The sequence below is a fragment of the Arthrobacter sp. AQ5-05 genome (genome assembly GCF_003287975.1).
Classification (GTDB): domain Bacteria; phylum Actinomycetota; class Actinomycetes; order Actinomycetales; family Micrococcaceae; genus Paeniglutamicibacter.
In genome coordinates this window covers 1-57,671 of the sequence record NZ_QMKQ01000013.1, presented here as the reverse complement: position 1 = coordinate 57,671, position 57,671 = coordinate 1, and the positions used below count along the sequence as shown (strand labels likewise).

The 57,671-nt window shown below is 66.3% G+C and carries 45 protein-coding genes; 29 read left to right on the top strand and 16 right to left on the bottom strand.

Annotated features, from left to right (window positions below):
- Window positions 1-4 precede the first annotated feature (4 nt).
- The 7 genes from pdxR (at window position 5) to DQ353_RS12440 (ending at window position 9,887) form a co-directional block, all read left to right on the top strand.
- The gene (gene pdxR / locus DQ353_RS12470) at window positions 5-1,516 is read left to right on the top strand and encodes a MocR-like pyridoxine biosynthesis transcription factor PdxR (protein ID WP_113763075.1); all 1,512 of its coding nucleotides are present in this window, start codon (window positions 5-7) and stop codon (window positions 1,514-1,516) included.
- Window positions 1,517-1,639: 123 nt separating this feature from the next.
- Window positions 1,640-2,821 (top strand): alanine racemase, encoded by a 1,182-nt coding sequence (gene alr / locus DQ353_RS12465; RefSeq protein WP_113763074.1) that lies wholly within the window; start codon window positions 1,640-1,642, stop codon window positions 2,819-2,821.
- A 157-nt stretch (window positions 2,822-2,978) separates the two neighbouring features.
- Window positions 2,979-4,370, top strand: a complete 1,392-nt coding sequence (locus DQ353_RS12460) for an aspartate aminotransferase family protein (protein ID WP_113763073.1) — start codon at window positions 2,979-2,981, stop codon at window positions 4,368-4,370.
- 28 nt (window positions 4,371-4,398) lie between these two features.
- Window positions 4,399-5,412 (top strand): phosphotransacetylase, encoded by a 1,014-nt coding sequence (locus DQ353_RS12455; protein WP_113763072.1) that lies wholly within the window; start codon window positions 4,399-4,401, stop codon window positions 5,410-5,412.
- A gap of 107 nt (window positions 5,413-5,519) precedes the next feature.
- Complete coding sequence (locus tag DQ353_RS12450) at window positions 5,520-7,055, top strand: APC family permease (RefSeq protein WP_286166797.1); 1,536 nt, start codon at window positions 5,520-5,522, stop codon at window positions 7,053-7,055.
- Window positions 7,056-7,163: 108 nt separating this feature from the next.
- Window positions 7,164-8,240, top strand: coding sequence for a YeiH family protein (locus DQ353_RS12445; protein ID WP_113763070.1), 1,077 nt, complete (start codon window positions 7,164-7,166; stop codon window positions 8,238-8,240).
- 183 nt (window positions 8,241-8,423) lie between these two features.
- On the top strand, window positions 8,424-9,887 hold the full coding sequence (locus tag DQ353_RS12440; protein WP_113763069.1) for a protein adenylyltransferase SelO: 1,464 nt from the start codon (window positions 8,424-8,426) through the stop codon (window positions 9,885-9,887).
- 150 nt (window positions 9,888-10,037) lie between these two features.
- Here the strand turns inward: DQ353_RS12440 and DQ353_RS12435 are convergent, their stop codons facing one another.
- The 5 genes from DQ353_RS12435 to DQ353_RS12415 all read right to left on the bottom strand — a co-directional run bounded on the left by DQ353_RS12435 (window position 10,038) and on the right by DQ353_RS12415 (window position 14,609).
- Window positions 10,038-10,385, bottom strand: a complete 348-nt coding sequence (locus tag DQ353_RS12435; RefSeq protein WP_181578368.1) for a hypothetical protein — start codon at window positions 10,383-10,385, stop codon at window positions 10,038-10,040.
- 159 nt (window positions 10,386-10,544) lie between these two features.
- Window positions 10,545-10,967 carry a DUF1801 domain-containing protein gene (locus tag DQ353_RS12430; protein WP_113763067.1) on the bottom strand — a complete coding sequence of 141 codons (423 nt, stop codon included), beginning with the start codon at window positions 10,965-10,967 and terminating at the stop codon, window positions 10,545-10,547.
- 74 nt (window positions 10,968-11,041) lie between these two features.
- Window positions 11,042-12,757 (bottom strand): cobaltochelatase CobT-related protein, encoded by a 1,716-nt coding sequence (locus DQ353_RS12425; RefSeq protein ID WP_113763066.1) that lies wholly within the window; start codon window positions 12,755-12,757, stop codon window positions 11,042-11,044.
- A gap of 20 nt (window positions 12,758-12,777) precedes the next feature.
- Complete coding sequence (locus tag DQ353_RS12420; RefSeq protein ID WP_113763120.1) at window positions 12,778-13,764, bottom strand: AAA family ATPase; 987 nt, start codon at window positions 13,762-13,764, stop codon at window positions 12,778-12,780.
- Between the two features lie 5 nt (window positions 13,765-13,769).
- Complete coding sequence (locus DQ353_RS12415) at window positions 13,770-14,609, bottom strand: IclR family transcriptional regulator (protein WP_113763119.1); 840 nt, start codon at window positions 14,607-14,609, stop codon at window positions 13,770-13,772.
- Window positions 14,610-14,800: 191 nt separating this feature from the next.
- On the opposite strand from DQ353_RS12415, the gene xsc reads away from it, so the two are divergent.
- The 3 genes from xsc (at window position 14,801) to DQ353_RS12400 (ending at window position 19,859) form a co-directional block, all read left to right on the top strand.
- Window positions 14,801-16,606 carry a sulfoacetaldehyde acetyltransferase gene (gene xsc / locus DQ353_RS12410; protein ID WP_113763065.1) on the top strand — a complete coding sequence of 602 codons (1,806 nt, stop codon included), beginning with the start codon at window positions 14,801-14,803 and terminating at the stop codon, window positions 16,604-16,606.
- Between the two features lie 172 nt (window positions 16,607-16,778).
- Window positions 16,779-18,119: an NAD(P)/FAD-dependent oxidoreductase gene (locus DQ353_RS12405; protein WP_113763064.1), complete on the top strand. Its 1,341-nt coding sequence runs from the start codon at window positions 16,779-16,781 to the stop codon at window positions 18,117-18,119.
- 141 nt (window positions 18,120-18,260) lie between these two features.
- A complete protein-coding gene (locus tag DQ353_RS12400) occupies window positions 18,261-19,859 on the top strand; it encodes a sialidase family protein (protein WP_113763063.1) in 1,599 nt (532 codons plus the stop codon).
- Here the strand turns inward: DQ353_RS12400 and DQ353_RS12395 are convergent.
- The 3 genes from DQ353_RS12395 to DQ353_RS12385 form a co-directional block, all read right to left on the bottom strand.
- Window positions 19,837-22,296 carry a DEAD/DEAH box helicase gene (locus tag DQ353_RS12395; RefSeq protein WP_286166796.1) on the bottom strand — a complete coding sequence of 820 codons (2,460 nt, stop codon included), beginning with the start codon at window positions 22,294-22,296 and terminating at the stop codon, window positions 19,837-19,839. The genes DQ353_RS12400 and DQ353_RS12395 overlap by 23 nt on opposite strands.
- Window positions 22,297-22,357: 61 nt before the next feature.
- Entirely contained in the window at window positions 22,358-24,148 is a 1,791-nt protein-coding gene (locus DQ353_RS12390) for an NAD(P)/FAD-dependent oxidoreductase (protein WP_113763061.1), read from the bottom strand.
- Window positions 24,149-24,248: 100 nt separating this feature from the next.
- Window positions 24,249-25,409: a GAF domain-containing protein gene (locus DQ353_RS12385; protein WP_286166795.1), complete on the bottom strand. Its 1,161-nt coding sequence runs from the start codon at window positions 25,407-25,409 to the stop codon at window positions 24,249-24,251.
- Between the two features lie 156 nt (window positions 25,410-25,565).
- Between DQ353_RS12385 and DQ353_RS12380 the strand changes: the two genes are divergently transcribed.
- Entirely contained in the window at window positions 25,566-26,135 is a 570-nt protein-coding gene (locus DQ353_RS12380) for a histidine phosphatase family protein (protein ID WP_113763059.1), read from the top strand.
- Window positions 26,136-26,250: 115 nt separating this feature from the next.
- On the top strand, window positions 26,251-27,450 hold the full coding sequence (lhgD, locus tag DQ353_RS12375) for an L-2-hydroxyglutarate dehydrogenase (RefSeq protein WP_113763058.1): 1,200 nt from the start codon (window positions 26,251-26,253) through the stop codon (window positions 27,448-27,450).
- Between the two features lie 21 nt (window positions 27,451-27,471).
- Here lhgD and DQ353_RS12370 read toward each other — a convergent pair whose 3' ends face one another.
- Together DQ353_RS12370 and DQ353_RS12365 are read right to left on the bottom strand one after the other, a co-directional pair.
- Window positions 27,472-28,602, bottom strand: a complete 1,131-nt coding sequence (locus tag DQ353_RS12370; protein WP_113763057.1) for a hypothetical protein — start codon at window positions 28,600-28,602, stop codon at window positions 27,472-27,474.
- 237 nt (window positions 28,603-28,839) lie between these two features.
- Complete coding sequence (locus DQ353_RS12365; protein WP_113763056.1) at window positions 28,840-30,087, bottom strand: exonuclease domain-containing protein; 1,248 nt, start codon at window positions 30,085-30,087, stop codon at window positions 28,840-28,842.
- A 129-nt stretch (window positions 30,088-30,216) separates the two neighbouring features.
- On the opposite strand from DQ353_RS12365, the gene DQ353_RS12360 reads away from it, so the two are divergent.
- Together DQ353_RS12360 and ctaD are read left to right on the top strand one after the other, a co-directional pair.
- Entirely contained in the window at window positions 30,217-31,470 is a 1,254-nt protein-coding gene (locus tag DQ353_RS12360) for an APC family permease (protein WP_113763055.1), read from the top strand.
- A 185-nt stretch (window positions 31,471-31,655) separates the two neighbouring features.
- Window positions 31,656-33,386, top strand: a complete 1,731-nt coding sequence (ctaD, locus tag DQ353_RS12355; RefSeq protein WP_113763054.1) for an aa3-type cytochrome oxidase subunit I — start codon at window positions 31,656-31,658, stop codon at window positions 33,384-33,386.
- A gap of 120 nt (window positions 33,387-33,506) precedes the next feature.
- Here the strand turns inward: ctaD and DQ353_RS12350 are convergent, their stop codons facing one another.
- Both DQ353_RS12350 and DQ353_RS12345 read right to left on the bottom strand, forming a co-directional pair.
- Entirely contained in the window at window positions 33,507-35,276 is a 1,770-nt protein-coding gene (locus tag DQ353_RS12350; protein ID WP_286166794.1) for a BCCT family transporter, read from the bottom strand.
- A 230-nt stretch (window positions 35,277-35,506) separates the two neighbouring features.
- The gene (locus DQ353_RS12345) at window positions 35,507-36,178 is read right to left on the bottom strand and encodes a response regulator (RefSeq protein WP_113763053.1); all 672 of its coding nucleotides are present in this window, start codon (window positions 36,176-36,178) and stop codon (window positions 35,507-35,509) included.
- 101 nt (window positions 36,179-36,279) lie between these two features.
- On the opposite strand from DQ353_RS12345, the gene DQ353_RS21310 reads away from it, so the two are divergent.
- The 3 genes from DQ353_RS21310 (at window position 36,280) to DQ353_RS12335 (ending at window position 38,872) form a co-directional block, all read left to right on the top strand.
- Window positions 36,280-36,486, top strand: coding sequence for a hypothetical protein (locus DQ353_RS21310; protein WP_146755242.1), 207 nt, complete (start codon window positions 36,280-36,282; stop codon window positions 36,484-36,486).
- 27 nt (window positions 36,487-36,513) lie between these two features.
- On the top strand, window positions 36,514-37,803 hold the full coding sequence (locus DQ353_RS12340) for a sensor histidine kinase (protein ID WP_113763052.1): 1,290 nt from the start codon (window positions 36,514-36,516) through the stop codon (window positions 37,801-37,803).
- 445 nt (window positions 37,804-38,248) lie between these two features.
- Window positions 38,249-38,872, top strand: coding sequence for a malonic semialdehyde reductase (locus DQ353_RS12335; protein ID WP_113763051.1), 624 nt, complete (start codon window positions 38,249-38,251; stop codon window positions 38,870-38,872).
- Window positions 38,873-38,952: 80 nt separating this feature from the next.
- On the opposite strand, the gene DQ353_RS12330 is transcribed toward DQ353_RS12335, so the two are convergent.
- Both DQ353_RS12330 and DQ353_RS12325 read right to left on the bottom strand, forming a co-directional pair.
- Complete coding sequence (locus DQ353_RS12330) at window positions 38,953-40,119, bottom strand: hypothetical protein (RefSeq protein WP_113763050.1); 1,167 nt, start codon at window positions 40,117-40,119, stop codon at window positions 38,953-38,955.
- Between the two features lie 69 nt (window positions 40,120-40,188).
- A complete protein-coding gene (locus tag DQ353_RS12325) occupies window positions 40,189-43,560 on the bottom strand; it encodes a DEAD/DEAH box helicase (RefSeq protein ID WP_113763049.1) in 3,372 nt (1,123 codons plus the stop codon).
- Between the two features lie 111 nt (window positions 43,561-43,671).
- On the opposite strand from DQ353_RS12325, the gene DQ353_RS12320 reads away from it, so the two are divergent.
- The 3 genes from DQ353_RS12320 (at window position 43,672) to DQ353_RS12310 (ending at window position 46,904) form a co-directional block, all read left to right on the top strand.
- A complete protein-coding gene (locus DQ353_RS12320; RefSeq protein ID WP_181578367.1) occupies window positions 43,672-44,286 on the top strand; it encodes a metallophosphoesterase family protein in 615 nt (204 codons plus the stop codon).
- 194 nt (window positions 44,287-44,480) lie between these two features.
- Window positions 44,481-45,758 carry an NAD(P)/FAD-dependent oxidoreductase gene (locus DQ353_RS12315; RefSeq protein WP_113763048.1) on the top strand — a complete coding sequence of 426 codons (1,278 nt, stop codon included), beginning with the start codon at window positions 44,481-44,483 and terminating at the stop codon, window positions 45,756-45,758.
- Window positions 45,759-46,118: 360 nt separating this feature from the next.
- Window positions 46,119-46,904: an SDR family oxidoreductase gene (locus tag DQ353_RS12310; RefSeq protein ID WP_113763118.1), complete on the top strand. Its 786-nt coding sequence runs from the start codon at window positions 46,119-46,121 to the stop codon at window positions 46,902-46,904.
- Between the two features lie 64 nt (window positions 46,905-46,968).
- Here the strand turns inward: DQ353_RS12310 and DQ353_RS12305 are convergent, their stop codons facing one another.
- Both DQ353_RS12305 and DQ353_RS12300 read right to left on the bottom strand, forming a co-directional pair.
- Complete coding sequence (locus DQ353_RS12305; RefSeq protein WP_113763047.1) at window positions 46,969-47,823, bottom strand: SDR family oxidoreductase; 855 nt, start codon at window positions 47,821-47,823, stop codon at window positions 46,969-46,971.
- Entirely contained in the window at window positions 47,820-48,449 is a 630-nt protein-coding gene (locus DQ353_RS12300; RefSeq protein WP_113763046.1) for a uracil-DNA glycosylase family protein, read from the bottom strand. Before DQ353_RS12300 ends, DQ353_RS12305 begins: the two co-directional genes overlap by 4 nt.
- A gap of 113 nt (window positions 48,450-48,562) precedes the next feature.
- On the opposite strand from DQ353_RS12300, the gene DQ353_RS12295 reads away from it, so the two are divergent.
- From DQ353_RS12295 to DQ353_RS12260, 9 genes are all read left to right on the top strand, one after another.
- Window positions 48,563-49,075 (top strand): nucleoside deaminase, encoded by a 513-nt coding sequence (locus tag DQ353_RS12295; protein ID WP_113763117.1) that lies wholly within the window; start codon window positions 48,563-48,565, stop codon window positions 49,073-49,075.
- 146 nt (window positions 49,076-49,221) lie between these two features.
- The gene (locus DQ353_RS12290) at window positions 49,222-50,811 is read left to right on the top strand and encodes an AMP-binding protein (RefSeq protein ID WP_113763045.1); all 1,590 of its coding nucleotides are present in this window, start codon (window positions 49,222-49,224) and stop codon (window positions 50,809-50,811) included.
- A gap of 194 nt (window positions 50,812-51,005) precedes the next feature.
- The gene (locus tag DQ353_RS12285; protein WP_181578366.1) at window positions 51,006-52,613 is read left to right on the top strand and encodes an SH3 domain-containing protein; all 1,608 of its coding nucleotides are present in this window, start codon (window positions 51,006-51,008) and stop codon (window positions 52,611-52,613) included.
- 22 nt (window positions 52,614-52,635) lie between these two features.
- Entirely contained in the window at window positions 52,636-52,800 is a 165-nt protein-coding gene (locus tag DQ353_RS21690) for a MerR family transcriptional regulator (RefSeq protein WP_181578365.1), read from the top strand.
- 216 nt (window positions 52,801-53,016) lie between these two features.
- On the top strand, window positions 53,017-53,370 hold the full coding sequence (locus DQ353_RS12280; RefSeq protein ID WP_113763043.1) for a GyrI-like domain-containing protein: 354 nt from the start codon (window positions 53,017-53,019) through the stop codon (window positions 53,368-53,370).
- A gap of 452 nt (window positions 53,371-53,822) precedes the next feature.
- Window positions 53,823-54,479, top strand: coding sequence for a DsbA family protein (locus tag DQ353_RS12275; protein WP_220094010.1), 657 nt, complete (start codon window positions 53,823-53,825; stop codon window positions 54,477-54,479).
- A gap of 19 nt (window positions 54,480-54,498) precedes the next feature.
- A complete protein-coding gene (locus DQ353_RS12270; protein ID WP_113763041.1) occupies window positions 54,499-55,392 on the top strand; it encodes a cytochrome c biogenesis CcdA family protein in 894 nt (297 codons plus the stop codon).
- A 108-nt stretch (window positions 55,393-55,500) separates the two neighbouring features.
- Complete coding sequence (locus DQ353_RS12265; protein ID WP_502696399.1) at window positions 55,501-55,887, top strand: LexA family protein; 387 nt, start codon at window positions 55,501-55,503, stop codon at window positions 55,885-55,887.
- Window positions 55,888-56,274: 387 nt separating this feature from the next.
- Window positions 56,275-57,564 (top strand): Y-family DNA polymerase, encoded by a 1,290-nt coding sequence (locus DQ353_RS12260; RefSeq protein ID WP_113763039.1) that lies wholly within the window; start codon window positions 56,275-56,277, stop codon window positions 57,562-57,564.
- Window positions 57,565-57,671: the final 107 nt, after the last annotated feature.

Sequence of the window (57,671 nt, the reverse complement as noted above, 5' to 3'; positions counted from 1 at the left end):
ATCCATGACGCCACCAAACCAGCACCTGCCCCCGCCGCGCCACGCACTGGTCCGCGCCCCGATCGCGGTCAGCTCCGATGCCGGGGAGCCGCTCTACCGGCAGCTGCGCCAGGCCCTGGAGCACCAGATCCTCTCCGGCTCGCTGGTGCCCAACCTGCCGCTGCCCTCCTCCCGGGAACTGGCCCGCGAACTGGGACTCTCGCGCAACACCGTGAACGCCGCCTACCAGGAAATGCTTGCCTCCGGCATCATCGAGTCCCACTCGCGGCGCGGCTACTTCATCAACACCCAGATGCTGCGCAAGGCGGTCCCGGATTCCGCAGTGGCCCCCGCGGCCGGCTCGACGGTGGACTGGTCCCGGCACATCCGTCCCCGCCAGGACGCCGGAATGCCGGAGATCACCAAGGTCCGCGACTGGTCCAGCTACCCCTACCCGTTCGTGGCCGGGCAGGTCGACGAGCGCGACTTCCCGCGGCTGGGATGGTCCCGGGCGTTGCGCGACGCATTGGACCCGCCGCACCTGTTCTACTCGCTGCGCGACTCGGTCGACGAGGACGACCCGTTCCTGGTCGAGGTCTTGTGCAAGCACGTGCTTCCCGCTCGCGGCATCCTGGCCCGGCCCGAGAACATCCTCATCACCGCCGGCTCGCAGCAGGGCCTGGACCTGCTGGCGCAAACCATGATGGGCACCGACACCCTGGTGGGCGTCGAAAACCCCGGGTACGTCGATGCGCGGCACACCTTTGCCCGCACCGGGGCGACGCTGCGCCCGCTTGAAGTGGACGAGCACGGGCTTCTCCCGCCCGATTCCCTGGGCGAACTGGACCTGCTCTACCTGACGCCCAGCCACCACAGTCCCACCAATGTCACGCTCTCGGGATCCCGGCGCCGGCATATTCTCGACGGCACCCGGGACGCCGGGGCGCTGGTCATCGAGGACGACTACGACTCCGAGTTCCGCTACCGCGGCAAGCCCACCCCGGCGCTCAAGGCCCTGCCGGACTCCGAGCACGTCATCTACCTGGGCTCCTTCACCAAGTTCCTGGCCCCGGGGCTGCGCATGGGCTACCTGGTGGCCGAGGCCGAGCTGGTCACCGAGCTGCGCAACCAGCGCCGCTACAAGATCCGCCACATTCCCGGCCACCCGCAGCGGGCCATGGCCCTGCTGATCGAATCCGGGCAGTACCACCGCACCATTTCCCGGCGCCGCACCCAGCTGGCGCGCAAGTGGCAGGTGCTCGTCGAGGCGCTGGAGGAGTTCGTGCCGTGGAAGATCACAGCGCCCCCGGGCGGGGTGAGCATCTGGATCCGCGGCCCCGAAGACCTGGACTGCGTCGCGCTGGCGGCCGCGGCCCTGGAGGCCGGGATCGTGATCGAGCGCGGGGACGTGTTCTTCGACGATCCGGAAGCCAACCGCAACCACTTCCGCCTGGGCTTCGCCGCGATTTCCCTCGAGGCCATCCGTCCCGGCATCAAGGAACTGGGCCGGGTCATCGCCTCCCTGCCAGCGCGCTAACGCGCCGCACCCTCGGTGGACCCAAGGAAGCGCCCCCGATCTGGATCTGGGCCGGGGGCCGAAGGTGCAGAACAGTTGAACCCAACGGCGCCGAAGCGCACCCACGACGAAGGAGTCCATGCCATGAACCGGTCAAGCACGCTCAAGAACACCGCCGCATCCGCTTACCGCAACGACGAGGGGTTCGTGCCGCAACGCGCGGCCTACATCGAGACCGCCGCGATCACCGCCAACGTACGGGCCCTGCGCGAGGTCGCGAAGAACTCCAAGGTCCTGGCCGTGCTCAAGGCCGACGGCTACGGGCACGGCATCGTGCCCGCGGCCCGTGCCGCATTGGAAGGCGGGGCCGACTACCTGGGCACCGCGGTGCTCGAGGAGGCCTTTGCGGTGCGTGCCGCCGGCATCACCGCCCCGCTCTTCTCCTGGCTGTCCGCGCCCGGCGCACCCTATGGCCGGGCCATCGCCGAGGACATCGAGCTGGCCGCCTACTCGCTGGGCCAGCTGCGGGAAATTGCGGAGGCCGGGCGGCAGGTCGGCGTCGTGCCGCGGATCCACCTGAAGATCGACACCGGGATGTGGCGCGGCGGGGCGACGCTCGAGGACTGGCCCGAGCTCTGCGCCGCGGCCCGGGCGCTCGAGGCCGCAGGCAAGGTGCGGGTGTTGGGCATCTGGTCCCACCTGGCCTGCGCGGACGAGCCGGGACACCCATCGGTACGCGTGCAGCTGGAGGTCTTCAGGCAGGCGATCGCCACGGCCCGCGCCCTGGGGCTGGACCCGACACTGTGCCACATCGCCAACTCCGCCGCGACCCTCGCGAGCCCCGAGGCGCACTTCGACATGGTCCGCCCCGGCCTGGCCGTCTACGGGGTGAACCCGCTGGCCCAAAGGGACCGGGGCAGCGGTCCCGCGCTGCGCCCGGCCATGAGCCTGGGTGCTGCGGTCGTGCAAACCAAGCGCGCACCGGCCGGCGCCGGGGTTTCCTACGGGCACACCGAATCCACCGCGCGGGAGACCACGTTGGCGGTGGTGCCGTTGGGCTATGCCGACGGGGTCTTTCGCAGCGCCAGCTCCGCGGGCCCGGTGCTGATCGGGAAGCGGGTCTACCGGGTGCTGGGCCGGGTCTGCATGGACCAATTCGTGGTTGACGTGGGTGACGACGATGTCGCGGCCGGGGATGCGGCGCTGCTTTTTGGTCCGGGGGACTCCGGGGAGCCGCACGTGGAGGCGTGGGCCGCGGCCGCCGGGACCATTCCCTACGAGGTGCTGACGCGCATCGGATCCAGGGTGCCACGGATCTACCTGTAGGTAGGTTGCTGGTACCTAAAAAGGGACGGCAATTTGGGTCTGGGAAAGGGCCCAGTATGCGGGCAGAGTGATACACACCACAGCAAGTCATTGGTGGCGAGGACCGCGGCGAGGTTGCTTCGGGTCCTGTCAGGAAAACTTTGAATGGAGGGGTCTCGTGACCAACTCAGACATCCGCAATCGTGCACAGCGGCATCTCTACCCGCACTTCACCACCGGTCAGGTGTGGAACGACCCGAACCTGCCGATCATCGTCAAGGGCGAGGGAAGCTACCTCTTCGACGAAGACGGCAACAAGTTCCTGGACGGATTGGCCGGACTCTTCTGCGCCAACATCGGCCACGGACGCCAGGACATCCCGAAGGCCGCGTACGAGCAGATGTCCAAGCTGGCCTACTGGACCAACTGGGGCTCGGCGCACCCGGCAGCAGTCGATGCCGCCACCGCCATCGCCGACCTGGCCCCGGGCGACCTTGACGTTGTCTTCTTCGTGAACTCCGGCTCCGAGGCCGTCGAATCGGCCATCAAGTTCGCCCGCCAGTACCACCGCAGCCAGGGCGAACCCGAGCGCACCAAGATCATCGCCCGCGACATGGCCTACCACGGCACGACCCTTGGCGCCCTGGCCGTCACCGGCATCCCGGCCTACAAGGAGGCCTTCGGCACGCTGATGCCCGGGGTCTTCCACGTCCCGAACACCCTGGGCGAGGTCGTCCCGGAAGGCGGAACCGCCGCGGACCTGCCCTCCGTCCAGGCCATCCGCGAGGTCATCGCCCGCGAGGGCGCACACACCATCGCCGCGCTCTTCGCCGAGCCGGTGCAGAACTCCCGAGGCGCCCTGGTGCCGCCGGCAGGCTACTGGCAGGAACTGCGTTCCATCTGCGACGAGCACGGCATCCTGCTGGTTGCCGACGAGGTCATCACCGGCTTCGGCCGCCTCGGCGAGTGGTTCGGCAGCATCAAGTACGGGGTGGTCCCGGACATGATCACCTTCGCCAAGGGCTCGACCTCGGGCTACGCACCGCTGGGCGGGGTCATCATCCGCAAGCCGCTGGCCGACGGCATGCTCGCCTCGCCGCTGGCCGGGGTCTTCACCCACGGGGCCACCTGGGGCGGGCACCCGGTCTCCACCGCGGTGGCCGTGGCAAACCTCAAGGCGCTGAAGGAGGAGAACGTCGTGGGCAACGTGCGCAGCCTCGAGCCGTACTTCCAGAACGGACTGGACCAAATCCTCTCGGCGCACGACGGCATCAAGGAATACCGCGGCACCGGGTTCTTCTACTGCATCGAGCTCATGGGCAGCCGCAGCGAGGGCCGCGAGCTGACCGCCGAGCAGTCCAAGGCGCTGCTCACCCAGGTCATGCCGAAGGCCATGCGCGAGGTCAACCTCATCACCCGCCCGGACAACCGCGGCGCGACGATGTTGGTGCTTTCCCCGCCGCTGGTTGCCGACCAGGACGTGCTCGACGACCTGCTGAACAAGGTCGACCACGTCATGGGCGCGGTGGACAGCTACCTCAAGGCCCCCGCCGCGCTGGCCTCGGTCTAGGACCCCGGGAAACCAGGAAGGGCACCAGATGACCATTGCACCGGTGCGGCCCCAGGGGGTCGACGAAAACATGCTGGCCCGCTTCTTGGCCGGCCATCCTGCCGGCACCTCGGGCCGCATCATCCTTGCCGACGGGCACGACGCGCGGGCCATCACCGCCGCCGGGGTGCTCAACGAGATCGGCCTGGAAGTCATCCTGGTTGGTGAGCGCGAGGGCATCAACGCCCTCGCGCTCACCGAGGGCGTCACGCTCACCGACGCCACCACCATCATGGATACCGCCGACCTGAGGGACAGCGCCGCCGGGGCCCACCTTGCCGAGGTCGTCGCCAGGCTAGGGGCGGAGAAGACCGCCGGGTGGATGGATGACCCGCTGTTCCTGGCCGTCGCCGCGGTTCCGGCGGGGCTGGGGGTGGCAGCCGTCGCCGGGGCCACCAGGCCCACCTCCGACGTCTTGCGTGCGGCCCTTCGCGTCGTGGGAACCCGCGAGGAAGGTGGCACCATTTCCTCCTCGTTCCTGATGCGGCTGAACGACGGACGCTACGTGGGCTACGGCGACTGCGCCGTGATCCCCACCCCCGATTCCACCCAATTGGCACACATCGCCACCGCCACCGCACGGACCTTCGCCACCCTCACCGGGCAGGAACCGGCGGTCGCGATGCTCTCCTTCTCCACCGCCGGTTCCGCCGAGCACGAAAGCATTTCAACGGTCCGCACGGCCACGGCGTTGGCACGCGAGGCCGAGCCGATGCTGCAGATCGACGGGGAACTGCAATTCGATGCGGCGCTGCTTGAATCGGTGGCCATCTCCAAGGCTCCGGGTTCCGCGGTGGCCGGACACGCCAACGTCTTCATCTTCCCCAACCTGGCCGCCGGAAACATCGGGTACAAGATCACCCAACGCCTCGCCGGCGCGCAGGCCTACGGGCCGATCCTGCAGGGATTGGCCGCACCGATCAACGACTTGTCCCGCGGAGCAACCGTGGCGGACATCGTGAACGTTTCACTGATCAGCATGATGCAATCCCAAAAATCTTGACCCCGACAGGTCCGCCCGCCAGGGCGAACCGACAAACCCCCCCCATGGTGACGCAGGCGTCGCCGTGCAAGAACGAGGTTCAAATGAAAGCCACAACAAATAAGACGGTGACAAGTCCCATGGCATCGGCTTCGCCAGGTTTCGACGGTGACCAGCCCGAGCGCATGGAAAAGACGCTCAAGGCCCACTGGGTCTGGGCCATTGCCCTGGGCTCCGCGGTGGGTTGGGGTGCCTTTATCCTGCCCACGGACTGGCTGGCCATGGGTGGACCGCTCGGGGCGGTCTCCGGCTTCCTGATCGGCGGCGCGTTGATGGTGCTCATCGCCGTCAGCTACGGGTTCCTGATCAAGTCGTTCCCGGTCTCCGGCGGCGAACTGGCCTTCGCCCTGGTCGGATTCGGCCGTACCCACGCCTTCTTCTGTGGCTGGTTCCTGACCCTGGGGTATACCTGTATCGTGGCGCTGAACGCCTCGGCGCTGGCGTTGCTCTTCCGCAAGCTCATGCCCGACGTGGTGCAGCAAGGCTATCTCTACACGGTGGCCGGCTGGGACGTCTACCTGGTGGAAGTCATCATCTCGATGGTGGCCCTGGCTGTCTTCGCCTACCTCAACATCCGCGGCACCGCGTTGTCGGGCCGCATCCAGTTCATTGCCTGCGTGATCATGCTCATCGCGGTCGCCTGCATCCTGGTGGCCGTCATTGCCAGCCCGCAGGTCGTCTTTGCCAACGCCCTTCCGGCGTTCCCGGAGAATGTCAATCCTATTGCCGCGATAGCTGCGATCGTCGCGATTGCGCCCTGGGCATTCATCGGCTTCGACAATGTGCCGCAGGCTGCGGAGGAGTTCGACTTCCCGCCGGCCAAGGCCATGAAGTTGATTGTCCTGGCGCTGTTGGCAGCTGCGTTGCTCTACGCGGCCATGATTGCCGCAGTTGCGATGGCCGCACCATGGGAGGCATTGGTCGCCGGGGATTCCGCATGGGGCACCGCGGATGCGTTGACCGGAGTGCTGGGCGGCTCGGGTCTGCTGCTGCTGACCATCGGAATCACCATGGGCGTGAGCACCGGCCTGAATGGTTTCTACGTCTCGGCCAGCCGCATCCTGCTGGGGATGGGACGTGCACAGATGGTCCCGAAGATGTTCGCCCGGCTGCACCCCAAGTACAAGACCCCGTACGTCGGAGTCATCTTTGTTGGTGCTGTATGCCTCGTCAGCCCATGGTTTGGCCGTGCCGCACTGACCTGGGTGGTGGACATGTCCGCGGTCGGAGTCACCGTCGCCTATCTCTACACCTGCCTGTGCGCGTTCAAGATCTTCCGTCCGACCAACTCCGTTGAGCGAGCTGGCGATCTGGAAGGCACCCGCTCGACCTCCAAGAAGGTGCTCAGCGCGCTGGGCGCGGTCACGGCGCTGGTGTTCATGGCCCTGCTGCTGGTCCCGGGCTCCCCGGGTGTGCTGGGCAAGGAGTCGATGTCCGCGTTGGCCGTTTGGACCCTGCTGGGCGTGGTGTTCTTCATGATGCGTCGCAAGCACAACAAGACCCTGTCCGACGAGCAGGTCGACATCCTGGTTCTCGGAGCCCCGAGGCCGGAGGGTACCAAGCTCAAGGCCTCGTCCGCCAGCGCTGACCCGGCGGGAAACTGACGCCGGGATAAACCCGGGGCACAATAGTAAACATATCCAGCGCGTGGTTCGTGGTGCGGCCGCAGGCCGCACCACGAGCGCGTCTCTTTTCCAAGGAGCATTCCCCTCATGGCCAACCAAACACACGAACCGGTGGTGCGGTCCAAGGGTCCGGGTTCCTCCCGTGCGGGCAAGGCCCGCTCCTGGGCTGTGACGCACTGGGCCGGACTTGCCGCCTGTGCCGTGGCCGTCCCGCTGTCCTTCCTGGTCCACCTGCTTGTCCCTTCCATCCCCGTGATGACCACCGCGGTGGTGCTCGGCGTGCTGTCGGCCAACATCCCGGGCCTGTCCACCCTGGTGGCCGGACCCCTGCAGAAGGGCCTGGGATTCGCCGGGAAGAAGCTCATGCGCGTCGGCATCGTGCTGCTGGGCCTGAAGCTGAGCATCGTCGATGTCCTGGACCTGGGCTGGTTGACCTTCGTGGTGGTCGTGGCAATCGTGCTGCTGGCCTTTGCCGGGACCTACCTGCTGGGCAAGGCGTTCAAGCTGCCCGGGGACCAACCGCTGCTGATCGCCACGGGCTTTTCCATCTGCGGCGCCTCGGCCATCGGCGCGATGAGCGCGGTGCGCCGGTCCAAGGACGAAGACACCGTGATCCCGGTGGCGCTGGTGACCCTGTGCGGCACCCTGGCCATTGCCGTGCTGCCGCTGCTGATGGGCCCGCTGGGACTGGGCCCGGAGGCCTTCGGCCAGTGGGTCGGCGCCTCGGTGCATGACGTGGGCCAGGTCGTGGCCACCGCGCAGACCGCCGGTGCCTCCGCGTTGGCCATCGCCATCGTCATCAAGCTCACCCGCGTGCTGACCCTGGCCCCGATGGTCGCCGCCGCCGGAATCATCAGCCGCCGCAGCCAGGGAACCGGCTCCGAGCACGCGGGGCTGAAGCTTCCCCCGATCATTCCCGGGTTCATCATCGGGTTCGTGGCCCTGGTGGCGGTGCGCTCGATCTTCGAGGTTCCGGTCGAGCTGCTGGACGCCGCCACGATCGTGCAGGACATCGTGCTGGCCGCGGCGCTCTTCGGCCTGGGTTCCGCGGTGCGAATCCGCCAGCTTTTCGCCTCCAAGGGCGCCTCGATCCTCATGGCGCTGTGCGCGTGGGCGCTGATCGCGGGCCTGGGCTATGCGGGGGTCCTGCTGCTGCAGCTCTAGGGCAGGGGGCGCAAGAACCGACCCGAAGGGCTAGTCTGCCGGGATGGTTTCCGGCGGACTAGCCCTTCCCTGTTTTTCGGTGTGGTGATGCACCGGAGGCCAGGGGGCGTCTTCGGCGCCGTGGCAGTTGCCTGCTTCCGTCTTTCCCCGCGGACCGCACCATATCGAAGGTACGCTTGAAAGATGAGTGTCGACGCACAATCCACCGTCTTCCTGGACGGCCAATTTGCCCGTGAGCTTCCCGAACTGGCCGTTCCCTGGCAGGCGGAACAGGCTCCGGAACCGCGACTGGTCGTGCTCAACGAGCCGCTGGCCGAGGAACTGGGCCTCGACCCCGGGTCCCTGGGCAACGCCGAGGGGCTGGGGTTGCTGATCGGTACCGCGCTGCCCCATGGTGCCACTCCGGTGGCGCAGGGCTATGCCGGCCACCAGTTCGGCTCCTACTCGCCGCGCCTGGGCGACGGCCGGGCGCTCCTGCTCGGCGAGATTGCCGATGCCGATGGCCGCCTCCGGGACCTCCACCTCAAGGGTTCCGGACGCACGCCGTTTGCCCGCCGTGGTGACGGGCTCGCCACGCTCGGCCCGATGCTCCGTGAATACGTGATCAGCGAGGCGATGCACGCCCTGGGCATTCCCACCACGCGCTCCCTGGCCGTGGTGGCGACGGGACGGCCGGTCAGCCGCGAAACCCTGCTGCCCGGGGCGGTGCTGACCCGGGTGGCAAGCAGCCACTTGAGGGTGGGAAGCTTCCAATATGCCCGGGCCATGGACGACGCGGACCTGCTGCGCCGCCTGGCCGACCACGCGATGACACGCCACCATCCCGGAACGGCGGAGGGCCAGAACCCCTATCTCGCCCTGTTCGAAGCGGTGGTCTCGGCCCAGGCGTCGCTGGTGGCGCAATGGATGCTGGTGGGATTCATCCACGGCGTCATGAACACCGACAACATGACCATCTCGGGGGAGGGCATCGACTACGGGCCGTGCGCCTTCATGGACGTTTTCGATCCGGCCACGGTCTACAGCTCGATCGACGAAGCCGGGCGCTATGCCTACGGCAACCAACCCCTCGTGGCCCAGTGGAACCTCGCCCGGCTCGCGGAGGCACTCCTGCCACTCTTCCACGAGGACCAGGAGCAGGCCGTTGCCTTGGCGCAGGAATCCCTGGGCGCCTTTCACACCCGGTACAGCGCCGCGTGGCTGGCCGGAATGAAAACCAAGCTCGGCCTGGCCGGGAGCCTGGACGACGAATCAGCCACGTCACTCACCGGGGAATTGTTCACCCTCCTGCAGGAAGACCGCGTGGACTACACGTCCTTCTTCCGGGCTCTGGGCAGGGCCGCGCGGGGTGACGCCGAATCCGCGCGCTCCATGTTCTCCGGCCCGGCCGCGTTCGAGGCCTGGTCGGAGCGCTGGCTCGCACTGGGACCGGACGCGGACCTGATGGACCGGACCAACCCCGTCTACGTCCCGCGGAACCACCTCGTCGAGGAGGCGCTCGCCGCCGCCGTCGACGGCGACCAGGAGCCGCTCTCGCGGCTTTTGGCTGCGCTGAGCACACCTTTCCAGGAGCGTCCCGGCCTCGAGCGGTTCGCCGCCGCGGCCCCGGACGGCTTCGCCCCCTACCGGACGTTCTGCGGAACCTGAGCCTGAGTGCGGGCCGCACCGGTCCTGCCCGCAGGCTTTGGCCGGCCAGTGGAGAAGAAGCCCTGGTGTCAACCGGCCACGTCGTTCGGTTTGGCGACTTCAGCTTGGACAACCGCGCCCGCATGGGCGGCGGATCGTGTCCTACACCGGTTACCAAGCGGCCAGAACCCGGCGCAGCCGGGGATCATTATCCGGGCGCATATCCACCGGCGCAGCCCGCCGGATCATGGCCGGCTCCGGGTCCAGCAGCGAGACCGGCACGCACGGGTCGCGGCCGAACTGCGCGTCCGCGCCTATGCGTACGCCGAAGCCCCATCGCGCCGGCAGCACACCGTCGATCCGGGCGCTTACGAAATCGGCGGTTTCCCGGGTGTCGAAGCGGGCCACGGCAATGTGCAGCGGCCAGTCGGACCGGGGGAAGGCCAAACCGGCTTGGCCGGGAACAATAAAGGCAACGAGGACGCATGCACCCATGGTTCCGGATGGGCCCACGCTCATGGCAGGACCACGCACCGGCGGCCCGTGGGCAGTTCCCGTCCCGAACGAGGAAGTCGACACGGTGTTCACCTTTAGGACGTCCGTATGTCGCGGGCCAGGCTGCCGTCCCGTGTCTTGTCGATCCTGCCATCACCGCGGCCGTTCGAGAACGTGCGGTGTTCAGTGCCCGGGCGACATCGTCTCGGCGAGCGAGTGCTCCAGCAACTGGCGCAGCACGCCGCGATCCACCCCGGACAACCGGGTGAGGTACAGGCAGGCCTTGCTCGCGCGGTGCGGCCCGAGCCGGGCCATCAGCTCCGGCCAGCGCTGGGAAAACCCGTTGACAAGGTAGATCGTGTGCTTTGTCGGGCCCGGAGCGAAGGCGAGGACGGGGGCGCGGCCCGAATGCCCGCTCTCGTAGCGGTACTCGTACTCGCCGAACCCGATGATGCGGCCGGCCCACACGACCGGCCGTTCGCCGCTGAGCTCTCCGAGCAGTGCGAGCAGTTCGTCGGCCTCGACGCGTCGGGGCCCCGTGGACCGGTCGAGGACCTGGGCAACCGGCAGGTCCGACGGTGACATGGCGGGCGGTTTCTTTCCCAAGGGTCTCCTCGCGATGGTGCTGGATGACCCAGCGTACCCCGGGCACGGTGAAGCCCCCGCGGGGTGTCGCGGGCTCAGTGCCCGGGACGCAGCGAGCGCTGAAGCAGGCCCAGCAGGTCGCGCACGGATTCGGAGCCGCCGAGCCGCTCGGCGTCCAGGATGGTGCTGCGGCGGAAGTATGGGCTCATGTCCAGGCCCAACCCCAGGCCCAGGATTGTCGTGGAGCCCGCGGTCTCGGCCCCGCGCAGCACCGCGGCCAAATCGTGCTGCAGGTAGTTTTCGTCGTTGGCGTTTGCCGTTGCGCCGTCCGCCGGGCTGCCATCGGTGACCACCACCAGGATCCTGCGGTCCTCGCTCCGTGCCCCCAGCCGGGACAGCGCCCAGCGCACGGCTTCCCCGTCGACGCCCTCGCGGTACAGCGTGGACTTGAGCATCGCCGCAAGCCCAGGGCGCCCGCTGCGCCACGAGGTCGCGGCGTCCTTGAAGACCAGATGGCACAGCTCGTTGAGCCGCCCGGGATTCGGCGGGGCGCCGGCGCGGCGCCAATGCTTCAGCGCGCGCCCGCCGTTCCACGCCCCGGTGGTATAGCCCAGGACCTCGCAGGGCACGTCTATGCGTTCCAGCGCCCGCACCAGCACGTCCAGGAATGCCGCGAGCCCCTCGGCGTGCTGCTTCATCGACCCGGAGCAGTCAACCAGGAATGTGACGGCCGCGGCGGCGGCCGGCTCGAAGCGTTCGGTCTTGAACAGCCTGGACTCGGTGGGGGAGGCGATCAGCTGGCCCAGCCGGGAAACATCGAGCAGGCCTTCCTCCGCGCCGGAATCGTGGCCCGAGCGCTCCGGGACGCAGAGCAGCCCCTGGAGCCTTTTGGCCAGCAGCGCCGTATTCACCGCCTCGGTGTGCACCCGGGAGGCAATGCGTTCGCGGTAGCCGTGCAAAAGGTCCTCGCGGACCAGGTCGCGGGCTGCCGATTCCTTGTCGTAGGCACGGGTGAAGACCGTGTAGCCGCCGGCCGCGGCCGCCAGCGTGCTGGTTCCCGTGCCGGCTCTCCCGATCAGCGCGGCTTCCTGCTCGACGTCCACGAGCAGCGAGAACTCCGCTGCCTTGGACGCCTTCGCCTTGGACGCCTTGCGGGCAGGTGCCCGGGATTCCAGGTCCTCTACAGCATCGGCGACAAGCCGCGCGATCTGCAGCGCGGGCGGGGCGAAGCCGGACTGGCTGTGCGTGTTCCGGCGCAGGGCGGGAAGCAGCGGACCCAGCGTCGAGGACAGGTTCGCGCGGGTCGCCTCGATCATGTCCTCGGATTCGGAGACCACCGGTTCCCCGGTGATCCGCGAGCGGGTGACCTGCAGGATGGTGTACAGCAGCATGCCCAGCGAGGTTTCGGTCAGCCCCGAGGCCAGGTATTCCTTGGACCAGGCCTCGTGCCGGGCCCGCAGGTTGGAAACGACCCCGGGCAGGGCGGCCAGGGATTCGCAGCGGAATTGCTCGAGCACCTCGAAGACCAGCCTGGCGCTGGGATTTTCGGGGAGCAGGGCAAGGTGCGCGGCGGTGTCCGAATGCAGGGTGCGCAGCGCGATCCCGTCGCTGGCGCCGCGGAAGGACTCGAACGCCGCGCCGGGGGAGGGCGGGTAGAGGTGCGGCGCGTTGAAGGGCAGCACCGTGGTGCCCCGGTATGGCCGGGATCCGAGCAGCTCCAGGCGCGGGTCGGCGCCGAGTGCACGCAGGGAGGCTGCGCACAGCTGGCGGATTTCCTGGGCGCGGCGCTCGGTGGTTCCTGTGGCGTCCATGGCGTGGCGGACGGTGTCCGCTAGGCCCCGGCCGGAACGAGCGCGTAGGACTCGTCGAGCTCGGTGGCCATGACGCGCTGGTAGTACTCGGAGATGATGAAGCGCTCGGCCTCGTCGCACTTGTTGATGAAGGAGAGCCGGAAGGCCAGCGCTGGATCGCGGAAGATGGAGATGTTCTCCGCCCAGGTGATCACGGTGCGCGGGGACATCAAGGTGGAGATGTCCCCGGCGGCAAAGCCGTCCCGGGTGAGGTTGGCAACCTGCACCATGGAGCGGATCAGTTCCATTCCGGAGGGCTTCTGTGCCAGGTCCGGGACGCGGGCGGCAACGATGCCGACCTCGTCGGCCACGGGCAGGTAGTCCAGTGCCGCGACGATGTTCCAGCGGTCCAGCTGGGCGTGGTTCAGCCGCTGCACCCCGTGGTAGAGCCCATTGAGGTTGCCCAGCCCGACGGTGTTGGCGGTGGCGAAGAGCCGGAAGTGCGGGTGCGGGCGGATGACGCGGTTCTGGTCCGGCAGCGTGAAGCCGCCGTCGCGCTCCAGCAGCCGCTGGATGACGAACATGACATCGGGGCGTCCGGCATCGTATTCGTCGAAGACCAGCGCCATCGGCTGGACCATGGCCCACGGGACCACTCCCTCCTGGAACCGGGTGGCCGGTGCACCGTCCTGGATCACGACGGTGTCCTTGCCGACCAAATCCAGGCGGCTGATGTGGCCATCCAGGTTCACCCGCATCAGCGGCCAGTTCAGCCGGGCGGCGACCTGCTCGATGTGGGTGGACTTCCCGGTGCCGTGCAACCCCTGGACCATCACCCGGCTGTTGTGGGTGAACCCTGCCAGGATCGCCAGGGTGACATCGGGGTTGAAGCGGTAGGCCGGGTCGATGGCCGGGACGTGCTCGGTGGCCTCAACGAACCGCGGCACGCGCGCCTCGCTGTCAATGCCGAAGGCCTCGCGGACCGAAACCTGCTCCTGGGCTGCGAGCCCGGGTGTTTGGTGGTTCATCCGGTTCACCACCCCGCCGCGATCGGCTCGGACTCCGGAGAGCCCAGATCCGCGTGGTCCTCGAGACGCGAGATGCTCTCGGCGGCCCGGCGCAGGGCCGGCAGCAAGGTGAGCAGGTCCGCCGAGCTCTTGCGCATCATCGGGGCCTGCACCGCGACGCAAAGGTTGGAACGGCCTGCCGGGTTGGGGACCAGCACGGCCAGGCAGACCAGCCCGTCCAGGTATTCCTGGCGGTCCTCGGCGTAGCCGTTGAGTCGGATCTGGGTCAGCTCGGCCTCGATTTCCGTCTTGTCGGTGAGCGTGTGCGCGGTGAAGCGCTGCAGCGGTCCGCTGGTCAGCACGCGTTCGCGCTGGGTGGGGCCGAATTGGGCGAGGATCAACTTGCCACTGGCCGAGCAATGCACCGGCACCCGGGAACCGGGGCCCAGGTATACGCGCAGCGGCTCGTTGGTTTCCACGCGGTCCAGGTAGATGACCTCGTTGCCGGACAGTGCCGTGATGTTGCAGCTTTCGCCGATTTCATCGACCAGTCCGCGCAGGATGGCGTGCCGGGTGCCGTGCCGGGTGTCGTTGAGCAGCACGTCCTCGGCCATGCGGCGCATGCGCGAACCGGTGCCGTAGTGCCGGCCGTCGGACTGGCGGGTCAGCAGGTTGGCGCCCTCGAGCTGTTGCAGCATTCGGTGCAGGGTCGGCTTGGGAAGCCCCGTCTGGTCCACCAGGGATTGCAGGGTGAAGAGCTGGTCGCGGGTGGTGATCAGCTCCAGCAGTGCGAAGAGGCGCAGGGCCGGTGTTTCGCCCTGGACGGCACCCGCGGGCCCGAGATCCGGTTCCGTGAGATTTTCCATGATCGATCCAATCATCCGTTGTGCGAAGTTTCATTAAATCGTACCAGTATGAAGAATAAATGGAATAGGGGCTTGACGGATGTGAGCTGGGTCGCATAGCTTTGTCATTAATCCCGTTTATGGGAGCAGTTCGAATCATTTTTTGAGACTTTGCGTGATTGCGACGTCTTGATCCACGAAGGAGACTTGTAATGACTGAAAAGGCCACATCCCGCGAGGTCGTCAAGGGCGCGCAGAAGATGACGTCGTCGGAAGCCTTCGTTGAGACGCTGGTGTCCAACGACGTCACCGATATCTTCGGCATCATGGGCTCTGCCTTCATGGACGCCATGGACATCTTCGCCCCGGCCGGCATCCGCCTGGTTCCGGTCGTCCACGAACAGGGTGCCGCCCACATGGCGGACGGCTATGCACGTGCCTCCGGCCGCCACGGCGTGGTCATCGGCCAGAACGGCCCGGGCATCTCCAACTGCGTCACCGGCATCGCCGCCGCCTACTGGGCCCACAGCCCGGTCGTGATCATCACCCCGGAAGCCGGAACCAACACCATCGGCCTGGGCGGCTTCCAGGAAGCCAACCAGCTCCCGATGTTCCAGGAATTCACCAAGTACCAGGGCCACGTGACCCACCCGAACCGCATGGCCGAATTCACCGCCCGCTGCTTCGACCGCGCCATGAGCGAAAACGGCCCGACCCAGCTGAACATCCCCCGCGACTACTTCTACGGCGAATCCATCACCGAGATCCCGGCCCCGCGCCGGGTGGACCGCGGCGCCGGCGGCACCAAGTCCCTCGACGAGGCCATCGAGCTGCTCAAGACCGCCAAGAACCCGGTCATCGTCTCCGGCGGCGGCGTGGTCATGGCCGACGGCGTCGAGGAAGCCAAGGCCCTGGCCGAGCGCCTGGGCGCACCGGTGGTCAACAGCTACCAGCACAACGACTCCTTCCCGGCCAGCCACCCACTGTGGGCGGGCCCGCTGGGTTACCAGGGGTCCAAGGCCGGCATGAAGCTGATCTCCGAGGCCGACGTCGTCATCGCCCTGGGCACCCGGCTTGGCCCGTTCGGCACCCTGCCGCAGTACGGCCAGGCCTACTGGCCCACCGAGGCCAAGATCATCCAGATCGATGCGGACCACACCAAGCTCGGACTGGTCAAGAAGATCTCCGTGGGCATCACCGGCGACGCCAAGGCCGTGGCCATCGAATTGGTCAAGCGCCTCGAGGGCACCGAGCTCGCCTCGGACGCCACCAAGACCGAGCGCGCCGCGAACATCAAGGCCGAAAAGGATGCCTGGGAGCAGGAACTCTCCGCGTGGACCCACGAGAAGGACGAGTACTCCCTGGATGTCATTGAGGAGGCCAAGGGCGAGGAAGGCAACTGGCTGCACCCGCGCCAGGTGCTGCGCGAACTGGAAAACGCCATGCCGGAAGACGTCATGATCTCCACCGACATCGGCAACATCAACTCCGTGGCGCACAGCTACCTGCGCTTCGAGAAGCCACGCAGCTTCTTCGCCCCGATGTCCTTCGGCAACTGCGGCTACGCGCTGCCGACCATCATCGGCGCCAAGGCCGCGGCCCCGCACCGCCCGGCCATCGCCTACGCCGGCGACGGCGCCTGGGCCATGAGCATGGGCGAGGTCCTGACCGCGGTCCGCCACGACCTGCCGGTCACCGCGGTCGTCTTCCGCAACCGCCAGTGGGGCGCCGAGAAGAAGAACCAGGTCGAGTTCTACAACCGCCGCTTCATCGCCGGCGAGCTGGACAACGGCGAGTCCTTCGCCGAGATGGCCCGTTCCATGGGTGCCGAGGGCATTGTCGTGGACAAGCTGGAGAACGTCGGCGCTGCCCTCAAGGAAGCCCTGAACGCCCAGATGATCGACGGCAAGACCACCGTCATCGAGGTCATGTGCACCCGCGAGCTGGGCGACCCGTTCCGCCGCGACGCACTCTCCACCCCGGTCCGCCACCTGGAAAAGTACAAGGACTACGTCTAAACCCGGACCCGGCAACCCCAGGCAGCAATGATGCGGGGGAGGGCCAGGCAGGCGGCACCGCGGTGCCCGCCTGCCTGGCCCTCCCCCGCTTGCATCCCCCAGAGAACTACTTCCGCCGCCGCACCACGAGGTGCCGCAGCGACGCGAGAGCGCACAATGATTGGAGCGAACAATGAGCAATACGCAAACGCCGGAAAACGTGGTTGTCATCGGTGCGGGCATGGTGGGGCTGGCCACCGCCTGGTACCTCCAGGAACGCGGTGTCAACGTCACCGTGGTGGACCGCGACGGCGTCGCCGCCGGGTCCTCGTGGGGCAACGCCGGATGGCTGACCCCCGCCCTCACACTCCCGCTGAGCGAACCCGCGGTGCTCACCTACGGGCTGAAGACCATGTTCGATCCCGCCTCCCCGCTGTACATCCCGCTCTCGGCCAAGCCCTCGCTGATCCGCTTCCTGCTCGGCTTTGCCCGGCACTGCACCCCGGGCAAGTGGCGCGAGGCCATGGCCGTGTTCAGCGAGATCGGCGCCACCGGGCTGGACGCGTTCGACGAGATCTCCGAGGCCAACGCCGTCACCCGGATCGGCCGGGACCACGTCGCTGTCGGTGGCGGATCCTCCGGCAACGGCGGCGGCACCACGACCCTGGGCACCGGCGTTGCCGAGCCCACCAAGCCCGCCGAGCCGTTCCTGACCGGCTTCAAGAACCTCAAGGACCGCGACGGGCTGCTGCACGAGCTCGAGGGCATCCGTGCCTCCGGCGGACAGGTCGAATTCGACCTGATGAGCGCCGCGGAAATCCGCGACATGGAGCCCACCCTCGGCGCCGGGGTGCAGGCAGGGGTGCAGATCCACCACCAGCGTTTCATCAACCCGCCCAAGTTCATGGATTCCCTGGCCGACTCGGTCATCGCCCGCGGCGGGCAGATCGTCACCGACTTCGAGGTCGCCGACATCCGCGAACATGCCCATGGCGTCGAGGTCATCGACGCGCACGGACGCACCCAGGGCGCCGATGCGGTGGTCATCGCCACCGGCGCCTGGCTGGGCAAGCTCGCGAAGAAGTTCGGCGTCAAGCGCGTGGTCCAGGCCGGGCGCGGCTACTCCTTCACCGTGGTTCCCGAGGTCATGCCGACCCACCCGATCTATTTCCCCGCCCAGCGCGTGGCCTGCACCCCGCTGGGGGACAGGTTCCGGATTGCCGGGACCATGGAGTTCCGGGACGCCGACCACCCGCTGGAGCCCAAGCGCATCGAGGCCATCGTGGCAGCCGCCTCCCCGATGTTCACCGGCATCAACTGGGAGGACCGCCAGGAGGAATGGGTCGGATCCCGTCCCTGCACCACCGACGGGTTGCCGCTGATCGGCGCCACCCGCTCCTCCCGGGTGCATGTGGCCGGCGGCCACGGCATGTGGGGCGTGGCGCTGGGCCCGCTGACCGGCAAGATGATTGCCGCCTCGATCACCGGGGAATCGACCCCGGCGGTGATGCGGCACTTCAACCCGCTGCGCTGACTTGCGCTCCGGCGCAACGGCACCGGGGGGCGTGGTGTGGAACCTGGGAGGGTCCGCACCACGCCCCCGGCGCATTTCCCGCCCCGTAACGCACCATGGGCCGACTTGCTGCGGACCGCGGGACGGCGGTAGAGATGGGGGATGCCCCATGACGATTCCCCCTTCGCCCACCAGGTCCTGGCCGCCCGCGGCGCCGGCGGCCACCGCCAATACCGGATCCCCGCGCTGGCCGTGTCCACCGCCGGAACGGTGTTGGCCGCCTACGACGGGCGCCCCAACCTCGACGACCTGCCCAACACCATCGACCTGCTGCTGCGCCGCAGCTTCGACAACGGTGCGAGCTGGGAAGAGCAGCGCGAAATCCGCACCGGCACCGGGCTGCACGGCTTCGGGGACCCCAGCCTGCTGGTGGACAAGGCCACCGGGCGGATCTTCTGCTTCCACGCTGCAGGCACCCATGCCGGGTTCTTCGAGGCTCTCGAAGGCCTGGAACCCGAAGACGCGGTGCAGCACGTGGATGTGTCCTTCTCCGATGACGACGGGGAGTCCTGGAACCACCGGCGGCTGACCGGGGCGCTCAAGCGCGAGGGTATCACCGGGATCTTCGCCGCGGCCGGGGCCGGCATCCAGCTCGAACAGGGGCCGTGGGCCGGGCGCCTGCTGCAGCAAATGGTCATCCTGTTGCACGGGAACATCCGCGCGGCCTCCGCCTACTCGGACGACCACGGCCAGACCTGGACACTGGGCGAGGCCACCGCCGGCGAGGCCAACGAGAACAAGGTCGTCGAGCTGACCGGCGGGAGGGTGCTGCTGAATTCCCGCGCCCGCGGCACCCGGCTGCAGGCCCTTTCCACCGACGGCGGGCACAGCTACGGGCCGCTGGAGCCGGTGCCGAGCCTGCCGGATCCCAGCGACAACGGCAGCATCCTCCGGCTCCCGGAACCGGGAGCGGGCCCGGGGCTGTTGCTGGCCACCAACAACCGGGACACCGACCTGCGCCGCAACACCGTGCTGAGCGTCTCTGGCGACGAGGGTGCCGGCTGGCGCCCGGTCGCCGCGATCCGCCGCGGATCCAGCGCCTACTCCACCGCGGCGCTGCTGCCCGACGGAGCCCTCGGGGTGCTCTACGAGGACAACGGCTACAGCCAGATCGTCTTCGCCCGGCTGGCCGCGGAGCATCTGGACCCTGCCGCCCTGGACGCGGCAGCCGAGGCGTACGTCGACGACGACGGCGGGGAGTTCTGCCTGGTGCTGCGCTCGATCACCCCGGGACGCCCCGAATCCTGGCAAAGTGTCGGGGAATCCCACGTCATTTCCACCGCGCCCGCGCAATGGGGAGTGCACACCTGGAAGGAAATCGGGCAGGGCTACGGGGACGGGGCGCAGGTGCTGGGCACCCGCGAGGCCCAGGACGTGAACTACGGGCCCGCCGCACCCGGGTTCCGGGCCGGTGACATCCTGGCCTTCACCGGACGCTTCCGGAACCCGTCCGGACACACCGTCGAGGCGATACTGGAGGGAGACTTCGACGGGGACGTGGCCGCATCCTTCCCGGCCGCGGCGGTGGGGCCCGGGGAAGCGATCCTGTATTTCACCCCCACCTACACCATCACCGAAGCCGACGTGGCCCGCGGGCACTCAACGGTGCACTGCGCCGTGCACGCCGGGGCGCGCACCTGGAAACGCAGCTTCCGGGCGGACACCGCAACCGGTGCCGTCAGTGAGCTGGACGCGGGGTAGCGACCGGCACGGGATCGAACCCCAGCTCCCGGTACCCGGGCGAACGCTTGTCGTAGGCCCGGGCAATCACCGGGGTCAGGACATCGACGTAGTCGTGCACCACGGCATTCGCCTTGCCCGGATACGGGCGGGTGACGCGCCCGGCGTACTGCAGGAGCCTGCCCCGGAAGGAAATCGGAGCCGCCAGAAAGAGCGTGTCCAGGCGCGGGCAGTCGAAGCCCTCACCGATCAGCGACCCGGTGCCCAGCACCAGCAACGGCTCGTTGGGCGGGGTGGAATCGATCCGTTCCAGGGCGGCACGGCGCGCGCCGGCCTTGAGCGAGCCGGTGAGCTCGACCGGGTCCAGCCCCGCGGCGCGCAGCGCCGCGGATATCAGCTGCAGGTGCCGTTTCCAGGTCGAAAGCACCAGGACCTGCCTGCCCTGCGCGTGAGCCGTGATGATGTCGCCGGCGACCTGGGCCACGCGGGCGGGATCCTCGATGAGGATCTTGTGGATTTGCGTGATGCCGCCCGGCGAGCTCGGGTCGATGTCGCCGTCGTATTCGAAGGCGGTCTCGTGCAGTTGTAGTTGCAGCGCCGGGGCGGGGTGCTCGGCGGCGCTTTGCGGCAATTCCCCGTGGCGTGGTGCGGCGAACTCGTGGGTGAAGGTGCCCAGCTGGTGGAAGATCAGTTCCTCCAGCCCGTCGCGCCGGTACGGGGTGGCGGTGAGTCCGAGCCAGCAGCGGGCAGGGATCTGGTTCATGACGTGGCTGAACGCGGCGGCAGGGACGTGGTGGCACTCGTCGACGACCACGAACCCGTACCCGGCGGCCAGCTCGGCGACGTTCTTGCGCCGCGCCAGTGTGGGCAGCAGCGCCACGTCGATCCGTCCGGTGGTCTTGGATTTCCCGCCGCCGATCTGCCCGGACTTCTCGCCCAGGAACCTCAGGATTTCCCCGCGCCACTGGTCCGCCAGCGTCTTGCGGTCCACCAACACCAGCGTGGAGACCGATTTTGCCGCGATCAGGGCGCAGGCCATGACGGTCTTGCCGCTGCCGGGGGCCGCCACCAGCACGCCGTGGGTGCGGGCCGCCAGCGCCTTGAAGGCCCGGGCCTGCTCGGGGTGCAGGGCTGCGGTGAACGCGAAGTCCTGGGGGTGGCCGGCCACGCGGTCATCGGTGAGCGCCAGGCGGCTGCCGGCGGTTTCCACCAGCTTTTCGAGCATCGGCAGCAGCCCGCGGGGCAGGATCAGGTCGCCCTCGAGGGTTTCGTCGTAGCTGGCCAGGAAGCGCGGGATGCCCCAGGTGGAGCGGCGCTGGCGCTGGCGCTCATGGAAGTCGGGGTTGGGCAGGGCCGCGGCGTGCTTCAGCGCGGTGATCATGGCCGGGCCCAGGTCGGTGGAGCGCAGCGTGATGCGTGCACCGATGACCGCGTTGACAACGGGTGCCGGGCGCGGGGAGATCTTGGAGGAGGCCGGGACCTCCAGGCGGGTCTTGCGCCCGGTGACCGGCGCCGGCAGGGCGCGCAGCAATGCTTTCAGCTCGCCGGGGCTCACCCGGCCCAGGCCCGAGAGGTAGGCCCACTGGTCCCCGAAGGGTTCCAGGGTCGCGGGATCCAGGAAGAGCGTGGTGCCGTGCTTCCGGCGCCTGCCCGCCAGCGGGGCCGCGATCAGGTTGCCCATGCCCTTGCCGGTGTGACGGTCCTGGGAGGGGAAGAGCCGGTCGTAGCTGCGCAGCGACATCGAGCCGCGGATGCCCATGGCCTCGTGCAGCAGCGAGCTGGCCAGGGCCCGTGCGGCCTCGGCGGGGACAAAGTGGGTGAAGAAGATCCACACGTGGGCCCCGCGTCCGGACTGCGAGACCTCCAGGGCGGCGGGGATGCCCCTGAAGCGGGAGGCCTTGAGGTAGGCCAGGGCATCGAGCATCGCTGCCGCGCCGTCGAAGTCGGCGGCCACGAAAGCGCAGCTGTCGGTCTCCGTGAGCGGGTAGAGCCCGATGTGCTGTCGCCCGCGCAGGTGGGCCTCGACCTCGGCGGGGGTGAGCCGGGTGTAGTTCGTGTTGTCCCGGTCCATCCACTTGCGCCAGCCGCCGGGAACCGCCGGCACCCAGCCGGACTTTCCCTCCGCGGCATTTTCCCAACGCAGCGCAAAGACGTCGGTCCGGGTGCGGAACAAATCCATGTAGAACCGGATCTTCTCGTCCTCCGGAGAGGAAGCGGTCACCGGTCCGGGCGCCGGCAGCGCAAGTTGCCCCTGGTCCGGCACCGCGGCCCGGGCCTCGGAGGCGCCCAGGGCCAGCAGCTTGCGCAGCCGCTGGTTGTCGATGCGCAGCGCCTCGAGCTCGCGCTGCACGGAGCCCGGCTCCGCGCCGGCCTCGGTGTGGGCGGGCGCCATCGCGGCGATCGCTTCGTCATCCAGGGGAAGCTGCGTCTGGGCCGGATCGTGATGTGCGGGACTCACACCACCATTGTGCCCCGAAGCCCCGACAATACGCCGGAATTCGGGGTACCATGGCGATCGCTCAGGAGGTGTGGTGCGTTTCGGCCAGTGCGTAGACCGGGGTGTCGATGCCCTCGAATCTTGCCTTGAGCTGCAGCGCCAGGTACTTGGAATAGTGCCGGGACTGGTGCAGGTTCCCGCCGTGGAACCACAGGTTCTCCTGCCGGGTCGGCTTCCACATGTTCCGCAGCTCGCCCTGCCACGGACCGGGGTCCTTGGTGGTGTCCGAGCCCAGGCCCCAGCACTTGCCCACGGCGTCGGCCACGTCCTGGGAGATGAGCCTGGCCGCCCAGCCGTTCATGGACCCGTAGCCGGTCGCGTAGATGACGGCGTCCGCGGGCAGCACGGTGCCGTTATCGAGCACCACCGAGTCCTCGGTCAGCTGCGCCACGTCCCCGTGCGCCAGCGCGATGGACCCGTCGGCGACCAGCTTCGAGGCGCCGATGTCGATGTAGTAGCCCGAGCCGCGGCGCAGGTACTTCAGGAACAATCCCGAGTCGTCGTCGCCGAAGTCCAGGTCGAACCCGGCATCGGCGAGCCCCTGGTAGAAGTCCGCGTCGTCCGCGCGGATCTTCTCGAAGGCGGGGCGGTGGAACTCGGGCAGCACCTTGTAGGGGATGGAGGCGAAGATCAAATCGGCGGTCTCGGTCCCGATGCCGTTGGCCAGGGCCTCCTCCGAGTACAGCGGCCCCAGCACGGTGTTCATCAGGGACTCGGAGCGCACGATGTGGGTGCTGGAGCGCTGCACCATCACCGGCTTGGCACCGTTCTGGACAAGGTCGGCGCAGATGTCGTGGGCGGAATTGTTCGCGCCGATCACCACCACGTTCTTGCCGCGGTATGCCTCCCCGCCAGGGTGCGTCGAGGAGTGGTTCTGTTCCCCGGCGAAGATATCCCGGCCCGCGAACGAGGGGATGTTGGGGATCCCGGACATGCCGGTGGCGATGACCACGTGGGCCGGGTGAAGCGTGTGTGCCTTCCCCTCGCGGATGAGTTGGACCGTCCAGGTCCCGGTGTCGGGGTCGTGGGTGGCGGAGGTGGCTTCGGTGTTGGACCAGTAGTCGAGCTCCATGAGTCGGGTGTAGTGCTCCAACCAGTCGCCCATCTTGTCCTTGGGGGTGAACACCGGCCAGTGGTCGGGGAACGGGATGTAGGGCATGTGGTCGTACCAGACGGGATCGTGCAGGGCCAGCGAGTGGTAGCGCGAGCGCCACTGGTCGCCCGGGCGACGGTGCTTGTCGATGACCAGTGCCGGGACGCCCAGGCGCTTGAGCCGGGCGCCGAGCCCGATGCCTCCCTGCCCGCCGCCGATGACCAGCACATAGGGCTGCTCGGTGATTCCGAATTCCGCCTCGCGCCGGGTGCGCCGATCCAACCAGTTCTCCGATGACATTTCGGTCCCGTGGTCGGCACCGCGTTCGCGCAGCGCCCCGGCCGGTTCCGGGAACTCGCGCAGCCCCTGGGCCGTGGAGAGCAGCGTCCAGCACTTGCCGTCGCGCAGCCGCAGCAGCCCCTTGCCGTCGATGGATTTGTTGGTGAAGGTGTACCAGGCCTCGATCACGCCGTCGCCCTCGGTGGCGGAGGCCACGGCGAGGTCCCGCGGCCAGGCACCCGGCCCGACCCCGTCCAGCATGGCCTTGATCTGTTCCCTGCCCTCGGAGGTGTGCAGGTTCCAGGTCAGCGCGGAAAGGTCCCGCCAGTAGGATTCCTCGCCAAAGAGCGCCGCCGCCGCCTCGGTGTTGCCCGCCTGCAGTGCCCGTTCCAGCTCGCCGAGCCATTGCCCCGCCGCCATGGCGGCATTTAGGTCAGTCATGTCGATCTCCTTCGAAAGCGTGTTGCGATGGAGACGATGTTATGAGCTGGATCACAGTGCCGCGAGGGTTGCAGGAGGTTGCAACGCCCGCGGGGGCCCCTCAGGCGCGGAAGCATGCCGGCAGGCCCAGGCGGTAGGGGCGGGACTCGATCAGCCCGCCGAGCCTGGCCCGCAGCCGCGACAGCTCGGCGCGCACCGTGACTGTCGTGGTGGTCCCGGGCAACTGCTCCATGAGCCCGTGCGCGTCAAGCCCCTCGGGGTTCGCCACCAGCAGCGCCAGGATCTGCCCGTGCCGCTCGCTGAGACGGATCTCGGTCCGCTGCCCGTCCTGGACGAGCACGGCCACCGGTGCGGGGGCCAGCTCCAGTTCCAGCCGGGCGTTCGACTCGCGGTTTCCGCCGTGCAGCAGCCAGCCCCCGGGGACTTCCTCGGCCACGACCGCCCCGAGTTCGGGCAGCCAGGCCCCGCCGGCGCACAGGCTTCCGGGCAGTCGCAGGCGGTTGCCCACCCCGAAGCCCGCCGAATGCGCCACCCAGCCCTGCGCATCGACCAGCACGTGCCGGCCGGGCGGGGCGGCAACCGAGCCCGCCAGCAGGTGCAGTTCGCGATCGTGCCGCGCGGCCAGCAGCCCGGCGGCCTCCCGCGCCGTGGCGCTGACCAGCGCCAGGGTGTGCGGGTGCGCGGTGCGGTAGGACCCGGAGAGCGTGATGGCCCCGAGCACCTGGCCGGTGCGTTCCTCGATGATCGGGGCGCTGGTGCACACCCAGGTGTGTTGCTCCTCGCGGGCGTGCTCGGGGCCGAAGATCTGCACCGGGGCGCGTTCGGCCATGGCGGCGCCCAGCCCGTTGGTGCCGACATCGGTTTCCCGCCAGCGCGCCCCGGCCACGAACCCGATGCCTTCGCTGCGTCGGCGGATGGGGGAGGGCCCGGCAACCCACAGGACGTAGCCCTCGTCGTCGCTGATGACCAGCTCGTTGCCGGCGTCCGCGGCCAATTGCAGCAGGCGCTCCTCGAGCATCGGCACCAGGCCCGAAAGCACCGCCGCGCGTTCCTGTCGGTCGGCAATGTCCCCGGTGCCCAGCGGCCGGATGGCCGGGTTCTTCAGCGACTGCCGCTGCCAGGAGCGGGCCACCACGGGACGCACCGGTGCGGGGATGGTCTCGGTGCTGGCCCAAGCCCGGTGCAGGGGCACCAGCGAGCGGGCCTTGGCCGCAGGATCCTCGAATGCAGCCAGTGCGGCCTCCAACCGTTGCGGCCTCATGCGTCCCACCTCTCACCCATTAGAGGATCGCATGGAAGCGGGCTCCGTGGAAGGGGGTCCGCATCCCATGCGCATGCCCCGCGCCGCGTCGAAGGGCCGCTGCCCTTCGGCGTCACAAGGTGGGCGGTGGAGAGCAGGAACCGGGAGAATGGAACCATGAAACTCGGATTCATTCGCCATGGACAGACCAACTGGAACGCCGAAGGCCGCCTGCAGGGCTCCAGCGACATCCCGCTCAACGACGTCGGACGCCAGCAGGCCCGTGACGCCGTGGCGATGCTTGGCGCAGGCACCTGGGACGCGATCGTCAGCTCCCCGCTCTCCCGCGCGCGTGAAACCGCCGAAATCATCGCCGCCGGCCTGGGCATCGAACTGGGCCGCAGCTACGAAGAACTCATCGAGCGCAACTACGGCCAGGCCGAGGGCATGACGGACGAGGAATGGGAAAAGCTCTGGCCCAACAAAGCCGGCGGCGGCATCGAGGCCCTGGACTCCGTGGTCGCCCGCGGAAGGGCGGCGATCGGGAAGGTCGCCGCGGATTTCCCGGGCAGGAACGTCGCGGTGGTGTGCCACGGAACCATCATCCGCTACACGCTGTCCGCGCTCGCCGGCGTCCAATTCGACAGCATTCTCAATGGCTCGGTTTCGCTGCTGGACAATGGCGAGGGACCCTGGAAGGTGCGCAGCGTCAACGGGGAAACGTTGGGCACACCGCTCACCCGGTAGCCGCTTGCTCGGCGTCCCCGACGGCAGTATCCATTCCGACGGTGTCGTGAGACGATGCGAAGGTCACCCAGAGAACCGGGGGAGGCACCATTTGCGCGGGGGAGAGCGGGAAACCATGGCCGAACGCATCGGGATCGTTGGCGCCGGGATCGTGGGCCTGGCCATCGCCCAGGCGCTGTCCCGCACGGGGGATTTCGACGTGACGGTGCTGGAGAAGGAATCCCGTGTGGCCATGCACCAAACCGGCCACAACTCCGGGGTCGTGCACGCCGGGCTGTACTACCAACCCGGCTCGCTCAAGGCCGAACTCTGCGCCAAGGGGCGGGCAATGACCCGTGAATACTGCCAGGAGCATTCCCTCCCGTACCGCGAGGCCGGGAAGCTCGTGGTGGCGCTGAATGCCGAAGAGGTCCCGCGGCTCGATGAGATTCAGCGGCGCTCCGTCCTGAACGCGGTCCCGGACCTGGCCCGCGTCTCGATGGCGCGGCTGCGCGAGATCGAGCCGCACGCGGCGGGGGTCGCCGCATTGCATTCCCCGCACACCGCTGTCGTCGACTATGCGGCGATTGCCGAAACCATGGCCAACCAGGTGCGGCGGGCCGGCGGCAGGGTGCTGCTGAACCAACAGGTCCAGGCCGTTGAATCCTCGGCCGGCAGCTGCCGCGTATCCACCTCCGGCACCACCCACGTCTTCGACCGGCTGGTGGTCTGCGCCGGGCTTCATTCAGATGCCATCGCCAGGCTGGTCGGGGCCTCGGACTCGCCACGGATCCTGCCGTTCCGGGGCGAGTACTGGTCCCTGGCCCCCGAGCGCAACGACCTGGTCAAGGGCATGATCTACCCGGTTCCGGATCCCGCGTTCCCGTTCCTCGGGGTCCATTTCACCCGCGGGGTATATGGCGAAACGCATGTGGGGCCCAACGCCGTACCGGCACTGGCCCGGGAGGGGTACTCGTGGGGCAGGATCTCGGTCCGCGACACCTTCGAATCCTTGCGGTGGCCCGGGGCCGGCGCGCTGGCCAAGGCCCACTGGAAAATGGGTGGAAAGGAGATCGCCGCCTCGCTCTTCAAGCCGCTGTATTTCAAGGCGGCGCAGGCCTTCATCCCGGAACTGCTGCCCTCGGACCTGCGGCACAAGACCACGGCGGGTGTTCGCGCCCAGGCGTGGTCCAAGGACGGTTCCCTGCTTGATGACTTTGCCGTGGACCAGGTCGGGCCGGTCACGCTGCTGCGCAACGCGCCCTCGCCGGCGGCAACCTCGGCCATGGCCATTGCCGAGCACGTCTTGGCAAACCACCTGGGAATCCGGCCCTAGCCCTGCAGCGGTTCGCCGGACTCAGGCCGGCGGGTAGTCGCCGAAAGCCGGGGCCTCGTCGGCAGGGTCCTGGAAACGAACCGCAACCTCGGAGGGTTTCGCGAGTTCAAGGACCAGGGGCTTCAGCAAGGCCGGCGGGATGGAAAGGCCTGAACCAATCTCGACCAGCCCCTCGTCGCGCAGTCGTTCCAGCCGTCGCCAGGCAATCGCAATGATGTCGGGCTCTCCCCGCGGATCAAGATCGGGAAGGCCACGGACCGGGTGCTTGAGCACCTCGACGTTGATCGGTTCAACCGCAGCTTCCAATAGGAAATACCGGGTCAGGTACCCCACCTCCATCTCCTGGTAACGATCGCTGACCTCCCGGGAGAACGCCCCGTACATGTTCCGGGCGACGGTGCGAACAACCTCGACAAGGTTCGAAGCGGGATCCTTGAGGAAGCCGGTTGCCTCGCGGCTCGGGTAGGCACGGCTGGCACTGAGCTCGATCAATCCGGCACCGACCAGCGCGTCCCAATAGAGTTCAAGCCGGCCGACGCCTGCCGCGCTCTTGAACAAGACCGGACCGCTCGTGGGTTGCCCTCCGACCGGCAGGGCGCCGGAGACGGGCACGGCATAGACGTCCAGGGCGGCGGCGGCCTCTTGGACGTGCTTCTTGTTGAGCACCTTCAAGCCGGTGATCTCGCGCCTTGGTCCAAGCCATTGCAGGAACGATTGAACCCGCCTGGCCACCGGCAGCTTCCCGATGGCTTCGGCGACCTCGTCCCCGGAGAGCTGGGGGACGGTGATGATGGCGGCCTGGAGCTCGGGGATCGGGGAGTAGGACGGCTCGAAGTCGGGAAAGCTGAAGCACCTGAAGTAGGTGTCGAGCTGCACGAATTGCTCGTGGGTTCCGCCCCAGGTGCCGGTGGTGTGCAAGAACTCGAGGTAGGCGCCAAAGACGTGGGTCATGTCCAGGAAGTCGTTGGTTTTCCCGAAGAACATCAACTCATCCAGTGTTGCCGCGAAGGCCTGGACGTCCAGGAAGGTGATGTCGCTGTCCCTGTTGAGGCGTGCGTAGTGTCCGAGGAAGGCGGTGATTCGTGCCTTGAGCTCGTCACCGCGGACATCAAAATTCTTCTCGCGGCACCAGGCTTCGAACGCCGGGAGCACCCTTGGAATCTCGCGCCGTATGCGATATTCACCGATGCTGACGATGGCGGGCCCGCGAGATTCTCGTGGCGCCGGTTCGGCATTCTTGGCTGTTTTCGGGTCCTTGTGAGACATCTTCATTCCACACGTGTCGGGCTTCGTGGCAATGCCCCATGGGGACGGCAAGGCCGCTGTCGATTTGAGCATACTAGCGAGCCGGAGCCGTTAGTACAGCGAACGATGGTTTTCTCGGCCGACTCAGTGCCCGGCCGGATGAAGGACCTGGTCCCACAGGTAATCCTCGCCAACGACCGGGATGCCGTATGACCTGGCCTTGCGGGCCTTGCCCGAGAGGCTGTCCGGGTCGGCGGCCACCAACAGCTTCACCTTTTTCGTCACCGCCGGGTGCGACTTGAACCCGGCGGATTCCAGTTCGGCCTCGATGGCGCTCCTGGGCCGGGTCATGTCCCCGGTGAGCACGACGAGATCCCCGGGCTCCAGGAACGAGGTTGCCGTCCGCTGTGGCAAGGGGGCCCATGACGGGGCGGCAGGCCTGGCCAGCGAGGCGGCCTCGAGCTGCGCGGAAGGGATGCCAAGCAGCTGGGCGATGGTTGCCAGGTCGTGCAGCTCATCGCGGGTGAGGACGCCGTCGGCCCAAGCGGTGTCGGCGAGCGAGGCGAAATACTGGCCGTGCAGTTCGATGACGGTGGTCCTGCTGATTTCGAGCTCGTCGGCCATCGCAACCAAGGCGGATTGCTCGTGGGCCGAGAGGTACCGGTCAAGCAACGCGCGGTCGAGCAACGCCAGGTATTCCTGGTGCTCGGCTGGCCCGGTGATTTCGGGCAGGCGAACCACGATCCGGTCCACGAAGTGGGTTTCCCTGGCTCCCTCCGTGGAGCGGTGCGCGGGGGCAAACAGCGCGGGAGGAGTGGCGAGGTGCCAGCTGGTGGCCGCGGCCTGCTCCAACAGGTAGTCCCAGTCGCCCAGGTCCGGGTCAAGCTCCATATACCGGGACAGGAGCACCGCGGTGGCCTCGGCGTCGTCCCCGGCGCTGTGCGCATGGCGCAACTCGATGCTGAACGAATCGCAGCAGTCCTGCAGGGAACGCCCGGCACCGGGCAGGTATTCGTGGGCCATCTGCATGGTGCACAGGCCGCGGGGCAGGTAGAAGTCCGGCAGGGCCAGCCCCGCACGCTGGAATTCGGCGCCGAGGAAGCGGGCGTCGAAGCCGAGGTTGTGCGCGACGACGATGGTTCCGGACAGCCGCCAGTCAAGCTCCTGGGCGATGTCGACGAAGCGCGGTGCCTCGAGGATGTCCTTGGCACGGATCCCGTGGATGGATTGCCTGCCCAGGTCCCGTTCGGGATTGACCAGCGTTTCCCACCGATCCAGCACGGTGCCGGAGCGGTCGAGGGTGATGACGGCAATTTCCGCAATGCGGTCGTGGTTTCCCGGGAACAATCCCGTGGTTTCCGTGTCGATCACGGCAAAATATCCCTGTGCCATGGAGGCCCCCCGCTGCTTGCCCGTATCCGACGATGTGTTTTGATCCTAGGCCAACCGGCCGGGCCGGGGGCGTCGGGCCCCGTGTTTGGGCACCACCTGGTGTTAACTTTCGTGTAGTAAGTCTTGTGGATGCGAACTCAGGATGGGGAAAAAGTGGTACCAGGTCTTCAACGACGGTTGGGCACCTTTGACGCGGTCATGATCGGGCTGGGTGCGATGATCGGGGCGGGCCTCTTTTCGGCGTTCACACCCGCGGCCTCCGCGGCCGGCTCCGCGCTCTTGGTCTCGCTGGTGCTGGCCTCCGCGATTGCCTATGCCAATGCTCGTTCCAGCGCACAGCTCGCGGCACGCTACCCGACCTCCGGCGGCACCTACGCCTATGGGCGGGAGGTGCTGGGGCCGTGGCCCGGTTTCATTGCCGGGTGGGGGTTCGTGGTGGGCAAGACTGCATCCGCGGCGGCCATGGCGCTGACCTTTGCCACCTACACGGTCCCCGGACCCTGGGTGAAACCGGTGGCCACTGTGGCTGTGGCGGTGCTCGTGGGCGTCAACTGCCTGGGCGTTACCCGCACGGCGGCCGCGGCAAGGATCATCGTCACCGCGGTCCTGGCGCTCCTGGCCGTGGTCCTGATCGTGATCCTGGCGGGAGGACATGCTCCGCCGGAATACGTTGCCGGGACCAACCACGGGGTCTTTGGCGTCTTGCAGGGAGCGGGGCTGTTGTTCTTCGCATTTGCGGGTTATGCGCGCATCGCAACCCTGGGGGAGGAAGTGCGGAACCCGTCCAGGAGCATTCCGCGGGCCATCGGGATCGGGCTTGGCATCGTGGTGGTCCTCTATGCCGCGGTGGCACTGGTGCTGATCGATGTCCTGGGGACGGCCGGCATTGCCCAAAGCCCCAAGCCGCTGGCGACCGCGGTGGGGGACTCCTGGGCGCTTCCGCTGGTCCAGGTTGCGGCTGCGCTGGCCTCCCTGGGTGCGTTGCTGGCCCTGGTTGCGGGGATCGGACGCACCGCCATGGCCATGGCCCGGGAGAACGACCTGCCCCGGGCACTCTCGGCCGTGCATCCGCGGTTCGCCACACCTCTGAGGGCCGAGCTCGTCGTCGGTGCCGCGATCCTGGTGCTCATCGCATTCTTCGACCTGGGCACGGCCATCGGCTTCTCGTCGTTCGGGGTCCTGGTCTATTACCTGATCACCAATATCTCGGCCGCGAGGCAGCCGAAGAACGAGCGGTTGGGGCCCGTCTGGCTGGGTGTTGCCGGGGCCGCCGGCTGCGCGGTGCTGGTCGCTTCGCTTCCGGTCTCCGCCGTCATCGGCGGCCTGGTCATGTTCACCGTCGGCCTGGGGTATCGCGCGACTAGGCTTCGGCTCGGCGGCTGAGTCCTGCCCCGGACGTGGCAGGTGGTGCCGGTGCCCTTCGGTGGCCAACCCTAGCAACTTGACGCAAAGAAGAGCATGCTGGGGAAGAACCACACATTTCGAGCACAGAAACTTCGTGGGTCGGTTGCCCTGCCGGGGAAAAACGGGCGGCTGCCATGTCGTTTGGGGAAACCGTGAGATGAAAAATGGCAACCTATGAATACGCAACGGATGAACTGACCCGCGACCAACCCAGGGCAGTCCCGCTGAGCAAGGGGCGGATGATTGTCGGCTGGCTCACGACCACCGACCACAAGAGGATCGGGTACATGTACCTGATCGCCTCATTCACCTTCTTCTGCTTGGCCGGCGTGATGGCGATGCTGATGAGGGCTGAATTGTTCGACCCCGGCCTGCAGATCGTGCAGACCAAGGAGCAGTACAACCAGCTGTTCACCATGCACGGCACGCTGATGCTGCTGATGTTCGCAACGCCCCTCTTTGCCGGTTTCGCCAACGTCATGATGCCGCTGCAGATCGGGGCACCGGACGTCGCGTTCCCCAGGCTCAATGCGCTGGCCTTCTGGTTCTTCCTCTTTGGATCAACCATCGCGATCTCGGGCTTCCTGACCCCGCAGGGCGCGGCGGCGTTCGGCTGGACCGGGTATGCGCCGTTGTCGAACACCACCTTCAGCCCCGGCATCGGCGGGGATCTCTGGGTCTTCGGCCTGGCGCTGTCGGGCTTCGGCACGATCCTGGGCGCGGTCAACTTCATCACCACGATCATCTGCCTGCGTGCCCCGGGCATGACCATGTGGCGCATGCCCATTTTCACGTGGAACACGCTGATCACCGCCATCATGATCCTGATGGCCTTCCCGCCGCTGGCGGCCGCGCTGTTCGCCCTGGGTGCGGACAGGCGGTTCGGTGCGCATGTGTATGATCCTGAAGCGGGCGGCCCGATGCTGTGGCAGCACCTGTTCTGGTTCTTCGGTCACCCCGAGGTCTACATCATTGCGCTGCCGTTCTTCGGCATTGTCACCGAGATCTTCCCGGTGTTCTCCCGCAAGCCGATCTTCGGCTACAAGGGCCTGATCTTCGCGACCATCTCCATCGCGGCGCTCTCGATTTCCGTCTGGGCCCACCACATGTACGCCACCGGACAGGTCATGCTGCCGTTTTTCGCCTTCATGACGATGCTGATTGCGGTGCCCACCGGCGTGAAGTTCTTCAACTGGATCGGCACCCTTTGGCGGGGATCGGTCACCTTCGAGACCCCGATGCTCTGGAGCATCGGGTTCCTGGTCACCTTCCTCTTCGGCGGACTGACCGGCATCGTCCTATCGGCACCGGGCTTGAACTTCCACGTGACAGACACCTACTTCGTGGTGGCGCACTTCCACTACGTGGTCTTCGGCACCGTCGTGTTCGCCATGTTCGCCGGATTCTACTTCTGGTGGGCGAAGTGGACCGGCAAGATGCTCAACGAGCGACTGGGCAAGATCCACTTCTGGATGCTGTTCGTGGGCTTCCACGGCACCTTCCTGATCCAGCACTGGCTGGGCGTCATGGGGATGCCGCGTCGCTACGCGGACTACCTTCCCGAAGACGGGTTCACCACGATGAACCAGTTCTCGTCGGTGTTCTCCTTCATCCTGGGTGCCTCGATGATCCCGTTCTTCTGGAACGTGTGGACCACGCACCGGCACGGCAAGAAAGTGGTCGTGGACGATCCGTGGGGTTTCGGCGGATCGCTGGAATGGGCAACCTCCTGCCCGCCGCCGCGCCACAACTTCACCTCGATCCCGCGCATCCGTTCCGAACGCCCCGCCCTTGACCTCCACCACCCGGAGCTCGGCGCACGGACAACCCCGCAGGGCCCCGTGGCCACGGTGTTCGGGCCGGCACAGCAGAAGGACACCGACGAATCGGGCTGATGCCGGAGTCGGGCAACGACCGGAAAGCGCTTGTAACGCATGTGGGGTGGTGGTTTCCCGTCCAAGGACGGGAAACCACCACCCCACATTGCTGTGCGTCGTGCGTGCCAGCCGGTGGACCTAGGGCTGCGCTCCGGGATGTCCGCCGCCGGTCTCGGACGCATCTGCGCCGGGGACAGCCGCCGAGCCAACCGGGACATCAGGCACCGAGCCGTCGGCGCGACGACCCTGGGGAACGGCCCGGCGAAGCCTTGCCGTCAGGTTCTGGAGATTGAGCAGCTGCGAATTCCGGTTCGGGCCTTCAACTTCCAACCCGTAGAAGTCACCGATGTGGTCCACGAACGCCATCCGTCGGGCCTTCTCATAGACCTTGACTTCACGCGAGAATGCCCGGTATGTCGCCCAGCAGATCATGATCAGGACAATGCTGAAGGGCAGGGCAATGACGATGGCTGCGGTCTTGAGCGCTTCGAGGCCTCCGGAAAGGAGCAGCGAAGCCGCCAGCAGGGAAGTGGCCAGCGTGAAGAAAATGCGGATCCAGTTCTTTGGTTCCACGTCTCCGCCGGTGGCGATCATGCCCATGACCAATGCGCCAGAGTCTGCCGAGGTGACGAAGAAGATGACAATCATGATGATGGCCCCCACCGTCAGCACGGCACCGGCCGGCAAGTTGTCCAGCATGGCGAACAAGGCGCCGGCGGTGTTGATCGAGCCGTCCGCGCCCACGAGGTTTCCGGTGCCCTGCAGCTGGCCGTAGATGGCGGTTCCGCCCAGGACGGCGAACCACAACATGGTGACAACCGTCGGGACCAGAATGACCCCGCCAACAAACTGGCGCACCGTGCGGCCGCGGGAAATCCGGGCGATGAAGATGCCCACGAACGGGGCCCAGGAAATCCACCAACCCCAGTAGAACGTGGTCCACATGCCCTGCCAGGCTTCGCCTTCGGCACCGGTGAAGGCGCTGACGTTGAACGACATGGCAAGGAAGTTCTGCAGGTAGTTGCCGATCGACTGCACGAAGTTGCGCAGAAGGAATTGTGTGGGGCCAACTATCAGCAAGAAGGCGACGAACACCCCGGCCAGGATCAGGTTGGTGTTCGAGAGCCACTTCATCCCCTTGCCAACACCCGACAGCACGGACAAGAGCACCAAGCAGGTGACGGCGGCAATGATGACGATGTCGATGAACTGGGTTGCCTTGAACAGGCCGGCACTTTCCAGGCCCGCACTGATCTGCAGGACGCCCAAGCCCAGTGAGGTCGCCACGCCGAAGATGGTGCCGACCAGGGCGATGACGTCAATGAGGTTTCCGAGGCCGCCATGGACCTTGCGCCCCAACAAGGGTTCAAGGGTCCAGCGGATCGAAATGGGTCGGCCGCGCCGGTGGATCGCATAGGCCAGGGCCAGCCCGATGACAACGTAGATCGACCACGCGTGGACTCCCCAGTGCAGGAACGTTTGGGCCTGGGCTTGTTGGGCCAGCTCGGCCGGGGAACCCGAAGCGCCGGGCTTGGGTGAAGCGAAGTGGCTCAGTGGCTCGGAGACGCCGTAGAAAACCAGGCCGATGCCCATCCCGGCGGCAAAGAGCAGCGAGAACCAGGAACCCAGGGAGAACTCCGGTTCGTCTTCGTCCTTGCCGAGCTTGATCTCACCGAATTTCCCGAATCCCAGCCAGAGGCTGAACACCACAAAGCCCGTTGCAATCAGGACGTAGTACCAGTTGAAGTATCCGATGATCTTCGTCTGGATGGATGAGAAGAATGACTCTGCCGTATCGGGCATGGTCATGGCGAACGTGGCAAAAACAATGGTGATGATGGCCGCGGGCCAGAAGACCCACCGGTGTACACGGGGCGATGTACTCGTCTTTGTCTGTTCGGTTGTCATTTTCCGAGCCTAAGCGATAGCAGGGTGCGACCAACAAGAAAGGTGGTAATCACCACCAAATTTGCCAAACTTTGAGAATCTGTGAATTGAAGTTCACCTTAGCAAGAAACTACAAGGTTCTCCCGATGAAAGTAAGCCCTCGTGCGCATGGGGTAGGCGTTGGATTCGGAGCCGGACAAGGCCTTGGTGGTGAGACATTCGGAGCACCCTCAGAGGCATTCGTCTACTGGTTAGTCCATATGAAGCTCGACCAGTCCGTATTGGGCGGCCCGAATCAGGGCCTGGACCCTGTCGCGGACGCCGAATTTTGCCATGACTCGACTCAGGTGGGCTTTCACCGTTGCTTCGGAAATGTGCAATTCGGCGGCCATCTCCGGATTGTTTCTGCCCCGTGCAAGTAGTTGGAGGACTTCCTGCTCCCGCTCGGACAAAGCCATGGGGTTCGGCCCGATGGAGCTGCTCGGCCGCACATCGTGGGCATCCCGGATCGCGCGAATAAGGTCCTGCGAGACGGACGCCGAGATGGCTGCGCTTCCGTCTTGTACTGCCTGGATGGCCGCGAGGATTTCCGTGGGCTCGGCGTCCTTGACCAAGTAACCAGCGGCTCCCGCGCGAAGAGCCGGGACCAGGTATTCCTCCGAGGAAAAAGCGGTGATGGCAAGTACGCCAATGCCCGGGTAGTTTGTGGTGATGATGCTGGTTGCTTCAACGCCGTCCATGCGGGGCATTTGCATGTCCATGAGGATTACATCCGGATTGTTGCCCGCGCAGAAGTCGACTGCTTCAATGCCGTTTGTCGCTTCTCCAAGCCACTGGAACCCCGGGGCGGCTTCAAGGATGATCTTGAGGGCTTGGCGCATGAGTGGTTCGTTATCAACCACAAGAACTTGGATGTCGGTCACAGTCTTGAGTCTAGTGATCTTTTGGCTAATAAGCGTCTTTGATGGTCGGCAACATGAACTTTTGGGAAAACACCTGTTGACTTATGGAAATAAGTGCAAGAATGAGCAACATGACTCGTAAAACTCGTATTCTCGCTGCTGTAACCATGTCCGTTGCCCTGTTGCTGCCGGCTGCCGTTCCCGCTCAGGCTGCCGTTGTCTCAGGCCCCATTTCCCAGAGCATCTCGTTCCCGGTGGCATCGCCTGCCGGTGCATCAGATGCATTCAATGACTGGGTTTGTCGTAATCTCGGCGCTCTGTGCCGCTAAGCGCAATAGAAAGCAGGGCTCGCTGACATGAGCCCTGCTTTCGGTGAGAATGGGATCGTGAAACAACCTCATTCTTCACCCACCGCTATTGAGCCGTCGTCCGCCCCCTTGGGGCGGACGATCCTTCTCATTGCCAGCGGAATTGTCGCACTGCTGCTGGTTACAGACATCGTGAGCCTGCTCAGGGAGGCCGATCCTGCGCAGTTCCGGGTTCGCGCCATGGAGAGCATCGTTAGCGTTGCCTTCGCTCTTGCCCTTGGGCTGCTGTGGGTTCGTGGACGGGCAGCAGTCATAGTTTCCGTTCTTGCCATGATCTTGAGCCTGATCGTGGGAAAATACCTCTTTGCCTTACTTGTTGTTCCTTTGCTTCTTGGCCTGGTCACCCTGACCCAAACTCGCAAGTTTTCCTTCCGCTATCTTTGTGTCACGGTTGTGTGGGCAACGCTGATCGTTGTCGTACGGACTTACGACGTAGGCTTTTTGATCCTCCTCGTGCCGTTGCTGGGGGTAGCTTATTTTGTGGCACTTTTTGCGCGAAAGTATCAGGAGCAGCGTGAGGCCGACAGGCGACGCATCGAGGATCTGCGCCGCAAGCAGCAAGAGGCCGTGGAGGCCGAGCGCAAGGCCATTGCCAGGGACCTGCACGACATCGTCGCCCATGACATCACCGTGATTTCCATGCAGGCCAAGGCCGCAGGTTTTTCGGGCGATCCCGCCGTTGCCCAGGCAGCACTCAAGGTCATTGGGAACACCTCGAAAGAAGCACTGCAGGACCTCCGCGTCATGCTCAACGTGTTGCGCTCGGACGGGCCCGCAACCCGCGTGGACGGATCGCTCGTTGACTCGGCGGGAAATGCTGCCAGCAGCCTCGAGATCCTCATCGGTGTCGAGGTGTTTGCCGAACGACTGATTGACCTCGGCCATCCAACGAAGACCATGGCCGATCCGCGGCTTGCCGGCTTGCCACAATCCGCACAGGCAGCCCTGTACAGGGTTCTGCAGGAATCCACGACGAACATCGTCAAGCATGCTGAACGGCATGCGGTTTGCCGCATTGAGGCACTCGTGGTGGGAGACCGGGTGTGGCTGGAGATTGCCAACTCGTTACCCCGCCACGTCATGGACCAAGGTTTCGACAGTGGCGGGCACAGCTCGGGCATTGTTGGCATGTCCGACCGGATGGCGGCCTTCGGTGGTACCCTCTCGGCCAAGCGGGTCCGCGGCGACTGGGTGGTGCGTGCCGAACTCCCGGCAACCACCATTGACCAGGGCATCAAAGCTCGCGAGGACAACTTCAAGGCTTCGGATCAATCATGAGGTTACCTCAGTAAGTATGGTCAAAGGTCTAATGTGCAGCACCCGATCGCGCGGATAGAGTAGGTACTACATCGGAGAAATAGCCGATTGATGGGAACTAGGAACGTTTTGCGAGTGGCGTTTCCAGAACTCATTTCCAGCACGCCAGACGACGCCAGCCCCGCGAACCGAGCCCCCAAGTTGGTTCGCAGCACAGGAATCACGTCAAATGCTTTCCCCCAAGGAGCATTTGGCATTGAAGGTTCCTCGGTCGCTTCTACCCCAAGAGAAGCCACCATCGGCGTCGTCGGGCGTGCTGATGTTTAAGCCCATGGATGCCCCGATTTTCCGGTGATTTTCCCCGGCGGGTGATGCGCTTCACAGGCCCTGAGGGAATGCTTCCCGTGGCCGTGGCGGTTCTGCTTGGTAGGAAACCACCGAAGAACCGCAAGGAGAACACCCCCAGATGAGCGTTGAAACCGCCGCAACCGTGTACGACCAGCTGTCGATCGATGCCGACACCGCAGACAAGCTTTTCCTTGAGGCCCGCACCGCAAACACCTTCTCCGAGGAACCCGTGGTCGGCGAAACCCTCGATGCCATCTACGAGCTCACCAAAATGGGTCCGACGATGATGAACAACCAGCCACTGCGCATCACCTGGGTCAAGAGCGCCGAGGCCCGCGAGGCGGTCGTCGCCAAGATGATGGAAGGGAACCGTGCCAAGTCCTTGGCCGCCCCGGCGCTTGCAGTGCTTAGCTATGACGCCAACTGGCACGAGCAGTTCCCGGTGTTCTTTCCCCACGCCCCCGAGCGCAAGGCCATGTTCGACCAGGACGCCGCCTCTCGTACCGAGATCGCCAAGAACAACGCCTGGATGCAGGCCGGCTACTTCATCATGGCCGTCCGCGCGGCCGGGCTGCACGCCGGACCCATGGGCGGCTTCGACGCTGCCGGAGTGGATTCGGTCATCAACGCGGACTCGGCCAACCACGCCTTCTTGATCGTCAACGTCGGCGCCCCCGGCGAGAACCCGTGGTTCGATCGCCTGCCGCGACTGGACATCGACATGGCGACCACCAGCATCTAGCGTCCCGCCTGCCCGAAGCAAGCACACCGTGGGGCGGTGAAGATGCCAGACATCTTCACCGCCCCACGGCGTTAAGCATTCTAGGCCAGGACCTCTTCGGCCACCCGCGTCAATGCACGTTCCAGCGGGGCGCGCAGCACGCGTGGCACGCGGATGTGCTTGCCAATGCGCACGAGCCCCTCGGCCTCGGCGGCACGCAGCAGGGCCTCGGCGGCCGGTACGGTCTTTGCGAAGAGCGGCTGCAGGTGGGCCTGTTCCGGTTCCAGTTCCCCGGGTGCGGGAACCGAGAAGGCTGCCTCGGTGCGCGGCGGATTCGCCGATCCTGCCTTGGCCAGCAACGCGGCGGTCATTTGGGTGACGGTGTGGTCCGCATCCGGACCCACGGCATTGAGTAGCAGGTGGGCGTAGATTCCTTCGGCCACCAAGTCCTTTGCGCCGCGGGCGCCGAATCCCGAATCGGCGTTCAACGCCTCGGCCACCACCGGATTGGGCAGCACCCTTCCCTCTTGGAAGCTCAATACCCCGGCACGCAACAGCGCATCCCAATAGGTGCCCAGTTTCGGAAGCTGTCCCAACGCGGCAACGGAGGATCCGGCCTCTGGCACCCAGCCCGGCTGCGCAACCTCGGAATCCTGGTCCAGGCGAACCTCGAGCCCCACGGCAGCGGCGGCCGAAACCAGATCGGTGGGCAGCAACAATCCGTCCTCTGCCACCTCTCGGCCCTCGCCCACCCAGGCCAGCAGTGCCCTGGCGGTGTCCACCATCGCCAGCTTGGCCCAGCGTTCGTCCGCGCTGGCCTCGTCAAGCTCGGGGACAACCACGGGCGATTGCCCGCCCTGGGCCGACACCAGGTCGAAGACGGCCTTGAATTCCTCCACCTCTCCGCTCCAACGGCCGGTTTCAGCCAAAAAGAGCATGAACTCGCGCAGCATGGCGGCGCACGCAACGGCGACCTCGTCGCCAAGCTCGCGCAGGTCCGTGAACTGGATGGCCAGGGCATCATGGTCAAGCTCGGACACCGCCACCTTCCCTCGCAGCCGGGCGTGGACCGTCAGCAGGGTCACCAGGCCCTCGATGCCGGCCTCCGAATCGGCCGGGGCGTGGCGTTGGTTGAAGAAGGCACGCAATTGCGCGGCGTAGGGCCGCATGGCGGTGCGGACCTTGTCCTCGAACTTGGAGGCACCGGCGCTTGGGTTGCGTCCCGGGTGCCCGTTGCGTGGTTTGCCGGCAGATTTCGATTTCGACATGTTCGTGTCGTCCCCCTTGGGTGCTTGGATAATCCTGATGCTGCTTTGCTGGTGCCTTCCGGCGCCGGGCTAATCCGCGAAGAGTGAGCGAACGTCGTCGGCGCTGATCGCCGAGGCAAAGGCCGCATCGTCATCGAGCACCGCGGTGAACAGCTTGGCCTTCTTGTCCTTCAGCGCCATGACCTTTTCCTCGATGGTGTTCTTGGAAACCATCCGGTAGACCATGACGTTGCGCTTCTGCCCGATGCGGTGGGCGCGGTCAACGGCCTGGTTCTCCGAGGCCGGGTTCCACCACGGATCCATGAGGAAGCAGTAGTCGGCCTGGGTGAGGTTCAGGCCAAACCCGCCGGCCTTCAGTGAAATCAGGAACACCTTGACCTTGCCGGAGGTGAAGGACTCGATGACCCTGGCACGCTTGGTGGTCGAGCCGTCCAGGTAGGCGTGCTCGATCCCGGCCTCGGTGAGCCGGTCGCTGGCCTTGGACAGGAACGAGGTGAATTGGCTGAAGACCAGGGCGTTGTGGCCCTCGGCGGTGAGGTCCTCGAGTTGCTCGAGCAGGGCGTCGAGCTTGCTGCTGGGAACGGAGGAGTACTCCTCGTCGATGAGCGAGGCATCCAGGGCCAGCTGGCGCAGCTTGGTCAGCGAGGAGAACACCGCGAAGCGGTTCTTGTCCATGTCCTCGAGCATGCCCAGCACCTTCTGGCGTTCGCGCTGCAGGTGCCGCTGGTAGATGACCCGGTGCTTGGGTGCCAGGTCGAGCTCCAGGATCTGCTCCTGCTTCTCGGGCAGGTCCGTGGCTACCAGTTCCTTGGTGCGGCGCAGCATCAGTGGGCGGATCCGGCGGCGCAGGCGCTTCAGCGCCTCGTTGTCGCCGTCCTTTTCGATGGGCTTGCGGTAGGTCTCGTCGAAGCGCTTGAGCGCGGGGAAGAGCCCCGGGGCGGCAATGGCGAACATCGACCAGAGCTCGGAGAGGTTGTTTTCCATGGGGGTGCCGGTGATCGCGAGCTTGAAGGGCGTCGGGAAGTCGCGGGCCTGCTTGGAGGCCTGTGTGGCGGGGTTCTTCACGAATTGGGCCTCGTCCAGGATCAGCCCGGAGAACCTGGTGGCCGCATATTCGTCCTGGTCGATGCGGAACAGGCCATAGGAGGTGATCATGATGTCGACGTCCGCGGCGATCTCGTGGGCGGGGACCCCGCCGCGGCGCACGGTCTCGGTCATGTAGACGCTGCGCAGGTTCGGGGCGAAGCGTGCCGCCTCGGCCGTCCAGTTGGAGACCACGGAGGTCGGGGCCACCACCAGGAACGGGGGCATCTTTCCGGTCGAGTCGTCGTGGTTGTCCTTGGCGTGCTGGATCAGTGCCAGGGTCTGCAACGTCTTGCCCAGTCCCATGTCGTCGGCGAGCACCCCGCCCAGCCCGTTGTCGTAGAGGAAGGAGAGCCATTCGAAGCCCTCGAGCTGGTAGGGGCGCAGCGTGGCGTCGATGCCGTCCGGCAGCGGGGCGTGGTCGACCTCGAGGATGTTGCTCAGTCCCTCGGTGGAGTGCTTCCACGCGGCGGACGCCTCGACGTTGGTGGCGATGTCCTTGAGGTCTTCCCAGAGCGAGGCCTGGTGCTTGGAAATCCGGATGGTGCCGTCACTGGTGGCATCCGACAGCGCGCGGGCCTCCTCGATGAGCCGGCGCAGCTGCTCGTATTCCGGGCGGTCCAGGGTAAAGTACTTGCCGTCGGGCAGCATCAGGTACGCATCGCCGTGCGCCAGCGCCTGGAAGAGTTCGGTGAACGGGACCTTGTTGCCGTCGATTGCGACCTCGACGCCCAGGTCGAACCAGTCGTTGGTTTCGGTGTTCTCGGTCGAGATGGTGATCAGCGGGTTCGCGGTGAGTTCCTCGAACTCCGGCTGTTCGCCGTCGATGTGCACCCGCAGGTTTTCCAATGCCTGCAATGCCGGCAGCGCCTGGGTGATGAACCGTGCCGCCGCGACGCCATGCAGGCGCGGTGCGACCCGGGTGGCGGAAATGTTGCGTTGCGGATTGGCGAAGGCACCGGCGTAGGCCTCCGGGAACGAGGCAATGGCCGCGGCGACTTCGCGTTGCATGGCCAGTTCGGCCTTGGGGTTGCGTTCGGTTCCCGCCACCAGCTCCAGGGACACCTGGTGGTTGCCGTAGGAATAGCCCCAATGCAGGTTGATGCCCGGGACCGAAGTTTCGTCCTTCTTGTGCTTGCGGGTCGGGTGCTGCTGGCCGGCGAAGTGCTCGACGCGCAGCAGCATGACTGGTTCCAGCGAGGTCGGCACCTCGACGGAGTGGTCGATCGAGGACAGCGCGGAGGCCTTGGCGAGCTTGGGCAGGTACTCCTGCTCAAAGTTTTCCCGCCCGTTGGCCGGGATGGTGACCTTCTTGTCCGTGGCCAGCAGACCGGTGACCAGTGCGGGGAGCTTGGTGCGCGATGGCGCCAGGTGGAGGTCCACGTTCTTTATGCCCTCGGTGGTGTCCCACCAGAAGACCCCGTGGTCGGCGACGGCGCCGAGGAAGTCGCTGTCAAAGTCCGGCGGGAGCACATCGACCGAGGGGCGGATCCGCAGCTTCTTGCCCTCGGAGGCGATATCGGTGCGGACCGCGACCGGATCGTGCACCCGGACCGAGGATTTTGCCGACTGGCCGCGCAGCTCGATGCCCAGTGCAGCGGCCCGGTCAAGGTGGTTCCACACCATCGGGGTCAGGAAATCGCTGGCCGACAGGTGGGTCCCGTTCCACGCAACAAAGGAGTTCAGCTGAAGCAGCGTGCAGAACCACTCGACCTGCTCCGCGTCGTAGGAGTAGTCGAATGGAAGTGTCGGGATGCCGCCGGTGCGGGTGTAGCGGAAATGCTGCCAGGCCAGGTTGCCCGAGACCCAGCGGCCCTTGTCGTTGAGCTGGACCGGGCGCAGCAACAGCTCCAGCTTGGAGGTGTGCGGGATGGTCCCGTCCTTGATCTTCTGCATGGCCGAGGCCTGGTAGCGCTGCAGGGTCTTTGGGCGCAGTTCGAACTGGAGCCCCAGGGTACGCTGCTCGGTTTCCTGCCCGGCGGCAACGCCGTCCCCGATGAGCGAGTCCAGCGTGCGCTCCCACGGGGCACGCGGATCGGGATCCTCGTAGTTTTTCTCGTCCCACATGTAGGCGAAAAGTGCGGCCGCGGCGTGCTTGCAGTTCGAGCCCACCGGGCAGGTGCAGATCCCCAGCTGGGGCATGAGCAGCCCGTGACGAACCTGGGAGTGGACGGCGGTGCGATATACCATGCCGCCGGAACCCAGCACGGAAGCGCGCACGATGCCCATGGGCTCGACCCAGTTGACGTCCAGCACCCTGCCCTGGCTTGCGTAGGCAGCGCCGCGATCCAGGCTGAGGGGTCCGACAAGCTCCCGGATCAGTGTGGTGGAGTTGAGCAGTGGTGCAACGGAAGACATGTCACTAGTCTAAAGGCGGGCACCCACGCCACGGAGCCAAAACGGCCCCAATGGGCCCGCGGGCTGAAGCCCGCCCGGCACACCGGGGAGGCGGGGAAAGGGGCGGAAACAATGGGAAGCACCTGGTTTACCGCTGATACCCACTTCGGGCATGCCCGCATCATCGGTTCCTGCAACAGGCCCTTTGTCGATGCCGCGGAAATGGATGCCGAGATCATCAGGCGGTGGAACCAGGTGGTGGGTGCCGCGGACACCGTCTGGGTGCTGGGGGACTGGGCTCTGGGTGACAAGGCTCGCGGGCTCGAGATCGTCTCGGAACTGCACGGCACCAAGCACCTGGTGGCAGGAAACCACGACGCCTGCTGGCCCGGACGCATCGGGGCGCAGCGCCACCTGCAGCACTTCATTGATGCGGGCTTCGCCTCCGTGGAGGCGTTCGCGCGCGTCAAGCTGCCCGTGACGGTGAAGAATGCGTCGGGGCGCAAGGTGCTGCTCAGTCATTTCCCGTACGCGGGGGACTCCCCCGGCGGTGACCGCTATGCGCAATTCCGGTTGTGTGATCAGGGCGCCTGGCTGTTGCACGGACACGTCCACAATTCCTTCGTGGTCTCGGGCCGCGGCATCAACGTCGGGGTTGATATGCACGACTTCGCCCCGGTCGGTGCCCTGGCGCTGGCGCGAATGATCGATTCGATCGAGGATGACGGCGCGCCGGGCACCGCTTGACGGGTCAGAAACCCGTGCTCCGAACGACTCGACGCAGAAAAAATGAAAAAGAAACATCTTTGCCGTATTTAATGCAAGCGACACGGGATTGTGGTCTGCGTCACCGATGAAAAACGAAGTCCCGTTGCTTCACGCCGGATTTCCCGCCAAAGTTGAGCTCAAGTGTTCGAATGATCTTGAATGGAGTGTGAACCATGGCCAGCGTAACGACGCCTGAGCATGTTGTCATCGTCGGTGCCGGTTTCGTCGGCCTGTCCACCGCCTGGTACCTGCAGGAGGAAGGCGTCAAGGTCACGGTTGTTGACCGCGGCGGCGTGGCCTCCGGCGCTTCGTGGGGCAATGCCGGCTGGCTTACCCCGGCGCTGACCCTGCCGATCGCAGAACCGTCGATCTTCTCCAGCGGACTGAAGATGATGATGGACCCGGCCTCCCCGCTGTACATTCCACTCAAGGCCAACGCCAAGCTGCTTCGCTTCCTGATCGGGTTCACCTGGCACAGCACCCCGAAGAAGTGGCAGGAAGCCATGCGCATCTACTCCGAGCTCGGCACCACCGGGCTTGACGCCTTCGACGAGATCGCCGAGGGCACCAACGCGGGCCCGGGCGTCGTCGAGAAGACCAAGCCGGCCAACCCGTTCCTGACCGGCTTCAAGTCGCTCAAGGACCGCGACGGACTGCTCCACGAGTTCGACATGATCCGCAAGACCGGCGGCAACGTCGAGTTCGACCTGCTCACCGGAGACGAGCTGCGCGCCATCGAGCCGACCCTCTCCGACAGCGTGGCTGCAGGCGTGGCCATCAAGAACCAGCGCTTCCTGAACCCGCCGAAGTACATGGAGTCCCTCGCCGAGTCCGTCATCGCCCGCGGCGGCGACATCGTGGGTTCCTACAACGTCACCGACATCCGTGACAACGGCAGCTCGGTCACCGTCATCGGCTCCGAGGGCCGTTCGATCACCGCCGACCACGTGGTCATGGCCACCGGCGCCTGGCTGAACGACATGACCAAGAAGTTCGGCGTGAACGTCGTCGTCCAGGCGGGTCGCGGCTACTCCTTCACCGTCCAGCCCGAGGTCATGCCGACCCACCCGATCTACTTCCCGTCCCAGCGCGTGGCCTGCACCCCGCTCGGGGACCGCTTCCGCATCGCCGGCACCATGGAGTTCCGCGACGCCAACCACCCGTTGGAACCCAAGCGCATCGAGGCCATCGTCGCCGCGGCGGCCCCGGTCTACAAGGGCATCAACTGGGAAAGCCGCAAGGAAGAATGGGTCGGCGGACGCCCCTGCACCGCCGACGGCATGCCGTTGGTCGGTGCCACCCGTTCCCCGCGCGTGCACGTTGGCGGCGGACACGGCATGTGGGGCGTGGCCCTTGGCCCGCTGACCGGAAAGATGATCGCCGCCGGCATCCTCGGCAAGGAAAAGCCTTCCGTGGCACGCCACTTCGACCCGTTGCGCAAGGGCTTCTAACCCCCCCTCGACAAGGCCTTCCGAACCCCCGGCGATCAATGTGGAGCCAGCCTCCGCATCGAACACCGGGGGTTCGGGCGCGTCCAGGCAGCTTTTGGTGCGTGGCGCCATGGGTGGCGACGAGCCCGAACCGCTGGGTGACCGGCCATGCCTGGATGAAGGGTCCCAATCCTTGCTGAACCATAAGTGAAAAGCGTACGTAGCAACGGTTTTTGGGTTCGGGGCGGTTCCTGCTATCGGTGAAAGCGGGTAGCCTGCACGGGCCTCGGCGGTATCGTGGGTTGCACGGGCAGGTCCAGCAGAAGCGAGTCCGGGCAATCCGCCCCGCCGCATATGGACCCCTCGGGAAAGGCAACCTCCATGAGAACATATGTCGTCACGGGATCCGCATCGGGCATCGGTGCCGCAACCGCAGAATTGCTGCGCGAGCGCGGACACAAGGTGATTGGCGTGGACCTGCGCAACGCCGAGGTGAACGCCGATCTCTCCACCGCCGCGGGCCGCGCCAGCGCCGTCGCCGACACCCTGGCCGCCGGAGGGGGAAGGATTGACGCGGTCATCGCCGCTGCTGGGGTCTCGGCCCCCCGGGCGTTCACGGTCTCGGTGAACTTCTTTGGCGTGACGGGATTCCTTGAGGGCCTGCTGCCGGCACTGTCGGCATCGACCGCACCGCGTGTCGCGGTGGTGTCCTCCATGGCTTCCCTGCAGGAGAACTCCGAGGCGCTGGTCGAGGCCATGTTGGCCGGCGACGAGGACGAGGCGCTGCGCATCGGCGGCGAGCTGGAAGCCCAGGGCCCACTGCCCGGCTACTTGAACTACGCCTCCTCGAAGCGTGCGATCTCCCGCTGGGTGCGCCGCGAATGCATCACCGCACCTTGGGCCGGGGCGGGCATTCCGTTGAATGCAGTGGGCCCCGGAACCGTCATCACCAACATGACGCGCGAGTTGCTTGCCACCGAAGAGGGCCGCAAGATGGCCGACGACAACGTGCCGATGCCGCTGAACTACCACTCCGAGGCAGTTGTGGTTGCCCGCCTGCTTGCCTGGCTGACGAGCGAGGAAAACACGCACGTCACCGGCCAGACGATATACATCGACGGTGGCGCCGATGCCAGCCTGCGCGGAGACGACATCTGGTCCAAGTAGTGCTTTCGCAGGCGTCGACGCGCGGGGGTCGCATCCCCAGGGAAGTGTTGACGGGCGGCGGGGCTCAGGGGTGGCGCACGCCTTGGCCCGCAAGCACGCTCGCATAGCCTTCGCGATAGGTCGGGAAGGTGAATTCGAAGCCGGATGACAGCAGCCGGGCATTGGACAGACGCCTGTCGCCGCCGCGGTTCACCGGGGCGGCTCCGGCCCCGGGACGTGGAACGCCGAGGCTTTCGGCCAGGAACCCCTGGACCTCCGCCAGGTCCGCCGGCTCATGGTCCACACCCAGGTAGAGCAGCGCGGGCGCGGCGTCCATGGTGCACAGTTGCACGATTGCGGCAGCCGCGTCGTCGCGGTGTATCCGGTTGGTCCACACGGTCTTGTCCGGGGTGCGGGCGTTGCCGGTGCGCACCTGGGTGATCAGGTGGTTGCGGCCGGGCCCGTAGATGCCGGCCAGGCGCAGGACGATCGGCGCGGATGCGCGCTCGCGCACCAACGCCTCGGTCTCGGCCAGGATCCGGGCCGTTGGGGTGCGCGGGGAGACCGGGGTGCTCTCATCGACCCAGCCGCCTTCCGCATCGCCATAGACCGCGGTGGAGGAGATCAGCAGGAAGCGCTTCGGTTCAACGCCGTCGCGTGCCAGCGCATCGAACACGCGACGCGCGGCCGAAAGATAGGTGCGCCGGTAGGCCTCTTCGCTGCGTTCGGGCGCGGCGGGAGTGAAAACCACGATGTCCGTGTCGGCATCGATGGTCGGCAACTCGGTGCCTGCATCGCCAAGGTCGACCCGGCGGGTGCCGAAGGAGGCAGGCAAGAGCTCGGGGCGGCGGCGCCACGCGGTGACCCGGTGGCCGGCCGCAATGAAGCGGAGCCCCGCCTCGGTGCCGAGATCCCCGGCACCGAGAACAAGGACCTTCACTTGCCCGCTGGCCGCAATCCGGCCCGCGCCATGGCGTCGGTGTATGCGGCAACCATTTCATCGAACCAGGCCTGCTGCTTTTCGGCAGATCCCAGGAACGCGCGGTCCGCAGTGGAACGCACCTCGTAGATCTTGATGCCGCGCTGGTTGATGACCTGTTCCCCGCCGGCCTTGATCCAAGCCTGTACCAGGCGCTTGGCCTCGGTTCCGTGGGCCACGATCGCCGAGGTGCGGTACGCGATGCGCATGAGCTCCTTCAGCGGGCGGATGCCGGCCTTGACCTGGTCCGGGGTCAGCTTGGTGCCGCCGTCGGGCAGTTCCCACGGAAAGACATTCCAGGGGATGCCAAAACGCGGCTCCAGCCCGGCAGCCTCATAGACTGCAGCAAGCCGTGCCGCGGTGGGATCGTCGTTGCGCAAGGACAGGAAGCCCGAAGAAGTTCCGGGACCCGGCGCGATTTGCAAGGAAATGACCCGAGCCTCATCCACGTCGTGCACCGGATCGATGAGCGGAACCCGGGAACCGGGCTGTTGGTCCTGCAGCTTGCGACATAATGCCGTGAGCTCGGCGACGGAATCGTCCTCCACCTTGCTCAGCTGTTCTTCAAAGTACTCGGATTGGCTCATTATTCACCTTTCGCCCTCCCGTTGAGCCTACGCCGAATATGGCTTTGGTGCATTCCGCCTGTCCATGGCATGCCGCGGTGGGCAAAACGACACACATGTCGCATGATGGGGCCATGGAACTGACCCGCTTGGACATTGACCACCTGACCCGCTGTGTTGAACTGGCCGAAGAGGGCCTGGAAGCCGGCGACGAGCCCTTCGGCTCGATACTCGTCGATGCAGACGGGGTTGTTCTCTACGAGGGCCGCAACCACGTGGCCGAAGGGGATTCCACGGCGCATCCCGAGCTGGCCATTGCGCAGTGGGCACTGGGCAACCTGGAGCCGGAGCGCCGGGTAGCGGCCACGGTATACACCTCGGGGGAACATTGCCCGATGTGCGCCGGCGCCCATGGTTGGGCCGGGCTGGGACGCATCGTCTTCGCCGCCTCGGCGGCCATGCTTGACTCCTGGCGCCGGGAGTGGGGTGCCGCTCCAGGGGCGGTGGCCGCGCTGCCCATCAACCTGGTGGTGCCCGGCATCCGGGTGGACGGCCCCGCCGACGAACTGGTGCCGCGGCTGCGCTACCTGCATTTCCAGTCGTTCCAGGAATCCCAGCGCGGAACGGCATCTGCCGACGGGTCCTAAGAACCACCACGTATCCTGGGACTCGGTGCCAGATTGTGAAACTAGATTCCAAGCCTTAGTCTGGTGCGGGGCAATTGTCGCCCGCGTCACATGCCGCCTTGGCGGCTGTGGCCGGAATTATCGCTGACGACCGAAACGAGGAGCACATGGGCGTGCAACCACTGGCCAACCACTCGGAACTGACACCACTGCGATTCCTGCAGCGCTCCGTGGAGGTGTACCCGTCCAAGGCAGCCATCGTGCACGGGGCACGGTCCTACAGCTATGCGCAATTCGGGGCGGAGGTGCAGCAATTCGCCAAGGCGCTGGCCGCGCGAATTGAGCCCGGGGACCGCGTCGCGGTGCTGGCGCCGAACATCCCCGAAATGCTGATCGCCCACTACGCCGTCCCGCTGGCCGGGGGTGTGCTCGTGGCATTGAACACCCGGCTTTCGGCCCGCGAGCTCGGCTACATCATGGAGCACTCGGCAACGAAGCTGCTCTTTGCCGACTCGGAGCTCCTCGGTGCGGTGGAGACGCTGCGCGCAGAGGTGCCGACCTTGGAAGCGATCATTGAGATCCAAGATGCCGAATTCACCGGCGGCAGGCCCGACGTCCTCGTGGATGGCACCTACGCGGAGTTCATGGCCGTTGGCGCAGGGCCGGACCTTGTGTACGCGATAGCCGACGAACGGGCTCCGATCGCGCTGAACTACACCTCGGGAACCACCGGCAAGCCCAAGGGCGTGCTGTATTCGCACCGCGGCAGCTACCTGAACTCGATGGGGGAGGCCTTCCACCAGGGATTCGACGCGCACACCCGATACCTGTGGACCCTTCCGATGTTCCATTGCAATGGGTGGTGCACGCCGTGGGCGGTCACCGCGGCCGGCGGCACGCACCTGTGCCTGCGGGCGGTCCGCGAGGAACCGGTGTGGGACGCGATCGACGACCTCGGGGTCACGCACCTGTGTGGTGCCCCGACCGTCTGCTCCATCATCGCCGATTCGTCCCGTGCCCACGAGCTGGAGCGCGGCATCAGGATCACCACCGCCGGAGCCCCGCCCTCGCCGGCGATCATCCGGAAGCTGCAAAAACTGGGCATCGAGGTCGTTCACGTCTACGGCCTCACCGAGGTCTACGGGCCCTACACGATCTGCGAGTACCAGGACGACTGGGACGGGCTGGATACCGAGGCCAAGGCCCAAAGGGTTTCGCGGCAGGGCGTGGGCATGGTCCAGGCGGAATCGGCGCGCATCGTGGATCTGGACATGAACGACGTGCCGGCCGATGGGGAAACCATGGGCGAGATCGTGCTGCGCGGCAACAACGTGATGATCGGCTACTACCGGGACGAAGAAGCCACCGCCGCGGCGTTCGCCGGAGGCTGGTTCCACACCGGGGACCTGGGAGTGATGCACCCCGACGGCTACATCCAGCTCAAGGACCGCGCCAAGGACATCATCATTTCCGGCGGCGAGAACATCTCGACCATCGAGGTTGAGCAGGCATTCGCCAGCCACCCGGAGGTCCTTGACGTGGCGGTGATCGGCGTGCCGGACGAGAAATGGGGGGAAACCCCGGTGGCCTACGTGATCCGGTCCAGCGGCTCACAAATCGACGCGGCTGCGTTGCAGGCACACGCCCGCACGCAACTGGCGGGCTTCAAGGTTCCCAAGACCATCCACTTCCCGCAGGACCTGCCGCGGACCTCCACCGGCAAGGTGCAAAAGAACGTGTTGCGGCAACAGGCATAGCGCCACCGTGCCTTGGCATGTTTCGGCGGTCGGTCGTCCCGGGAAAGAGTCCCTGGGGCGGCCGGCCAATTTCTAATCACTCGTGTCCCACCCGTGACATCAGTAACTCTGGACACATAGGGTGTACCCAAGCGCGTACCGATCCACAGGGATTGAAGTTTCACGGTCAATTCCCTTTTGAAGGAGTCAGCACCATGGGCACACAACCACTTCTTTCCCTGCGGCTTGCCGCGGCGACGTTTGGTGCGACGATGGCGGTCGGAGCGCTGGCCCCCGCGGTGATGGCAGCGCCGGCACCCGTGACCTCGCCCCAGACGCATCTGGTCGTCGCGAAGAAGCCAGTAGCGCCGCGTGCACAAACCACCACGATCATTCGAACGACCGCGAACCTGAACCTGCGACAGAATCCCGGCACCCACCACAAATCGCTGGTGGTGCTGGCGAAGGGCACGGCTGTCGCCCGGACCGGCAAGGCCAGCGGCGCCTGGTGGGAGGTGAAGGCCGGGTCGCGGACCGGGTGGGTGAGCTCCCACTACCTGGCGAAGAGCACCGTCGCTGCTCCCGCGCCCCAGGCCGCAGCGGGATATCGAACCAATGCGAACCTGAACCTGCGACAGAATCCCGGCACCCACCACAAATCGCTGGTGGTGCTGGCGAAGGGCACGGCTGTCGCCCGGACCGGCAAGGCCAGCGGTGTCTGGTGGGAGGTGAAGGCCGGGTCGCGGACCGGGTGGGTGAGCTCCAACTACCTGGTGAAGTCCGGCGGCACGATGCCCGCACCGGCGCCCGCACCCACCGCGACCCACCGGACCAGTGCGAACCTGAACCTGCGCCAACACCCCGGCACACACTTCACGTCGCTGGTGGTGCTGGCGAAGGGCACCGCGGTCGCCCGCACGGGCCAGGCCAGCGGTGCCTGGTGGGAGGTGAAGGCAGGCTCCCGGACCGGATGGGTCAGTTCGCAATACTTGGTGAAGACCACCGGCCAGGTGCCCGAACCCGGCCCGATCGCCGGCGCCAACCGCTGGGTGGACGGCACGCAACCGATGTACGCGAAGGCCTCGCTGTCCTCAAGCCGCCTGGCCGTGCAAACCGACGGGACCAAGGTGCGGCTGGTCAAGAGCGCAGGAAACTGGTCGTACATCGAAACTCCGGCCGGCCAGGGCTGGATCCCGAGCTCGTCGCTGGCCACCAGTGAACCGAACAACAATTCCACCTCGTATCGCTGGACCGCCTACGTCGCAAACGTCCGCACCGGTCCCTCGACCTCCTTCAGCTCCCTGGGGATCCTGCCCGCAAACGAAAAGATGGCCTACCTGGAGTCCTCCGACGGATGGTCGCAGGTCAAGACCTCGAAGGGCACCGGCTGGATCAAGAACACGCTGCTGACCAGCGTCGAATACCGGGCGCCGAAGGAGCTGCAGCCCATGGCCCGGGCCATGGTCAAGGACGTGCAGGAGCGTTTCGGGACCGGCATCAGCAGCGTCGGCGGCTCGCGCGCCGGATCCATCGGGCACAGCTCGGGGCTGGCCGCGGACTTCATGATCAAGGACCATTCCTCGGCCGCCGGCATCGAGGCCGGGGACCGGATCGCCGAGCACCTGGTGGAAAACCATGAGCGGCTGGGGATCAGCTACCTGATCTGGCGGGACAAGCTCTGGCTCGCCGAGGACGGCCAGTGGGGGCCGTACTCGACCGGCGGCTGGGGCAAGCACCTGGAATCCTCGCGCGGATGGAATGCGACCACCTTGCACATGGACCACATCCACGCGGAAATCTCTTCTGCCCGGGCCAACAATTAACCAAGGCCCATGGTGGCTGACCTTGACCCAGGACAAGGAAAAGACCGAAGCGATGAACCACGAAAAGCTCTTAAGCATCGGCGCCTTTGCCCAGGCGGCCATGCTCTCGCCCAAGGCCCTGCGGCTCCATGGCGATCGTGGGCTCTTGGTGCCGGTATCCGTGGACCGATTCGCCGGATACCGCTAACACGATCCGGTTCAACGCAGCTGGGGGCCGCCTGATCGCGATGTTGCGCGCGGCGTCCATGCCGCTCGAAGGCATCTCCAAGTTCCTGGCCCTGGGTCGGCGGACCCCGAAGGCGCGCTGGAGCAGCTGGCCGCCTACGAATCCTCGGTCCGGAACACCACCGAATCGACTTCCACCCTTCTCGCCGCCGTGCGGGCACACCGCAAGGGACAGGACATGGATAACATCAATACCGTTCTGGAACCAGAACGACACCTGATCTCGATCATGCTGCGCACCTTCGTCGACGGCCTTGACACCGGGAGGAGACAGGGTCTGGAACAACTGCAGCCCTTCGCCGAAGCCGAAGGGCTCGTCGTCACCGGCGACCCGTTTGGCATCTTCCACCAGGAAGTCACCCCGGACTCCGACGGGCCGCTGGAAGTTTGCCTTCCGGTGGACGGACTCGCTGCCGGTGCCGTCGGCACCAACGGCGCACCGGTGCGCAGCTACCGGCTCGCCGGAAGCCGCTACGCCAGCATCCGGGTCTCCGGGGCCGAGGAGGCCTTCCCGGCGATCCTGGCGGCCTAGGACCAGACCTGCAGCTGGGTCGAGGAAGCTGGTGCCACCGCGGTGGGACCACCGCACGAAATCTGGCATGTGCCGCCGTGGGCCGACGAGCCGGCGGAAATGACGGTGGCCTGGCCCTACGCGTAGGAGCAGGCCAAAGCCGCTCGATGCAGGGGGAGCCGCCGCGGCGGACCGCATGCAGATATGCCGACCTCCGCGGTGGTGCCCCGACGCCAATTCGCCAAGTGCACTTCACTTCGATACGTTCAAGGGAGGAAAACACCCCCGCCCAGCCTCCGCACCAACTGGCCTTCCCATCCCCATGGGGACGCCGAAGCGTCACGGGGGTACGAGGGCCCAACCGGGAAGGAACCGGTGTCTCGGACATGACGGAATCCCCTGCAACACCAACCAAGGCGAAACTGCCATGGTTCTGGATTCTCCCGATTCCGGTGGCCCTTGGATTGGGCATCGTGATTGGGCTGCAAATTGCCGCACCCGGTGAATCCGCCCCGTCCCCGGCGGCCGCGGCGACGCAGGAAAGCCCGGGCCCGAGCCAAGCGGCACCCTCGGAGACCCGGCAACGGATCAACGTGGAACGACGCGACGCCAATGACCCCACCGCGGTCGGCGAACTCGATGCACCGGTTGTCATGGTCACCTATTCCGACTACCAATGCGGCTACTGCGCCAAGTGGGCCTCCGAATCGTTGCCGACCATCCTGGACAGGTATGTCGCCGGGGGACAGCTGCGCATCGAGTACCGCGACATCATGTTCTTTGGCGAAAACTCGCGGCAAAGCGCCGAGCTGGCCGTTGCGGCCGGCAAACAGGGCAAATACCAGGAATTCCACGACGCGATCTTCGCCAAGGGGGCCACCGCCAAGGACGCCGACTACTCCGCCAAGGGCATCGCGGCACTGGCCGAGCGCATCGGGGTTGATGCCCAGCGGTTCACAGCAGACGCGGCGCACGCCGACACCGCGGCCCTGGTGCAGAAGAACCACGACGAGGCAGGCGCCCTGGGCGTCACCGGAACCCCGACCTTTATCGTCAATGGCCGCCCGTTGATCGGAGCCCAACCACTGGAAGCCTTCGTCCAAACCATTGACGAGGAACTGGCCCGCTAGGGCCGGACGGGGGAAACCGATGGACATCGGGCTCGGATACGCACTTGTCGGCGGAATGCTCGGGGTTTTCAGCCCCTGCAACGCATTGCTGCTGCCCGCGCTCTTTGCGACCATCTCCACCTCCCGTGCCAAGCTGTTGAGCCTGGGCTCTGTCTTCCTGGCCGGCTTGCTCCTCGCCCTGGTCCCGCTTGGACTGGGAATGGGGTGGCTGGGTGGAAACATCGTCCTGGACCGCGGGCTCTTGCTCGCCGGCGCCGGGTGGGTGCTTGTTGCCCTGGGTGTGTTGACGGCATTGGGCGGCGGCATCGATTTCGCCCGCTTCCTTCCGGGCAAACCCCGGCCCGTGGCCGGTTCGTTGGCCGGCACCTTTGCCCTGGGCGCGGTATCCGGGGTGGCGGGGTTCTGCACCGGCCCGGTGCTGGGCGCGATCCTCACGTTGGCGCTGACCTCCGCGAGCCCGGCCCGCGGCGGGACGCTGCTGGGGCTCTACGGAGTGGGGATGGTCCTGCCGATCATGTTCATCGCGATGGCGATCCGCAGGCTCGGCCACCGCTCGGTGCGTTGGATGCGGGGCCGCCGGATCAGGGTGGGAAGGCTGCGCCTGCACACGACCTCGCTGCTGATGGGAGCGATCACCGCGGCCGTTGGGTGGCTCATGATCTTCACCAACGGCATGGCGGCCGTCCCCGAGCTGTTGCCCCCGAACGTGATTGCTGCGATCGAAAACCTGGGACGGCAACTGGACATGGTGGTTCCATCATGGGCCTGGACCGCCTTGGTCGGCGCCTTGCTGCTGGCCTGGTGGCTCAGCGCCGCCGTGCGCCGCACCGGGGGGATGGCCCCGGTTGCACCAGCGGATGACCCCGCATCCGACCAGATGCCGCGGGAAGAGAACGTCTCCGAAAAACGGTAGCCGGGCCCCGCACCCGTGGTCTCCGCTGGTAGGCTTGGCATCGAATCTATGTTCTATGAAAGTCGGGGGCTCATGTTTGGAATGGACCTGCCGCAGCCACCCGCCCCGATGCCGGAATCCCAGGGACCGGTCGGCGCGGTCGAAGCCATGGGCTTCCCTTCCCCGGCACGGGACTACTACGGCGGCGGAATCGACTTGAACCGCCTGCTGATCAGGGACAGGACCTCGACTTTCCTCATGCGGGTCTCGGGCAACTCGATGGCATCATCCGGGATCAGCCACGGCGACGAGGTCATCGTGGACCGCGCAGGGACCCCGCGGGACGGTTCGGTGGTCATCGCGGTCCAAGACGGGGAACTGGTCATCCGTCGGCTTGTGTCCCGCCGGGGCACCATGGTCCTGTCCAGCGACGAGCAACCGGTTGAGCGGGCCGAGGCGATCACCGAGGAAACCACCATCTGGGGCGTCGTCACCCGGTGCCTGCACCATGTGTAGCGGTGCATTCCCCTTGAGGTGTTACCCCGTGAAAGGGAGATCCCCGAGATCTTTTGGTCGCTTTTCGTGCTTGTGGACAGTGAGGCTCCCCCTCTTCGCCCAGAGCCGGACCTGTAGGCGGACGCGGATTCCATGGCGGTACCTGGCCGGTGGCATGGGCATGGAAGCCGCAGCGGAGGGACCCGACTCCTATGTAAATGACTTTAAGAATCTAGACGCATGCAAGACAGTGGCCGTGAAAGATCCGCTCGTGCCAACGGTCGATGGCCGCCCGCTTCTGTCCACCCGTCGAAACGGCATCCGGGAAGCCCGGCTCCCCGAGGGAGCCGTGGCGTTCCTTCGCGAGTCACCGGCCTTCGGTTTGCGGTTGAACCGCTCCGAGACGCCATGACGGAGCGGATTGCGCTGGTGGACGTGAACAACTTCTACGTGTCCTGCGAGCGGGTCTTCGACCCGAAGCTCATTGGCAGGCCCGTGGTCGTCCTGTCCAACAACGACGGGTGCGTGGTGGCGCGCTCGCAGGAGGCCAAGGACCTGGGGATCACCACCGGCGCACCCTTCTTCAAGGTCAAGCAGTTCATCCAAAGCCACGGCATGGCCGTGCGCTCGAGCAACTACGAACTTTATGGGGATATGAGCGCCCGGGTCATGGAGGTGCTCTCGCGCTTTGGCACCTGGCAGGAGGTCTACTCCATCGACGAGTCCTTCATCGGCGTCCAGGGCAACCCCGGACAACTCGGTGAACTGGCCACTCGCATCCGTTCCGCCGTTGGACGCAGCGTCGGGGTCCCGGTCTGTGTGGGCGTGGCGCCGACCAAGACCCTGGCCAAGTTCGCCAACCACGTCGCCAAGCGGAACGCGCACCTGGACGGTGTGTGCTCCTTGGATTCCATGGACCCGCAAGTGGTTGGGGACATCCAGTCCAGGGTTCCCGTCACCGACCTGTGGGGTGTCGGGGCCCGCACCGGAGCAAGGCTATCGGGCATGGGCATCTCCACCATCGCGGACCTCAAGGCGGCCGACGTGACCGACATCCGCAAGAAGTTCTCCGTGGTGCTCCAGCGCACGGTCCTTGAACTGAACGGGACCCCGTGCATTCCCCACAACGAGGAACGCGCAGACAAGCAACAGATCATGTACTCGCGGTCCTTCTCCAACCCGGTGACAACCATCGAGGACATGGCCGAGGTCATGTCCATCTATGCGCAGCGCGGGGCCGCCAGGCTGATGTCCGACGGACTGTGGGCCATGCTGCTTACCATCACCGCGGGAACCAGCCGTTTTGCCTCCGGTGAGGCCTCCTTTCCCTCGATCACGCTCAAATTGCCCTCGCCCACCCAGGACCCGATCCTGCTCACCCGCCTGGCGGTCGGGGCCATGCGCGAAATCATGCACCCCGGAGCCTCGTACGTCCGCGGCGGGGTTGTGCTTTCCGGCTTGCAGCCGGAGCCCGGGCAGGCAGCCTTCGGGATCTTTGAAGAGGAAATGGCCGAAACACACGTCGGGGACGTGCTGGGCGCGGTCAAGGCGAAATTCGGGAACAAGTCCATTGGGCTCGGCTCGGGCGGACTGGCCGTGGAACCGGGATGGTCGATGAAGCGGGACTACTCCTCGCCCAAGTTCACCACCGATTGGGCCGACATCCCGGTGGTGAAGGCTGAACCGCCCCGGGTTTAATGGAGGGTGTTGAATCCTTGAAAGGATGAACACCATGGCACCACCGAAGAAATATCCAGATGAGCTTCGCCAGCGAGCAGTCCGCCTCGTGATGGACGCCCAGAAGA

Excerpts from the sequence above, each read along its gene's own strand:
- pdxR (WP_113763075.1), top strand. The coding sequence starts at position 5 with ATGACGCCACCAAACCAGCACCTGCCCCCGCCGCGCCACGCACTGGTC.
- alr (WP_113763074.1), top strand. The coding sequence starts at position 1,640 with ATGAACCGGTCAAGCACGCTCAAGAACACCGCCGCATCCGCTTACCGC.
- DQ353_RS12455 (WP_113763072.1), top strand. The coding sequence starts at position 4,399 with ATGACCATTGCACCGGTGCGGCCCCAGGGGGTCGACGAAAACATGCTG.
- DQ353_RS12445 (WP_113763070.1), top strand. The coding sequence starts at position 7,164 with ATGGCCAACCAAACACACGAACCGGTGGTGCGGTCCAAGGGTCCGGGT.
- DQ353_RS12440 (WP_113763069.1), top strand. The coding sequence starts at position 8,424 with ATGAGTGTCGACGCACAATCCACCGTCTTCCTGGACGGCCAATTTGCC.
- DQ353_RS12435 (WP_181578368.1), bottom strand. The coding sequence starts at position 10,385 with ATGAGCGTGGGCCCATCCGGAACCATGGGTGCATGCGTCCTCGTTGCC.
- DQ353_RS12425 (WP_113763066.1), bottom strand. The coding sequence starts at position 12,757 with ATGGACGCCACAGGAACCACCGAGCGCCGCGCCCAGGAAATCCGCCAG.
- DQ353_RS12420 (WP_113763120.1), bottom strand. The coding sequence starts at position 13,764 with ATGAACCACCAAACACCCGGGCTCGCAGCCCAGGAGCAGGTTTCGGTC.
- DQ353_RS12415 (WP_113763119.1), bottom strand. The coding sequence starts at position 14,609 with ATGGAAAATCTCACGGAACCGGATCTCGGGCCCGCGGGTGCCGTCCAG.
- xsc (WP_113763065.1), top strand. The coding sequence starts at position 14,801 with ATGACTGAAAAGGCCACATCCCGCGAGGTCGTCAAGGGCGCGCAGAAG.
- DQ353_RS12405 (WP_113763064.1), top strand. The coding sequence starts at position 16,779 with ATGAGCAATACGCAAACGCCGGAAAACGTGGTTGTCATCGGTGCGGGC.
- DQ353_RS12400 (WP_113763063.1), top strand. The coding sequence starts at position 18,261 with ATGCCCCATGACGATTCCCCCTTCGCCCACCAGGTCCTGGCCGCCCGC.
- DQ353_RS12390 (WP_113763061.1), bottom strand. The coding sequence starts at position 24,148 with ATGACTGACCTAAATGCCGCCATGGCGGCGGGGCAATGGCTCGGCGAG.
- DQ353_RS12385 (WP_286166795.1), bottom strand. The coding sequence starts at position 25,409 with ATGAGGCCGCAACGGTTGGAGGCCGCACTGGCTGCATTCGAGGATCCT.
- DQ353_RS12380 (WP_113763059.1), top strand. The coding sequence starts at position 25,566 with ATGAAACTCGGATTCATTCGCCATGGACAGACCAACTGGAACGCCGAA.
- lhgD (WP_113763058.1), top strand. The coding sequence starts at position 26,251 with ATGGCCGAACGCATCGGGATCGTTGGCGCCGGGATCGTGGGCCTGGCC.
- DQ353_RS12365 (WP_113763056.1), bottom strand. The coding sequence starts at position 30,087 with ATGGCACAGGGATATTTTGCCGTGATCGACACGGAAACCACGGGATTG.
- DQ353_RS12360 (WP_113763055.1), top strand. The coding sequence starts at position 30,217 with ATGCGAACTCAGGATGGGGAAAAAGTGGTACCAGGTCTTCAACGACGG.
- ctaD (WP_113763054.1), top strand. The coding sequence starts at position 31,656 with ATGGCAACCTATGAATACGCAACGGATGAACTGACCCGCGACCAACCC.
- DQ353_RS12350 (WP_286166794.1), bottom strand. The coding sequence starts at position 35,276 with ATGACAACCGAACAGACAAAGACGAGTACATCGCCCCGTGTACACCGG.
- DQ353_RS21310 (WP_146755242.1), top strand. The coding sequence starts at position 36,280 with ATGAGCAACATGACTCGTAAAACTCGTATTCTCGCTGCTGTAACCATG.
- DQ353_RS12340 (WP_113763052.1), top strand. The coding sequence starts at position 36,514 with ATGAGCCCTGCTTTCGGTGAGAATGGGATCGTGAAACAACCTCATTCT.
- DQ353_RS12335 (WP_113763051.1), top strand. The coding sequence starts at position 38,249 with ATGAGCGTTGAAACCGCCGCAACCGTGTACGACCAGCTGTCGATCGAT.
- DQ353_RS12330 (WP_113763050.1), bottom strand. The coding sequence starts at position 40,119 with ATGTCGAAATCGAAATCTGCCGGCAAACCACGCAACGGGCACCCGGGA.
- DQ353_RS12325 (WP_113763049.1), bottom strand. The coding sequence starts at position 43,560 with ATGTCTTCCGTTGCACCACTGCTCAACTCCACCACACTGATCCGGGAG.
- DQ353_RS12320 (WP_181578367.1), top strand. The coding sequence starts at position 43,672 with ATGGGAAGCACCTGGTTTACCGCTGATACCCACTTCGGGCATGCCCGC.
- DQ353_RS12315 (WP_113763048.1), top strand. The coding sequence starts at position 44,481 with ATGGCCAGCGTAACGACGCCTGAGCATGTTGTCATCGTCGGTGCCGGT.
- DQ353_RS12310 (WP_113763118.1), top strand. The coding sequence starts at position 46,119 with ATGAGAACATATGTCGTCACGGGATCCGCATCGGGCATCGGTGCCGCA.
- DQ353_RS12300 (WP_113763046.1), bottom strand. The coding sequence starts at position 48,449 with ATGAGCCAATCCGAGTACTTTGAAGAACAGCTGAGCAAGGTGGAGGAC.
- DQ353_RS12295 (WP_113763117.1), top strand. The coding sequence starts at position 48,563 with ATGGAACTGACCCGCTTGGACATTGACCACCTGACCCGCTGTGTTGAA.
- DQ353_RS12290 (WP_113763045.1), top strand. The coding sequence starts at position 49,222 with ATGGGCGTGCAACCACTGGCCAACCACTCGGAACTGACACCACTGCGA.
- DQ353_RS12285 (WP_181578366.1), top strand. The coding sequence starts at position 51,006 with ATGGGCACACAACCACTTCTTTCCCTGCGGCTTGCCGCGGCGACGTTT.
- DQ353_RS12280 (WP_113763043.1), top strand. The coding sequence starts at position 53,017 with ATGGATAACATCAATACCGTTCTGGAACCAGAACGACACCTGATCTCG.
- DQ353_RS12270 (WP_113763041.1), top strand. The coding sequence starts at position 54,499 with ATGGACATCGGGCTCGGATACGCACTTGTCGGCGGAATGCTCGGGGTT.
- DQ353_RS12265 (WP_502696399.1), top strand. The coding sequence starts at position 55,501 with ATGCCGGAATCCCAGGGACCGGTCGGCGCGGTCGAAGCCATGGGCTTC.
- DQ353_RS12260 (WP_113763039.1), top strand. The coding sequence starts at position 56,275 with ATGACGGAGCGGATTGCGCTGGTGGACGTGAACAACTTCTACGTGTCC.